52 protein-coding genes and 1 tRNA gene (2 of these 53 cut by a window edge) are annotated in these 57,671 nt (G+C 48.3%); 35 read left to right on the top strand and 18 right to left on the bottom strand.

Features of this window, described 5'->3' with window-relative positions; genetic code table 11:
* Window positions 1–67, bottom strand: partial view of a 4-hydroxy-tetrahydrodipicolinate synthase gene (gene dapA, locus ACYVFD_RS18675; protein ID WP_461091929.1) — the beginning only. It extends 833 nt beyond the left edge of the window; only the first 67 of its 900 coding nucleotides appear in the window; the start codon lies at window positions 65–67; its stop codon lies off the left edge, out of view.
* Between the two features lie 152 nt (window positions 68–219).
* On the bottom strand, window positions 220–2,394 hold the full coding sequence (gene ligA / locus ACYVFD_RS18670; protein WP_461091928.1) for an NAD-dependent DNA ligase LigA: 2,175 nt from the start codon (window positions 2,392–2,394) through the stop codon (window positions 220–222).
* A 304-nt stretch (window positions 2,395–2,698) separates the two neighbouring features.
* Here ligA and rpe point away from each other — a divergent pair, with 304 nt between their 5' ends.
* The 13 genes from rpe (at window position 2,699) to ACYVFD_RS18605 (ending at window position 22,287) form a co-directional block, all read left to right on the top strand.
* Window positions 2,699–3,370, top strand: a complete 672-nt coding sequence (gene rpe, locus ACYVFD_RS18665) for a ribulose-phosphate 3-epimerase (protein WP_461091927.1) — start codon at window positions 2,699–2,701, stop codon at window positions 3,368–3,370.
* Window positions 3,371–3,424: 54 nt separating this feature from the next.
* A complete protein-coding gene (locus ACYVFD_RS18660; RefSeq protein WP_461091926.1) occupies window positions 3,425–4,828 on the top strand; it encodes an alpha-amylase family glycosyl hydrolase in 1,404 nt (467 codons plus the stop codon).
* 128 nt (window positions 4,829–4,956) lie between these two features.
* Complete coding sequence (locus ACYVFD_RS18655; protein ID WP_461091925.1) at window positions 4,957–7,035, top strand: OmpA family protein; 2,079 nt, start codon at window positions 4,957–4,959, stop codon at window positions 7,033–7,035.
* A gap of 31 nt (window positions 7,036–7,066) precedes the next feature.
* The gene (locus tag ACYVFD_RS18650; protein WP_461091924.1) at window positions 7,067–8,911 is read left to right on the top strand and encodes a glycosyltransferase family 39 protein; all 1,845 of its coding nucleotides are present in this window, start codon (window positions 7,067–7,069) and stop codon (window positions 8,909–8,911) included.
* 126 nt (window positions 8,912–9,037) lie between these two features.
* Entirely contained in the window at window positions 9,038–9,868 is an 831-nt protein-coding gene (locus tag ACYVFD_RS18645) for a transketolase (RefSeq protein ID WP_461091923.1), read from the top strand.
* A gap of 80 nt (window positions 9,869–9,948) precedes the next feature.
* Window positions 9,949–11,949, top strand: coding sequence for an NAD-dependent epimerase/dehydratase family protein (locus ACYVFD_RS18640; RefSeq protein ID WP_461091922.1), 2,001 nt, complete (start codon window positions 9,949–9,951; stop codon window positions 11,947–11,949).
* A gap of 97 nt (window positions 11,950–12,046) precedes the next feature.
* The gene (locus ACYVFD_RS18635) at window positions 12,047–12,955 is read left to right on the top strand and encodes a transketolase family protein (RefSeq protein ID WP_461091921.1); all 909 of its coding nucleotides are present in this window, start codon (window positions 12,047–12,049) and stop codon (window positions 12,953–12,955) included.
* 12 nt (window positions 12,956–12,967) lie between these two features.
* Entirely contained in the window at window positions 12,968–14,713 is a 1,746-nt protein-coding gene (locus tag ACYVFD_RS18630; RefSeq protein WP_461091920.1) for a hypothetical protein, read from the top strand.
* Between the two features lie 100 nt (window positions 14,714–14,813).
* Window positions 14,814–15,977, top strand: coding sequence for an acyltransferase family protein (locus tag ACYVFD_RS18625; protein WP_461091919.1), 1,164 nt, complete (start codon window positions 14,814–14,816; stop codon window positions 15,975–15,977).
* A gap of 183 nt (window positions 15,978–16,160) precedes the next feature.
* On the top strand, window positions 16,161–16,922 hold the full coding sequence (locus tag ACYVFD_RS18620) for a glycosyltransferase family 2 protein (RefSeq protein WP_461091918.1): 762 nt from the start codon (window positions 16,161–16,163) through the stop codon (window positions 16,920–16,922).
* A 112-nt stretch (window positions 16,923–17,034) separates the two neighbouring features.
* The gene (locus ACYVFD_RS18615; protein WP_461091917.1) at window positions 17,035–18,426 is read left to right on the top strand and encodes a protoporphyrinogen/coproporphyrinogen oxidase; all 1,392 of its coding nucleotides are present in this window, start codon (window positions 17,035–17,037) and stop codon (window positions 18,424–18,426) included.
* A 121-nt stretch (window positions 18,427–18,547) separates the two neighbouring features.
* Window positions 18,548–21,265: a hypothetical protein gene (locus tag ACYVFD_RS18610; protein WP_461091916.1), complete on the top strand. Its 2,718-nt coding sequence runs from the start codon at window positions 18,548–18,550 to the stop codon at window positions 21,263–21,265.
* A gap of 20 nt (window positions 21,266–21,285) precedes the next feature.
* Window positions 21,286–22,287: a hypothetical protein gene (locus ACYVFD_RS18605; RefSeq protein ID WP_461091915.1), complete on the top strand. Its 1,002-nt coding sequence runs from the start codon at window positions 21,286–21,288 to the stop codon at window positions 22,285–22,287.
* Between the two features lie 196 nt (window positions 22,288–22,483).
* On the opposite strand, the gene ACYVFD_RS18600 is transcribed toward ACYVFD_RS18605, so the two are convergent.
* Both ACYVFD_RS18600 and ACYVFD_RS18595 read right to left on the bottom strand, forming a co-directional pair.
* Window positions 22,484–23,476 carry an aldo/keto reductase gene (locus tag ACYVFD_RS18600; RefSeq protein ID WP_461091914.1) on the bottom strand — a complete coding sequence of 331 codons (993 nt, stop codon included), beginning with the start codon at window positions 23,474–23,476 and terminating at the stop codon, window positions 22,484–22,486.
* 96 nt (window positions 23,477–23,572) lie between these two features.
* Complete coding sequence (locus tag ACYVFD_RS18595) at window positions 23,573–24,487, bottom strand: helix-turn-helix domain-containing protein (RefSeq protein WP_461091913.1); 915 nt, start codon at window positions 24,485–24,487, stop codon at window positions 23,573–23,575.
* Between the two features lie 337 nt (window positions 24,488–24,824).
* On the opposite strand from ACYVFD_RS18595, the gene ACYVFD_RS18590 reads away from it, so the two are divergent.
* The 3 genes from ACYVFD_RS18590 to ACYVFD_RS18580 all read left to right on the top strand — a co-directional run bounded on the left by ACYVFD_RS18590 (window position 24,825) and on the right by ACYVFD_RS18580 (window position 26,886).
* A complete protein-coding gene (locus ACYVFD_RS18590; protein WP_461091912.1) occupies window positions 24,825–25,451 on the top strand; it encodes a hypothetical protein in 627 nt (208 codons plus the stop codon).
* A gap of 70 nt (window positions 25,452–25,521) precedes the next feature.
* Complete coding sequence (locus tag ACYVFD_RS18585; RefSeq protein ID WP_461091911.1) at window positions 25,522–26,136, top strand: class I SAM-dependent methyltransferase; 615 nt, start codon at window positions 25,522–25,524, stop codon at window positions 26,134–26,136.
* A gap of 459 nt (window positions 26,137–26,595) precedes the next feature.
* Complete coding sequence (locus ACYVFD_RS18580) at window positions 26,596–26,886, top strand: hypothetical protein (protein WP_461091910.1); 291 nt, start codon at window positions 26,596–26,598, stop codon at window positions 26,884–26,886.
* 86 nt (window positions 26,887–26,972) lie between these two features.
* Here the strand turns inward: ACYVFD_RS18580 and ACYVFD_RS18575 are convergent, their stop codons facing one another.
* Window positions 26,973–27,206 carry a hypothetical protein gene (locus tag ACYVFD_RS18575; protein WP_461091909.1) on the bottom strand — a complete coding sequence of 78 codons (234 nt, stop codon included), beginning with the start codon at window positions 27,204–27,206 and terminating at the stop codon, window positions 26,973–26,975.
* Window positions 27,207–27,560: 354 nt separating this feature from the next.
* Here ACYVFD_RS18575 and ACYVFD_RS18570 point away from each other — a divergent pair, with 354 nt between their 5' ends.
* Window positions 27,561–28,388 (top strand): universal stress protein, encoded by an 828-nt coding sequence (locus tag ACYVFD_RS18570; RefSeq protein ID WP_461091908.1) that lies wholly within the window; start codon window positions 27,561–27,563, stop codon window positions 28,386–28,388.
* Window positions 28,389–28,398: 10 nt separating this feature from the next.
* On the opposite strand, the gene ACYVFD_RS18565 is transcribed toward ACYVFD_RS18570, so the two are convergent.
* Complete coding sequence (locus tag ACYVFD_RS18565; RefSeq protein ID WP_461091907.1) at window positions 28,399–29,496, bottom strand: Gfo/Idh/MocA family protein; 1,098 nt, start codon at window positions 29,494–29,496, stop codon at window positions 28,399–28,401.
* A 156-nt stretch (window positions 29,497–29,652) separates the two neighbouring features.
* Between ACYVFD_RS18565 and ACYVFD_RS18560 the strand changes: the two genes are divergently transcribed.
* The 3 genes from ACYVFD_RS18560 (at window position 29,653) to ACYVFD_RS18550 (ending at window position 32,174) form a co-directional block, all read left to right on the top strand.
* Entirely contained in the window at window positions 29,653–30,522 is an 870-nt protein-coding gene (locus ACYVFD_RS18560) for a carbon-nitrogen hydrolase (RefSeq protein WP_461091906.1), read from the top strand.
* Between the two features lie 79 nt (window positions 30,523–30,601).
* On the top strand, window positions 30,602–31,540 hold the full coding sequence (locus ACYVFD_RS18555; protein WP_461091905.1) for an ROK family protein: 939 nt from the start codon (window positions 30,602–30,604) through the stop codon (window positions 31,538–31,540).
* Window positions 31,541–31,616: 76 nt separating this feature from the next.
* Entirely contained in the window at window positions 31,617–32,174 is a 558-nt protein-coding gene (locus ACYVFD_RS18550; protein WP_461091904.1) for a D-sedoheptulose-7-phosphate isomerase, read from the top strand.
* Between the two features lie 9 nt (window positions 32,175–32,183).
* On the opposite strand, the gene ACYVFD_RS18545 is transcribed toward ACYVFD_RS18550, so the two are convergent.
* Window positions 32,184–33,308 (bottom strand): BamA/TamA family outer membrane protein, encoded by a 1,125-nt coding sequence (locus ACYVFD_RS18545; protein ID WP_461091903.1) that lies wholly within the window; start codon window positions 33,306–33,308, stop codon window positions 32,184–32,186.
* Between the two features lie 232 nt (window positions 33,309–33,540).
* Here ACYVFD_RS18545 and ACYVFD_RS18540 point away from each other — a divergent pair, with 232 nt between their 5' ends.
* Entirely contained in the window at window positions 33,541–34,221 is a 681-nt protein-coding gene (locus tag ACYVFD_RS18540; protein WP_461091901.1) for a phosphatase PAP2-related protein, read from the top strand.
* On the opposite strand, the gene ACYVFD_RS18535 is transcribed toward ACYVFD_RS18540, so the two are convergent.
* From ACYVFD_RS18535 to ACYVFD_RS18520, 4 genes are all read right to left on the bottom strand, one after another.
* A complete protein-coding gene (locus ACYVFD_RS18535) occupies window positions 34,198–35,628 on the bottom strand; it encodes an adenosine deaminase (protein WP_461091900.1) in 1,431 nt (476 codons plus the stop codon). The two genes, ACYVFD_RS18540 and ACYVFD_RS18535, sit on opposite strands and share 24 nt — an antisense overlap.
* 222 nt (window positions 35,629–35,850) lie before the next feature.
* A complete protein-coding gene (locus ACYVFD_RS18530) occupies window positions 35,851–36,072 on the bottom strand; it encodes a hypothetical protein (protein WP_461091899.1) in 222 nt (73 codons plus the stop codon).
* A 44-nt stretch (window positions 36,073–36,116) separates the two neighbouring features.
* Window positions 36,117–36,656, bottom strand: a complete 540-nt coding sequence (locus ACYVFD_RS18525; RefSeq protein ID WP_461091898.1) for a nucleotidyl transferase AbiEii/AbiGii toxin family protein — start codon at window positions 36,654–36,656, stop codon at window positions 36,117–36,119.
* Between the two features lie 7 nt (window positions 36,657–36,663).
* Window positions 36,664–38,250, bottom strand: coding sequence for an acyl-CoA carboxylase subunit beta (locus ACYVFD_RS18520; RefSeq protein WP_461091897.1), 1,587 nt, complete (start codon window positions 38,248–38,250; stop codon window positions 36,664–36,666).
* A 106-nt stretch (window positions 38,251–38,356) separates the two neighbouring features.
* On the opposite strand from ACYVFD_RS18520, the gene ACYVFD_RS18515 reads away from it, so the two are divergent.
* From ACYVFD_RS18515 to ACYVFD_RS18490, 6 genes are all read left to right on the top strand, one after another.
* Window positions 38,357–38,890: a hypothetical protein gene (locus ACYVFD_RS18515; protein ID WP_461091896.1), complete on the top strand. Its 534-nt coding sequence runs from the start codon at window positions 38,357–38,359 to the stop codon at window positions 38,888–38,890.
* A gap of 94 nt (window positions 38,891–38,984) precedes the next feature.
* On the top strand, window positions 38,985–39,734 hold the full coding sequence (locus tag ACYVFD_RS18510; protein ID WP_461091895.1) for an LVIVD repeat-containing protein: 750 nt from the start codon (window positions 38,985–38,987) through the stop codon (window positions 39,732–39,734).
* Window positions 39,731–40,459: a hypothetical protein gene (locus tag ACYVFD_RS18505; RefSeq protein WP_461091894.1), complete on the top strand. Its 729-nt coding sequence runs from the start codon at window positions 39,731–39,733 to the stop codon at window positions 40,457–40,459. The genes ACYVFD_RS18510 and ACYVFD_RS18505 overlap by 4 nt, the downstream gene beginning before the upstream one ends.
* Window positions 40,460–40,540: 81 nt before the next feature.
* Window positions 40,541–41,572: a type IX secretion system protein PorQ gene (gene porQ, locus ACYVFD_RS18500; protein WP_461091893.1), complete on the top strand. Its 1,032-nt coding sequence runs from the start codon at window positions 40,541–40,543 to the stop codon at window positions 41,570–41,572.
* An 86-nt stretch (window positions 41,573–41,658) separates the two neighbouring features.
* On the top strand, window positions 41,659–42,219 hold the full coding sequence (locus ACYVFD_RS18495; RefSeq protein ID WP_461091892.1) for a Uma2 family endonuclease: 561 nt from the start codon (window positions 41,659–41,661) through the stop codon (window positions 42,217–42,219).
* Between the two features lie 41 nt (window positions 42,220–42,260).
* Entirely contained in the window at window positions 42,261–42,914 is a 654-nt protein-coding gene (locus ACYVFD_RS18490) for an alpha/beta fold hydrolase (RefSeq protein ID WP_461091891.1), read from the top strand.
* A gap of 58 nt (window positions 42,915–42,972) precedes the next feature.
* Here the strand turns inward: ACYVFD_RS18490 and ACYVFD_RS18485 are convergent, their stop codons facing one another.
* A complete protein-coding gene (locus ACYVFD_RS18485; protein WP_461091890.1) occupies window positions 42,973–44,856 on the bottom strand; it encodes a beta-N-acetylhexosaminidase in 1,884 nt (627 codons plus the stop codon).
* Window positions 44,857–45,012: 156 nt separating this feature from the next.
* Between ACYVFD_RS18485 and hslU the strand changes: the two genes are divergently transcribed.
* On the top strand, window positions 45,013–46,398 hold the full coding sequence (gene hslU, locus ACYVFD_RS18480; RefSeq protein ID WP_461091889.1) for an ATP-dependent protease ATPase subunit HslU: 1,386 nt from the start codon (window positions 45,013–45,015) through the stop codon (window positions 46,396–46,398).
* Between the two features lie 16 nt (window positions 46,399–46,414).
* On the opposite strand, the gene ACYVFD_RS18475 is transcribed toward hslU, so the two are convergent.
* The 3 genes from ACYVFD_RS18475 to ACYVFD_RS18465 all read right to left on the bottom strand — a co-directional run bounded on the left by ACYVFD_RS18475 (window position 46,415) and on the right by ACYVFD_RS18465 (window position 48,740).
* A complete protein-coding gene (locus tag ACYVFD_RS18475; protein ID WP_461091888.1) occupies window positions 46,415–46,819 on the bottom strand; it encodes a hypothetical protein in 405 nt (134 codons plus the stop codon).
* Window positions 46,819–48,078 carry an MFS transporter gene (locus tag ACYVFD_RS18470; RefSeq protein WP_461091887.1) on the bottom strand — a complete coding sequence of 420 codons (1,260 nt, stop codon included), beginning with the start codon at window positions 48,076–48,078 and terminating at the stop codon, window positions 46,819–46,821. Before ACYVFD_RS18470 ends, ACYVFD_RS18475 begins: the two co-directional genes overlap by 1 nt.
* 164 nt (window positions 48,079–48,242) lie before the next feature.
* Window positions 48,243–48,740 carry a YybH family protein gene (locus tag ACYVFD_RS18465; protein WP_461091885.1) on the bottom strand — a complete coding sequence of 166 codons (498 nt, stop codon included), beginning with the start codon at window positions 48,738–48,740 and terminating at the stop codon, window positions 48,243–48,245.
* A gap of 154 nt (window positions 48,741–48,894) precedes the next feature.
* Here ACYVFD_RS18465 and mltG point away from each other — a divergent pair, with 154 nt between their 5' ends.
* The 6 genes from mltG to ACYVFD_RS18435 all read left to right on the top strand — a co-directional run bounded on the left by mltG (window position 48,895) and on the right by ACYVFD_RS18435 (window position 54,467).
* Window positions 48,895–49,932, top strand: a complete 1,038-nt coding sequence (mltG, locus tag ACYVFD_RS18460) for an endolytic transglycosylase MltG (RefSeq protein ID WP_461091884.1) — start codon at window positions 48,895–48,897, stop codon at window positions 49,930–49,932.
* A gap of 3 nt (window positions 49,933–49,935) precedes the next feature.
* The gene (locus tag ACYVFD_RS18455) at window positions 49,936–50,349 is read left to right on the top strand and encodes an acyl-CoA thioesterase (RefSeq protein WP_461091883.1); all 414 of its coding nucleotides are present in this window, start codon (window positions 49,936–49,938) and stop codon (window positions 50,347–50,349) included.
* Window positions 50,350–50,445: 96 nt separating this feature from the next.
* Window positions 50,446–51,399: a YihY/virulence factor BrkB family protein gene (locus tag ACYVFD_RS18450; protein ID WP_461091882.1), complete on the top strand. Its 954-nt coding sequence runs from the start codon at window positions 50,446–50,448 to the stop codon at window positions 51,397–51,399.
* 199 nt (window positions 51,400–51,598) lie between these two features.
* Window positions 51,599–52,648, top strand: a complete 1,050-nt coding sequence (locus ACYVFD_RS18445; protein WP_461091881.1) for a glycosyltransferase — start codon at window positions 51,599–51,601, stop codon at window positions 52,646–52,648.
* Between the two features lie 19 nt (window positions 52,649–52,667).
* On the top strand, window positions 52,668–53,288 hold the full coding sequence (locus ACYVFD_RS18440) for an L-threonylcarbamoyladenylate synthase (RefSeq protein WP_461091879.1): 621 nt from the start codon (window positions 52,668–52,670) through the stop codon (window positions 53,286–53,288).
* A 165-nt stretch (window positions 53,289–53,453) separates the two neighbouring features.
* Window positions 53,454–54,467, top strand: a complete 1,014-nt coding sequence (locus tag ACYVFD_RS18435) for a hypothetical protein (protein ID WP_461091878.1) — start codon at window positions 53,454–53,456, stop codon at window positions 54,465–54,467.
* Between the two features lie 63 nt (window positions 54,468–54,530).
* On the opposite strand, the gene ACYVFD_RS18430 is transcribed toward ACYVFD_RS18435, so the two are convergent.
* From ACYVFD_RS18430 to ACYVFD_RS18420, 3 genes are all read right to left on the bottom strand, one after another.
* Window positions 54,531–54,968 (bottom strand): hypothetical protein, encoded by a 438-nt coding sequence (locus ACYVFD_RS18430; protein WP_461091876.1) that lies wholly within the window; start codon window positions 54,966–54,968, stop codon window positions 54,531–54,533.
* A gap of 327 nt (window positions 54,969–55,295) precedes the next feature.
* Window positions 55,296–56,657 carry a trigger factor gene (gene tig, locus ACYVFD_RS18425; protein ID WP_461091874.1) on the bottom strand — a complete coding sequence of 454 codons (1,362 nt, stop codon included), beginning with the start codon at window positions 56,655–56,657 and terminating at the stop codon, window positions 55,296–55,298.
* Window positions 56,658–56,762: 105 nt separating this feature from the next.
* Window positions 56,763–56,844: transfer RNA gene (locus ACYVFD_RS18420), tRNA-Leu, on the bottom strand.
* Between the two features lie 240 nt (window positions 56,845–57,084).
* Between ACYVFD_RS18420 and ACYVFD_RS18415 the strand changes: the two genes are divergently transcribed.
* A protein-coding gene (locus tag ACYVFD_RS18415; protein ID WP_461091873.1) for a RelA/SpoT family protein crosses the window boundary here: on the top strand, window positions 57,085–57,671 show its 5' end (the start). It continues 1,684 nt past the right edge of the window; 587 of the gene's 2,271 nt are visible here — the first part of the coding sequence; it begins with the start codon at window positions 57,085–57,087; its stop codon lies beyond the right edge, outside the window.

The following is a 57,671-nucleotide window of genomic DNA, read 5'->3' as shown; positions in this document are numbered from 1 at the left end:
CAATAGAGTGGTCGGCATTGAAAGGTGTCACGATAGCAACACCGACCCCGTGGAATTTAGTATCCATTCTCGGAAACAGAATTTTAGAACTGCAAAGGTACGGGAATTTACTTGTGAAACTTTACTGACGAAAAGTTCTAATCCGGCAACCTTATATAATGGCCATTACATTCAAAGCGATCTGTTGGGTAGTTTACAGATCTCTCAGTTCCAATAGTCCTAGAATTCCAGCATCGCCAGGAATTCATCTTCACTGATCATAGGCACATTCAGTTTCTGTGCTTTTTCGACTTTAGACGGCCCCGCATTTTCGCCCACGATCAGATAATTCAGTTTTTTTGATACACCACTCAAGAGCTTACCACCATTGGCAGCAATACGCGCTTCGAGTTCTTCCCGGCTGAAATGGGCAAACGTGCCCGTATACAGGAACGTTTTACCTGCCAGGGTATCGCCTTCCGGCTCCACTACTTTTTTCTCACCCACAAACTGTAGGCCCGCCGTCCGCAACCGTTCAACAAAGGCACGATTTTCCTCGTCGGCAAACCAGGCCACGATACTTTCGGCAATCCGTGGACCTGTATCCGGCACGGCCAGTAATTCGTCCTGCGATGCGTTCATTATCGCATCCATCGACCCGAAGTAATCCGACAGCTTTTCAGCCGTAGTAATGCCTACATACCGAATGCCCAGCGCAAACAGCACATTAGCAAACGGCTGCGCTTTCGATCGTTCAATGGCCGTCAGGATATTTTCGACGGTCTTTTCACGGAAACTAACGATCCGCTGCTTCCCTGAATCCTCATCCACAAAGGTCTTTTGAATACCTAAGAGTTTATCAGCCGTCAATTCATACAAATCAGCAGGTGTTTCGACCAGCCCCCGGTCGATAAGCAATTCAATTTTTCCTTCACCCAGGCTTTCGATATTCATAGCCCGTCGCTGGATAAAATGCTCGAAGCGAGTCTGACGTTGGGGAGGGCAACCTCGTTCGTTGGGGCAGTAAAAGTTCGCTTCACCTTCTTTCCGCACTAAAGGAGTGCCGCAAGCCGGGCAGGTAGTTGGGTAAACAATAGGTTGACTTTGATCCGTGCGCCGGTTAAGATCAACGCCGGTGATTTTAGGGATAATCTCACCGCCTTTTTCAACGAATACAGTATCGTTGAGCATGACGCCCAGCCGCTCAATTTCGTTGGCATTATGCAAAGAAGCTCGTTTCACGGTTGTACCGGCAAGCAATACGGGGGCAAGCAATGCGACCGGCGTCACGGCTCCCGTTCGGCCAACCTGATACCGAATACCTTTCAGAACCGTACTGGCAGCCAGGGCTTTGTATTTAAAGGCAATGGCCCAGCGCGGACTTTTGGCGGTATAGCCCAGCTCACGCTGCTGATCGTAGCGATTGACTTTAATCACGATACCATCCGTACCGAGTGGCAACGTAAATCGCTTTTCTTCCCAATCGTTAATGTACTGCATCACCTCCCGGATGTCGGCACATTTTCGCCAGGTCGGCGACACATTGAACCCCCACTGTTTCAGCGCGATCAGACTTTCTTCATGCGTCTGGAACACTTCGGGTTCAGACAGAAAGGAATAGATGTAACAATCGAGCCGACGCCTGGCTACGGCGCTGGAATCCTGCTGTTTGAACGTTCCTGAAGCGGCATTACGCGGATTGGCCAGCAACGGTTCACCAATATCCTCACGCTCTTTATTGATGCGATCAAATTCCGCCAGGGGCAAAAAGCCTTCGCCCCGAACTTCGAAAAGCGCAGGGGGCATGGGACTCAGGGTCTGGGGCGAAGGGTTTGGGGCTATGGGGGCAGCGTCGCTGTCGAATGACAGGGTCAACTGCCCTTCACGCTCGGTCTTGCCTGTTGCCCGTTGCCCTCTGCCCTCTGCCCCCTGCCCCCTGCCCCCTGCGCTTAACGGTACCGTCCGAATCGTACGGATGTTCGCCGTAATATCATCACCACGAACGCCATCACCCCGGGTAGCCCCCTGCACAAGTATCCCATTTTCATAGGTCATGCTCAAAGCGACTCCATCAAATTTGAGTTCGCATATGTATTCATACGGCTGCCCATTTAGCCCTTTTTGCACCCGTTTATCAAATTCAATCAGGTCTTCTTCCGAATAGGTATTACCCAGCGATAACATGGGAAACCGGTGATAGACCGTCGCAAATTCCTTACTAATCGTTCCGCCCACTCGAGCAGTTGGGGAATCGGCCTGACGAAATTCGGGATACTGCTTTTCCAGTTCTGTCAATTCGGTCAGTAGTCGATCGAATGTAAAATCGTCTACTTCCGAAATACTATTCTGGTAGTACTGGAAATTATAATAATTCAACTGGTCGGTCAATTCGACAATGCGCTCCTGGGGATTCATAGGTATTTGGAGATTAGTTCATTGGTGGAGTGGTCAATGGATTGATTAGTTGTTTGGCTGACTAAATACAGTCACCTGGTCTACTACGCTTCTAATGACATGCTTAACTAACCAGCCAATTAACCAGGCAACCGATGAACCAATCAACCAATTGACCACTCCACCAGACAGCAATATTGGGTTTGTTTCCTCGTTCAAGCAAAAAAACTTAGTTTTACAGGATAAAAAAATTGAGTATTGGCAACGACCTTTGCTTAAGCCTTTCTTTTTCAACGATTTGATTTCTTCGAACGCAAAAACAACCATGAATCCGCCCCTGATTGCCCCTTCGCTATTGGCTGCTGACTTTGCCAATCTGCAAAAAGAGCTGGAGTTGGTAAACCGTAGCGAAGCCGATTACCTGCATTTCGATGTCATGGATGGGTTGTTCGTTCCCAATATTTCATTTGGGTTTCCTTTACTGGAAGTTGCCCGGAAATACTGTCAGAAACCGCTGGATGTTCACTTGATGATTGCCCAACCTGAACGATACCTCGAAGCCTTTGCCGAAGGGGGCGCGTCGGTTATTCATGTTCATTACGAAGCTTGTACACACCTGCACCGTACACTATCCCAGATTCGTGAACTCGGGTGCCGGGCTGGTGTTGCCCTGAATCCACATACACCCGTTAATGGGCTCGAAGATGTGCTGGAGCAGATCGATGTCGTACTCATCATGTCGGTAAATCCGGGTTTTGGAGGCCAAACATTTATTCCCCACACCCTTCAGAAAGTAGCGAAGTTAAAACAATTACTGACGGCGAATGGCTCAACAGCCCTAATCGAAATCGATGGAGGAGTAGGTGAGCAAAACGCCCAACACTTAGTGAAGGCAGGAGCCGATGTGCTGGTAGCAGGCAATTCCGTATTCCGGGCGGCCGATCCTATCGAGGCAATTCGTCAGCTAAAAGCCAGTAGTTCACCGATGATGGCCTAATCCACAACCCTATTCCGTAACGCTTAACATACTTGACGCTGTAGGCATTCATCCATGAAGAAAATATACCTAGCCCTCCTGCTCAGCTCGCTGTTCCTCCCAACGGCCTGTCGCAAATCGAACCAGAATCAATCCGAAAATTCTCCAACTGATACCACAACCATCGGTGCTCCTCCGTCGCCCGACTGGGCCAAAAACGCAACGATCTACGAAGTCAATACGCGGCAATTTTCGGCACAGGGCAACTTTAAAGCCATTGAAGCTCAACTGCCCCGGCTGAAAGAGATGGGGGTCGATATTCTCTGGCTGATGCCCATTTTCCCCATCAGTCAGGAAGGGAAACAGGGAACGTTGGGTAGCCCCTATGTAATTTCCGATTTTAAAGCCATAAACCCGGACTATGGCACAATGGCCGATTTGAAATCGCTGGTGAACCGGGCTCATGCGTTTGGTCTGCGGGTCATTCTGGACTGGGTAGCCAGCCATACCGGTCGAGACCATGTGTGGGTAAGTCAGCATCCCGACTGGTACCTGACGGCCAAAGGCAAAATGACAGCTCCTATCGATCCCGTGACGGGAAAACCCAGCAGCCTGACGGATATTATTGGCCTGAACTACGACAACCCCGAGATGCGAAAGGCCATGATGGACGCCATGCAATACTGGGTAAAAGAAGCCGATATTGATGGCTACCGCTGTAATGTGGCCGGTTTGGTGCCGGATACGTTCTGGACTGAGTTGCGACCGAAACTGGACAAAATCAAAACGGTTTTCATGCTTTCAGAATGGGAAGACGACCCTGCTCAGTTCAAAAGTGGCTTTAACATGAACTATAGCTGGAGCCTGCATAATATCATGCGGTCGATAGCTAAGGGAGAAAGCCAGGCTATTAAAATCGATTCGGTTCGCGAAGCCAATCAGAAGAAGTTTCCGCCCTGGTATTACCAGATGATTTTTACACAAAATCACGACGAGAATGCCAAAAATGGAACTCTTACGGAGTCGTTCGGTCCCGGTGCTGACGCGTTTATTGTCCTGGGCAGCACACTCGAAGGTATGCCACTGATCTACAACGGTATGGAATCCAACCTGAACAAACGTCTGGCATTTACCGAGAAAGACACCATTGCTTGGGGCAATTACGAAAAAAGCGATTTTTTTAAAACCCTGCTCACTCTGAAACACCGGAATCGGGCGTTATGGAATGGCATGGCTGGTGGAAAGGTCGTCAAAATCGAAACCGATCATGACGATAAAGTGTATGCCTTCCATCGTCAGCGCGACAGTGACCGGATTGTTGTAGTCATCAATTTGAGCAATAAACCCCAAACAGCCCGACTAATGGGCGATGACTTTACGGGCATGTATACTGAAGTTTTTAGTCATCAGCCGGTGGAATTGAAACCTGAAATTCTGGTGACGCTTAAACCCTGGGAGTATCGGGTACTGACCAACTAGATCGATTTACAAAGCAGGTTTTATGACGTACGATTGTACGGGGTAGGTTTATGCCACTCATCCATAATTCGTACATTGTAAGCCGTAAATCATTAATTTGGTCTGTTCATACTCTTCGTTTAGTAGTTATGCAAGGTTGGAGCATCTTGTCGGGCATATGGGTCGCCATGGTTATCACTATGAGCCATGGGCAAGCGACCGTTTCCCAACAACGGCCCACTAACCAACCTGTGGCTGTACAATGGGCCAGTCGGGTGGTTGGTGTATCATCAGAAAAAAAAGGGGAATCCACTGGCGAACAGTACAAAGCGTCACAGGCGTTGGGGCGGCCCAGCAAAGTTCCGGAAATGGGAGAAAACCCCTGTGCCTGGGCACCGTTTTATGCCGATGGCACTGCTGACGAATGGATTCAGGTTGGTTTTGAGAAACCCATGTCGGCCCGGCAGATTGTTGTAGCCGAGAATGTCAATCCCGGTGCGGTGGTCAAAATAATTGTGATCGACGAAAAAGGGGCTCAGCATACCGTGTATCAGGCCACCAGCGTTCAGGCTCGTCCCGACCCGCTTCTGCACATTTTCCCAAAAGATTCGGCTTATCTCTGTTCCCAGATCAAGGTAATTATCAACGGAGCCGCGCTGAAAGGGCCTAATCAGATCGATGCTATTGGCATTTCAGAAGATACCCGACCCATTACGGTCGGTATCAATATCTCCAAAGACACACCGAAAGAAATCCAGAAAGAAAACCTCGGTAAGACGGTGAACTCGCCAGGTCAGGAAGTTGCCCCGGTGATTGCACCTGATGGGCGGACATTGTATTTCACCCGGAATTTCAACAGAGCCAACACCGGCGCTTCCGATCGGCAGGATGTCTGGTACTCCACCCTCGAATCGGCCTCCAGTGGCAATCCGCCCGGTTGGAGTGAGGCTGTTAACATCGGCCCTCCGATCAATAATGCTGGCGATAACGCCATCAGCGGGCTGGGCACCGATGGCCGCACCGCTTATCTGATCAATGTCTATCGACCCGATGGGGGGATGTCCTTTGGGATTTCCAAATCCATTCGAACCAAAGCAGGCTGGTCGCAGCCCATTGAGTGCAAGATTGCCAACAACTATAATTTACACGAAAAAAACCAGCTCGAATTTTGCGTCTCACCCGACGGGAAAGCGATTATCCTGGCAGTACAGCGTAAGGACACCCGTGGCAACCGTGACCTGTACGTCTCGCTTCAAAAAGCCGACAATACCTGGACGGAACCTGTATCCTTAGGAAACGTTGTCAATACCGCCGACTTTGAAAGTTCGCCCTTTCTGGCTGCTGACGGCCGTACGCTTTATTTTACCTCCGCCGGCCATCCGGGCTATGGAAATGGCGATATTTTCGTTAGTCGCCGACAAGATGATTCCTGGGGCAACTGGAGCGAGCCTGAAAACCTCGGCCCGGCTATCAATACAGCCGAATGGGATGGATATTTTACCATCCCCGCTTCGGGCGATTTCGCCTACCTGAGTTCACGGGCTGGTTCGCTGGGCGAAGACGATATTTTTCGGCTCAAATTATATCCGGCTATCAAACCCGACCCGGTTGCTATTGTATCGGGGCAGGTGCTGGATGCCCAAAGTAAAAAGCCGGTAGCCTCTGAAGTAGCCTCAGGCTTACTGGGTGAAAATAAAGAGGTAGCAAAGGTCGATTACAACCCCGAAACAGGTGAATATAAGATGATTCTGCCCACTCAGAAAGTCTATAACCTGAAAGCCAAAAAGGAAGGTTACTTTACCACGACCGAAATGCTTGACCTGAGCAAGGATAAGCGCTTTCGCGACATCCGGCGAAACCTATACCTGGTCAAGATCGAAGCGGGTCAGAAGATCGTCATGCGGGACGTGCTTTTTCAACAAAGCCAGTTTGTTCTGATGCCCGGTGCGGATACCGAATTAGATCAGGTAGTAGCCATGATGGAGAAATACCCAGCCATGGAACTACTGATTGAAGGGCATACCGATAACCAGGGCGATTGGGAACCGAATATGAAGCTTTCGGAAGACCGGGTTCGGGTGGTTAAAGAATACCTGACAGGCAAGGGAATCGACGAAAAACGGATTCAAACCAAAGCCTGGGGACCCAGCAAACCGATTGCCAGTAACGAAACCGAAGAGAAGCGCAAACAAAACCGGCGGGTAGAATTCACGATTCTAAAACTATGAGAACCCGTAAATTCTTGTAGTTTTGCCCCAAATGTCTGTACAGTTATCTCGTAATACCTTACTCCTGCTTAGTGCTTTATTGGTGCTGGCGTTGGGGCTTCGCCTGTACCGTGTGGGTACCTACGGCATATATTTCGACGAAAAATCGACCTTACTGATTAGCCAGGGAGTTTGCCTGGAAGGAGCGAATCAGAAAGATGTGTTCAGTAAGCCTTATTTCACACCGGCCGAATTCTGGAAGCCCAAAACGCTGTCCGATTTCGTTGAGGCCAACATCCGGGGAGATATCGGCAATAGCCCTTCCTACTACGGTGTTTTAAGCCTTTGGCTCAGTATTTTTGGCTTGAGCGATACAGCTCTCCGTATGCCATCGGTCATTTTTAGTACCCTGATCGTCTGGCTGTTATTCGTTTTTGTACGACGGCACTTCCGCCCTGGCCAAGCAGGCAGACGGTCTGATTCACTTACGCTCGACTCGGTGAACACCCTGGCGTTGACCAGTGCCGCCATTGCGACCATCGAGCCGTTTTTTGTGGCCTACAGCCACATTGCCCGCAATTATTCGATGTCTTTTTTTCTGACGTTGCTGGCAACGCATCTCTTTCTGCTCATTCTGGAACGAACCCACGAGACATCCACCCGATTCGCTCGATCAAAAAACCGGTCCATTGTCTGGCTGTATCTGGCGTATGGGCTCACCTTCGTCACGGCGGTACTCTCCCATTACCTGACCGTCACCGTATTTTTATGCCACGGACTGTATGCCCTATTGTATCTGCGGAACGTACGTACCTGGGTGCTTTTTGGCGTAACAGCTCTTGTTGGCTTAGGATTAGTTTCGCTATGGTTCATCTATGGCGGAGGCACCTACACATTTTACATCCTCGAAGAGCAGAAGAATTTTTACCGAAATCTGGCCTTAACGAATCCACTGCATAATGGATTTGGGATTATTCTGCCCGCAACATTCCCCAATATTGCCACCCGAGCTGTTCCGGTTTTTTCTGATCTGTTCATCGTCACAAACGGTCTGTCGGCCGTACTGGGTGGTATCCGAAACTCGCTGCTAGCTCTTGGATTAGGAACTGCCGCTACATTGATCATGCACCGCTATTTTTCAGTACCCAAGCCGCCGACCTGGGTGTATGGGGCGGTTCCATTGCTGCTATTGGCCGGATTACCTTTTTATACGGTTCTGCCGCTTCGGCTGCTGGTGCTGTCGATTGCAATTCCGTTTATTTATCTGATCGGGCGTTTCGTCATGTACCAGACCGATACACAACAGAAACGGCTGGTTTTCCTATTGCTCCTGCTTTCGCTGGTGCCAACATTCTTCCTGTTGTTTATGGCCTGGCGGTCAGGGCATACGTATGGTATTACACAGCGCTATTCGGGTTTTTCATTTCCGTATGTCTGTATACTGGTCGCTTTAGGTATGCTACAGCTAGCCCATACCCGCTGGTGGTTTAGCGTACCCATCGCCATTGTCCTACTGATACAGGCTGGTTTTATTGAGCAGGTACTGGCTGGTATTTATGCCGACACAGCGGCCAAGTATACCCAGTTTGGTGAACCCCGGATTGCCAACCCATACTGGTCCTCAGCGCAGCAGCTTAAACAACTTTACGCTCCGGGCGATACGATTCTCTACCCCAATAAACAGCGCGTTATTTTTTCAAAGAAAAACGATATAACCTTCTCGCCCGTTTCGCTGTTCGACGCCCAGATCGTTAACCTGTATCTGCCTAAAGATGCTCAATACATCCAACGTGTCGACCCGAACGAACGGGATCGAATTGTCCTGGTAAAGGGACATTCCGATAAAAAAATTACTATTTTTGACTTTCAGGACCACAAATATCGCTACGGCGACTAGGGCCTATTGTAATGAATAGTGTAAAATGAAAAATGAGGAAGGGAGTTGGAGGATAAACTGCAACTAGCCAGACCAACAGCCGTCGATTCATTCTACAATACACATTATTCATTTATTTCATCCGCCATGACATCAACAACTGAATCAACCGATTTGCAAACGCTGCAGGGACAGCTCCGGCTAAAAATTCTGAGTCTTTACAACCAGGCCCATGCCGGTCATATTGGTTGTTCGCTGAGCTGTGTCGATATGATGATTGCTACGCTCGTCCTGCGAAAGCGAGCACAGGATACGTTTCTTTTGTCGAAAGGTCATGCGGCTGCGGCTTTATACGCCTGCCTGAATCATGTAGGCGAAATTTCGGATGACGTGCTGGCAACCTATTATCATAACGGAACTACCCTACCCGCTCACCCCGCTCCCAATCAGCACAAAGGCATTCCATTTGCAACGGGTTCACTGGGTCATGGATTACCGATTGGAGCTGGTATCGCTCAGGCCGGCAAACTTATGGGCGACGACTCTCGGGTATTTGTCCTGATGTCGGATGGTGAAACCAATGAAGGAACAACCTGGGAAGCGGCACACTTTGCCATTCAGCATCAGTTAGACAACCTGATTGTGCTGATCGACAAAAACGGCTTGCAGGGCTTTGGCTATACCGCCGAGGTAATGGGCGATACGGCTGATGTACAAATCTGGAAGGCGATCGGTTTTGAAACCATCGTCGTCGACGGACATTCAATCAATGACGTAACGGCTGCTATTGATCGGCTCACCGCGACCCCAAATGGAAAGCCGAAACTGATCATTGCCCAAACGGTAAAAGGGAAAGGCGTGTCGTATATGGAAAATCGGCTTGAATGGCACTATCTGCCCATGTCGGAGGCTCAATACGAACAGGCTAAGGCTGATGTGCAGGAACGGTATCTGGCCGCTCAGGTAGCTCAGGTTTGACCGTTCGCTCATTACCGTTTCCTATAAAACTGGCTATGGACGTAGGCAAATCAGTCTTTTGCCGTAATATTGCGGCTTAAATGAATTCGTCTGTCCCCGATTTGTTACCTACCAGCATTAAGCAACTCAATGGGCCGATTGTCGTTTTTGGAGCCAGTGGCTTCATTGGCGCCAACCTGTTTGAGCAACTCTTCCGCGTTCGCAAGGATGTGTACGCGCTGACCCACGATGCCACAAAAGCCTGGCGGCTGAAGCTTCTGGACGTACCTGCCGAAAACATCGTTCACTGCGACATTCTGTCCAATACGTCGGTACAGGATGTATTTGGCCGATTGAAGCCAAAAACGATTTTCAATCTGGCAGCGTATGGCGCCTATAGTAAGCAGAAGAATGTTGGCCTGACCTACGAGACCAACGTACTGGGTACGGTCAATATCCTCGAAAACTGCTCGCCCGATATGGTCTATATCCATGCCGGAAGTAGCTCAGAATACGGCTTTAATTGCACCGCTCCCAAAGAAACCGACCGGGTCGAACCCAATAGTCATTATGCCGTTTCGAAGGTATCGGCCGCGTATACGCTTGAATATTATGCCCGCGTTGCTCAGCTAAATACACTGAACCTGCGGCTTTATTCCATCTACGGTGGCTGGGAAGAACCCGACCGGCTCATTCCCCGATTGGTTGAAGAAAACCGAAAAGGTCAGTTGCCTCCACTGGTATCGCCCGACATTAGCCGTGACTTTGTGTATATCGACGATTGCGTGGGTGCCTTTGTACAGGCTGCCCTGCGGGTTAATCCTGCTATTCGGGGGCGGTCGTATAATATTGCTACTGGTCAAAAAACGACCATGCGCGAACTGGTCGATGTAGCCCGGCAAACCTTTGGGCTTACGCAGGAGCCGGTCTGGGGCAGTATGAACAATCGGAACTGGGATCTGGCCGAATGGTACGGCGATCCATCGGCGGCCGAAGCGGATCTGGGCTGGAAAGCGACCACCCCCCTCGCCGACGGCCTACGCCAGACCGCCGACTGGCAGGTAAGTCATGAATACGAGAGTCGCGTTATACCAGCTTTTCAGACACCAACGCTCAATCCGGTTATTTCGCCCATCATAGCGTGTTATAAAGACGCGCAGGCGATTCCGTACATGTATGAGCGACTGGTCAAAACCTTCAACGAGATGAAGGTGCGGTACGAAATTATTTTCGTAAACGACAACTCGCCCGACAATACCGACGAAGTGCTGGCCGAAATCTGTGGTAAAGACCCGAACGTTATTGCCATAAAACATTCCCGCAACTTTGGGTCGCAAGCGGCCTTTTTGAGTGGTATGGAAATCTCGACCGGCGATGCGGTTGTGCTGATGGATGGCGATTTACAGGACCCGCCCGAAATCATTCCGAAGTTTTACGAGAAATGGCAGCAAGGTTTCGATGTTGCTTATGGCGTTCGTATCCAGCGCGAAATGCCCGCTCATGTCCACTTTTTCTACAAGCAGTTTTATCGGCTATTCAAACGGACCGCGTATATCAACATACCGGTCGATGCGGGTGATTTTTCGATGATCGACCGGAAGGTGGTGCGCGAGCTGGTTAATCTGCCCGAAACCGAACAATTCCTGCGGGGTTTACGGGCCTGGGTTGGCTTCAAACAAACGGGTGTGGATTACGTCCGGCCCGAACGGATGTTTGGCGTTTCGACCAACAACTGGACAAAAAATATCTGGTGGGCCAAGAAGGCCATTTTCTCGTTCAGCTTTGCCCCGCTGGAATTGATGACCTATGCAGGCTTTGTACTGACAGGACTGTCCATGCTGGGCATTCTCTGGCAGATTATATCCCGACTGCTAAATTTCGACCCCAATACGCCTTATGGCTTATCGACCGTTATTGTATTAGTGATGTTTTTTGGTGGTATCAACCTGCTGGGTATTTCATTCCTGGGTGAGTACATCAGCAAGATTTTTGAAGAGACTAAAAAACGTCCGAAATTTATCCGAACGCTGGTTCGCAAAGGCGACCGCATTTACAATACGCCGGATAAGATTTCGGCTTTAATTACGGAACGCAACCGATAAGGTATACCGTTGGTGACGCTCCTTGTGCAAGTAGGTGCCTGAAACAGATACTAATGCTTTTAATAATGCAGTTCATCCTGGCTGCCCATAAACGTTCATGAGAAAAGAATTTTCAGCCGCCATCGAGCGCATTGCCCGGGAAGACGAAAAAATCATATTCATCACGGGCGACCTGGGGTACAGTGCCCTCGAAAACGTAGCTGATGCCATAGGCCCCCGTTTCATCAATGCTGGCGTGGCAGAGCAAAACATGGTGGGCGTGGCCGCAGGGATGGCCTATAAAGGGTATAAAGTATTTTGTTACAGCATTGCCCCATTTGTGGTTTATCGGTGCCTTGAGCAGTTTCGTAATGATGTTTGTCTGCACCGGATGCCCGTCTTTCTGGTCGGCAATGGGGGTGGTTATGGTTATGGCATCATGGGTAGCACGCACCACGCCATCGAAGACCTGGCTTGTCTGAGTAGCCTTCAGAATGTGAACACATACATTCCGGCCTTTGCCGACGAAGTGTCGCCGATGCTCGACCAGATTGTAGCCGAAGGTCGCCCGACGTATCTGCGTCTGGGCGCTGGCCCTAACACACCCGATGGGGCTCATACCTACGGGTCGTTCAAACACATTGTGCAGAGTCCAGCCTCGGTTGGTACGGTGGTTGCGCTCGGCCCCGTTGCCGCCAATGTACTGACCGCCCTACAGGATAGCCTTCTAGCAAACCAGTTTGATGTGTTTACTGCTACCAACCTACCACTCGATTTACCGGCTGACTTAGCGCACAAATGGGCGGGCAAACCGATGCTCGTTGTGGAAGAGCATGTGTCGGTCGGCGGACTGGCTCAGCAGCTATCCGTCAAGCTGCTGGCTGATGGGGCTGCGCCGAGCCACTTCGTCAGTTTGTCGGCCAAAGGGTATCCTAACGGTCTTTACGGCGATCAGAAATATCACCAGCAATTGTCAGGGCTCGATCCGGTCAATATTGCCCGGCAGTTAGCTTCGTTTACAAACTAGTAGTCTGATCCATTGGTCACTTTATCCAATACCCCACAAACTCAGCAAAAAGGCTACGGGCTCGTTGCCGGTTTAGTAGCGGGTGGGCTTGTTTTACTTCCAGTCGTTATCTTCTGGCTCTTTTGGGATAGCTACGCCGTCAGTGTACCTAAGTGGGATGACCATGTCCTTAGGGCTTTCTTAGTCAATTTTGACAAAGAAGCATCACTTACTGGAAAGCTGTTCGAGTTTTATCGGCAGCACAACGAACACCGGATTGTCTACGATCGGATAATTACCTGGCTGGATTACAACCTGTTTGGCAAGTTCAGTTATCGTCATCTGATGCTGGTTGGCAATCTGAGTTTACTAGGGCTAATCGCTATTTTTGGGCTCGTCCTTGGCCGCTCGACAAGCCTGTCAGGTAAAAACGCGAAAGTACAGATTGCCTCTACACTAACGGATTACCTGATCTATCTTCCCCCGGTGGCTTTTCTACTGCTCAACCTGTCGCAGTGGGAAAATATGTTTTGGGGTATGGCTGCCCTCCAGAATTTCACCGTACTACTCTGGGTATTCTGGACGATCTATCAACTGGCGTTTTCGCAACGACTGTGGCCTGCTCTACTCCTGGCTACAGCCGCTACGCTAACCAGTGGGAACGGGTTGCTGGTCTGGCCTGTTGGTTTTGCCATCCTGCTACTCCAACAACTGTTGGAAAAACGCCCGAACCGAAATGCACTACTCATCTGGTCAGCCAGTGCGGTCTTGTTGATTGGTCTTTATTTTCTGAACTACCAAAAACCGCCTGGAAACCCTCCTATTCGGGGTTCTTTTTTTGACTTGATTAAAGGTTGGCTTGCTTTCAATGGCGCAGCAGCCGAAGCCTTCCCCATTGGACCAGGTTTTGCCAAATGCCTGATCATAGGCAGTATAGCTACGGTTCTGGCACTGGGCAGTTGGGTGTATCTGCTGGAGAAAGGGCTTGTCAGGAAACAGTTTCCATCGTTTAGTTATTTCTTTTTTGGCACTACAGCATTTCTGCTGGGCACAGCCACTACCGTAGCCTGGTCACGGGTGGGTTTTGGATTGCATCTGTTGATTACCAGCCGTTACAAAATCTATTCGCTGCTTCTGTTAGCCCTTGTCTATTGCTTTGTGATTGTACAACAGCGCAGATCGGGTCGATTATTGGCCATGATACTGGGATTGGTATTCAGTGCGGGGTTGATGGCTAGTTCGTACCTGACCTATCTGAGCGATACCCTTTACTGGCGGCACTGGCTAACCACGCACCAGTTTAACTGGACGCATAATGCCAATAATACCACCATTAGCATCGACTCAGCTTCCAGCCATTATACGGATCTGGCACCGGCCTTTTACGATACGACTCTGCCAACCTTGTTTGGGCTGGCGACAAAACCAGTGGTACCCATTCAGGTTACAAAAGAATCGAACGGATATACGATCCAAAATACAACCTTACCCGCTCAGGGAATCCGGGATGAAGGACCTTATCTGGTAGCCCGGTCTGAGGTTCGCTCCTATTTGTTTCCTATTCGGCAGATGCAGCGGTCCGTACAGGCAGCTCATTTTCTGCCGACCAATTTGTATACCACTGGCTTTACGGCTAATGTGCCCACCGAAGAAATGATAGCAGGTTCGTACCAGTTATTTATTTTGGCGATTCCGAACGGTAAAGCCGATCTATATCCGACAGGCCAAACGATTGAATCAGCCGGTCCACCCGAAACAACTCTGAAAAAAAATTGGTAATTCGTTCTAAAATGTTTCAGGTTCCGAGTTTGCTGACGCATTAGGATTTCATGCACCACTAACCTGAATCCCAAACTTGAAACTCGACTAATTTAGTTTTATGCAGACAAACGCTCCAGTAACTACACAACCCACACGACCCGCTCTGAACCATCTGCTCCAATTGGATGGAGTCCGGTTCATTGCGGTTGCTTTAGTGTTGTTCGACCACTGGACGATGGAGCATATCCAGCTACCCGTTGGCGCACTTGGTGCGTTAGGCGTAACTATTTTCTTTGTGCTGAGCGGCTTCCTGATCACCCGGATTCTGCTATCAAGTAAAGATAAACTCAGCAACCAGCCTCACGGTGGCCTGGGTAAATACCTAAAAACATTCTACATCCGCCGAACCATTCGGATTTTCCCGGTCTATTACCTGACGCTGTTCGTACTGGCGCTTGTCAATGAGCCCCCCGTTCGTCAAAAATTTGCCTGGCTAGCGCTATATGCTACCAATATTTACATGGCCCTTTACCATACCTGGATGGGCACGGTCGATCACTTATGGTCATTAGCCGTCGAAGAGCAGGTATATCTTTGCCTACCCCTGCTACTGTTTTTCATTCCCCGTCGGTATGTGCCCATTACAGCGCTCTGCATGATTGTGGGAAGCGTTGGACTCCGGTATGTACTTTATCGGGCAAACCTGCCCTGGTTCATCGGCTACGTATCAACACCCACCTGTCTCGACTCCTTCGGTCTGGGCGCTATTATGGCGTATGGCTGGCTGTACCGTCGCGACCTGTTCAACAAAGTCTTTCAGTCGTCGGTCTGGGTTTGGCTTAGTTTAGCCGGGTTTATTGGCGTGGGGCTGTTAAACCAATGGATTTCGATCGATTCGCCACGTGGTTATCACAATATCATGTCGGATGTATGGGAACGGCTGGCCGCTTCGATCTTTGGCTTTTTCCTCATCGGCCGATCTGTACTGGGTTTTGGTGGCGTCATGAAGTGGGTGTTGGAGAATCGAGTCAGTCAATACATGGGTCGAATTAGTTACGGGTTGTATCTGTACCACAACTTTATTTTCAACGTATATCATACCCAGCCTACTCATTTTACGGTTCGTTCCTGGCGTCGAATCACCGATATACTGCCGGTGCTGAACAGCTCGTATTTTTTCCAATTCTCCTACTTCGTTTTCCTGACCGTTTTACTGGCTACGGTTTCCTGGTATCTGATCGAAAAGCCGATTAATAGTCTAAAGGATAAATTTTCCTATTAATTCTCCTGAATGGTCTCTTCAGAAGGTAACCGTTGGCTAACTACCTACGTTTAGCCACTAACTATTTCTATATTTGCAGTATTGATAGGATATGAACTATCGGGTTGGCAATGTCTGTTGGTCCAACTTATTTCAAACCTGTTGGCAAACGACAGACGTATCGCCAACGCCAAAGTACACTGAATGAGCCTCCTGCTGTCTATTGTAATGCCGGCTTACAACGAAGAAGAAGTCATCGAAACGGTTGTAAAGCTGTGGACCGATCTGTTGACCGACCAATTTCCTACCGAAAATACCCGTCTGATCGTTGTCAATGACGGGTCGCGCGATAAGACCGGCGCTATCTTAGACCAAATCCAGAGTCGATACCCCAAGTTGATGGTTGTTCATCAGCCAAACGGTGGGCATGGCAATGCAGTGGTGAATGGGTACCGACAAGCTGTGGCGCTGGATTCGGAATATGTCTTCCAGACTGATAGCGACGACCAGTTTGTCACTGAGGATTTTGCTAAACTGTGGGCCAAACGGAATGAATCACCCTTTATTCTGGGATACCGGGAAGAACGGTACGATGCACTAGCCCGTCTGATTATCACGAGAATCCTTCGCTGGAGTATCGCTTTTATCTACGGAACCTACATTATGGACAGCAATATTCCATTCCGGCTTATTCGGGGCTCGTTCCTGCGGAAATTGTTAGCCCAGCTTCCTAGCCCAACTCCGTTTGCGCCTAATATTTTTCTGGCTGTGATGGCCAAAAAAGCCGGTTACAATACCTTCGATATTCCAATCACGCATAAAGAACGACTAACGGGTACGGTTTCAATCTTAAAATGGAAGCTCCTGAAAGTGTGTATTCAGAGTTTTAAAGAATTAGCGCAGTTCCGCTTTGAACTGGGCGGCAAAGTTAAAGAACTCAAAAAACCCGAGCCCGTTACGGCGTAATAAGGAATGATGAATGATAAATGATGAATGATATAAGTCCACTTCGTGCTTGTGTCTATCATTTATCATTCATCATCGCTCCGGCGACCCGGTCATCATTTTATTCTCAACAATGAATTACAAGTATGTTATTATAGGCTCCGGCCCTACTGGCCTGGGAGCTGCTTACCGCCTGAAAGAACTGGGAATTACCGACTTCATCGTCTTAGAGAAAGAAGCCCGGATCGGTGGTCTATCCAAAAGTTTTGTTGATGAAAAAGGCTTCACCTGGGATGTAGGTGGCCATGTGCAGTTCTCTCATTACAAGTACTTCGACGACCTGATGCACAAGGCATTGGGCGAAGAGGGCTGGCTCAGTCACCAACGCGAATCCTGGGTCTGGATCGAAGGCCGATTTGTTCCTTACCCGTTCCAGAACAACATCAAGTACCTCACTCCCGAAACCATGTGGAAATGCCTGGAAGGCATTATTCACAACTATAAGTTCCCCACCAATACCAAACCGGCTAACTTCCGCGAGTGGATTCTGGCCACGTTTGGCCCTGGCCTGGCCGACACATTCATGTTCCCCTACAACTTTAAAGTATGGGCGTATCCGCCGGAGGATATGAACGCCGTATGGGTGGGCGAACGAGTAGCGGTTACTGATCTGCAACGGGTCACCAAAAATATCATCTTTAATCAGGACGATTTTTCGTGGGGTCCTAACAGTACGTTTAAATTCCCTAAACACGGGGGTACGGGTGGTATTTGGGAAGCTGTCGGCGATCTGGTTGGCCGGGAGAATATCAAGCTAAACACCGCCGTTGAGAAAGTAATTGGTCCCGAAAAGAAGCTCGTCCTCTCGAATGGCGAGGAGATTCAGTACGAATACCTGATGAGTACCATGCCGCTCGATCTGTTCACCCAGCGCGTGGAAGGGCTTGCTCCTGAAACGGTCCAAACAGCGCAGGGCCTGAAACACTCTTCGACCAACGTAGTAGGTGTGGGTCTGAAAGGCAAGCCGAAAGAGAGCCTGAAAACCATGTGCTGGATGTATTTTCCGGAATACAACAGTCCATATTACCGCGTGACGGTCTTCTCCAACTACAGCCCTAACAACGTTCCTGACATCAACCAGAACTGGTCGCTGATGACCGAAACCAGCGAATCGTCGGCCAAGCCGGTCAACCGCGAAACCCTGATCGACGATACCATCCGGGCGTTGATCGAAGACCAGTTGATTGAATCGGCCGACGATGTGATTTCTACCTTCCATATGGCCTTCGATTATGGCTACCCAACCCCGTCGGTGGAACGGGATGGTATTCTGAAGGCCGTTCTACCCAAACTGGAAGCGTTCGACATCTACTCAAGAGGTCGGTTTGGGGCCTGGAAGTACGAAGTTAGTAATCAGGATCACTCGCTGATGCAGGGAGTCGAATGGGCCAACCGGGTAGCGGCCAATATCCCCGAGCTAACGTTGCCATTCCCCGAAACCGCTAACGCGATGTGGGGGAAATAAAAAAGTTATAAAGTTGTAGGGTTATAGGCCGGGCCACCGGGCGGTTGTAAAGTGATTTCAATACGAAACACACCTTTATAACTCTATAACCCTATAACTTTATAACTCAATAACTTTTTGAATGAAACGAAACATCTGGATTGGTGTCGGTGCGGTATTGGTGCTGGTGATAGGCTGGTGGGTCTATCGGCAGTTCGTTCCGGCGACACGTACAGTTGGTTCGTTGATTCCGCCGGGCTCGCTAATGATTCTGACGAGCGGCCACCTGCAGGATACCCTTTCGGCGCGGCAACTACGGACGGAAATGTCGCTCCGGCAAATTCCCGTTTTCGATGAAGCCCGTCGGCGAGTGGACCGTTTTTTGTACGCTACCGCCGATTCGGCAACGGTTATCAAGTTTATATCGGGCCGAGCGGTTCGGTATTCACTCCATTCCATTTCGAAATCAACCCTTGACTTCATCTTTTATATTCCGATTACGGAAAAAGATGAGCCTTTTCTGCGCCGACTTACTACGCCTGATCCGCGCCAGTATCGGGTACTCAGTCATACATTTTCTGGTGAAAAAATACTCGATTTGGTATCCCGGATGAATGAGCCGATCGGCTCGTTTATTCTCACCGATGGATTTCTGGTTGGAAGCGTATCGGGCATTCTGATTGAAAATGTAGCCAAACGGATGCATCAATCACTTAAGCTGGCTCAAGCCGAACCCGATTTCCGGGTCGACTCAGACCATTTGGCGAGGGTATCGGTTCGCCCGGAAGTGCTTCAGGACCTGTTCAGCAATGTAGGTTCTTTAGTTCGTCTGTTTCTGCCCGAGGAGTTAAACTTACAATTCCGCCAATCGGCTTCCCGTTCGCACCTGATAGGCTATGCCGTCGATCAGATTGGCAATCGACGTGATGTGGCGGCCTTATTTGCCGATCAGACACCCCAGCGGATTCAACACGCCAATCTGATTCCGCAAACAACGGCTACGCTCTACCATATTGCCATTAGTGATGCAAAGCGGTTTGGCCGTTCACTCAGTGGCTTACTAGGCTCTGCCTCCAGCGATTTTCTCCGGGACCGCTTCGACCAAATTAAACCAGTTGCCCAAACGCTCTATCAATCGTTAGGCAGCGACCTGTTGCTCATCCGAATGGAGTCGCCCACGGGCACCCTGCGGCAGGTTCTGATCCTAACCGGAAAAGATGGCAAAAAACTGGCAAATGCGTATCAACAGGCAGCTTTTCAGGCAGGAGCCAAATCATTATCCACGCCCAAAGACTACCTGGGCCATAAGCTCCTGCAGATTCCCATGCGCGAGTTACCGGCATCGCTATTCAGTAGTCTGTTCACTGGATTTTCGCAAAGCTGGGTCACGTTACATGGCAATTCACTGATTGTAGCCAACAGCGAGGAAGCCATGCAGGATTACCTTCAGCAGGTGCAGCGAGGGGCCGTCTGGACAGCGGATGAACGCCAGACCGAACTGTTGAGTACTACTCTACGCCCTGCTAATTTCACAGCTCTGGTTCGGCTAAACCGAGCGCCGACTACCGTCCCTACAACCTGGCCAGTAGCCTGGCAAAACCTGCTCGATCAGGTAGATCCGGCCACGGGTAGTACGAGCCTGTCCAATCTGGAAAACATGGCTTATCAGGCCAGTTATGGTAATGAAAATATTCAATCGACCGTCATTTTAGGCCGTACGACACGACGAGCCAGCCGGGCCGTTCTGAACAAATTACTTCTCCGAAAGAAAGTTGAGTTTGAAGCGCCACTTATTGCCGCCCCTATTGTAGCTGGCAATCTAAGCGATACGTCGGTCCAATTCTACGCTCAAAATGAGGCTGGAGAATTTGTACTGGTTACGCCGGGGGGTGAAAAGATTGTGCAGAGCCGTACCGATGGCCCGATTCGCAGTAACGCTTTAGCCGTTGATTTCCTGAATAACGGTCGACTGCAATACCTGTTCATGACCGATAAAACCCTGTACGTAGCCGATCCGATCCACCGCCGGAACGAAGTAGCGCTACAGGCCATTCCTCTCCCACTGGGGCTCGATCCATCGTATCTGGCCCGTCCGAGAGGAAGTCAGCAACGGAATCTGGTGGCTCTGGCCGCCCATCAGGACGGGCACATTTACGCATTGGATCGTCAGCGCCGGGCATTCATTCGTATTATGACCGCTCCGCGAAAAGGTCCGCTACAACTACCGTTTCAGGTTATGGTAACCCCAGCCGGTATGAATGTACTGGGCATTCAGGCCGATGGTACGTTGAATTATTGGCGGGAAAACGGAAGTGAATTCCCGCATTTCCCCTCGCGTATTGAACGAGCGAATGAGGAGGAACCCGAAATCAGGTTTGTAGGCCCTGCGCTGGTACCCACGGGTCAAACGCTGATTCAGACTATTGCCGATGAAGGCCAATTATTTACCATCAATACCAACGGACTTATTGCCAAACGCACTCAGTTGTATCGCCCTGTTCGGCGCGGGTCGTTCCGGCTTTTTCCTGATGAAGAGCAAACCAACTGGCTACTTATTCGGGCTGCCGACACAGAGGTTACGATATTGGATCAACGTGGCCAACGGATGTTCGATGTTCGGGCTTTACAGTCTGAGCGTAACAACGTGCGGTATCACCGGCTCGGTGCGGGCGTTGAACTCATTAGTGTGCAATCGGGTGGGTTTACGACTCTGTATGACCTGAATGGCCGGATCATCGGCGAACGGCCAATACCCGGTGATTTTCCAGTAGTTTTGCAGTTCGACGAACGGACAAACGAGTTATACATCTTAAGCGGAGTCAAAAAGGCCGTTCAGTTATTCAGTATTAGATTGAGGTGAATACTTCCTCACGCCCCATCATGCGTGTATTACGTTACGTTATTTTGATTGTTGCCATTCTCCTCTGGGGGGGCGGGCTTTCTACAACGCTCTCACGGTGGTTATACAGCATCGGCGTTATTGTTGACGATTATCGCTTTGGCGATTTGTACCGATTATCGGCTCTACCCCAGTTTAAGGTAGCTCAACCCACTTGTCCACCGTCGAATCGATCAAGCGACACGGCCTCAACACAGTTATATCTGATTGGCGATAGCTTTTCGGAACCTCAGCGCTTGGGTCAGTCCGATTTTCGGGTGAGCCATTATCAACGGGTGGGCTGGGATAACCAGCAACGCATCCAGCTTGACCCGTCAAAACGAAATGTATTACTGATTGAAACGGTAGAACGCCATGTCCGGGATCATTTTGCCAAACACATTACCGAATTTGTGGTCGTATCGGATACCGTAAAGAATCCCATCCCGAAACCCACAGCATGGCAGCGAATGAGTACGGAACTCCACCGTACCGATGTAGAAGAGCGACTGGAATCGGCTCTGTTTAGCGGTGACTGGGCTTTCTGGTTCAAGGAATTGAAAGCCAGTCTGACATTAGCATGGTTCGACCGGGCCAATGCCAGCGTTAGTCTGTCCCGAGATCATCAGCATATTTTTTTACACAGCGATACCGATACGGCCAATCGATTAAACTCTTCCTTTTCCAGACTGACGGATCGGGAAGTGAATACGCTGGTAGACAGCATTAACTCTGTAGCGAAGCAATACCAGCAACTGGGTTTTGATGCGGTTTATCTATCGCTTATCCCAAATAAAGCGACCATTCTGGAGCAACAACGTTCGGATTATAACCATTTGATTGAGCGTATTCAGAATCATCCAAAGCTAGTTGTACCTACGATCAACACTTTTGATCGCTTTAAGCAGGCTCCCCAATCGCCTTACCTGAAAAGCGATACCCACTGGAACTGCGAAGGTCGGGCGATCTGGCTGGACCTTATACGCCAGAAGCTACATATATAATCAAGTTGGCGTTAAATAGAACTGCCCGAAAGTTTAAAACTTTCGGGCAGTTCTATTTAACGCCTTAGCTCGTCCGCGATTGCATCGCGGATGTATGAGGTTCGCGTCTTAGACGCGGGTTTCGAGCATCCGCGATGCAATCGCGGACGAGCATGGGAGCATGAGAATAAGAGTAGTAAGATCAACTTACGTTAAATTAGCGCCCTGTTGATTTCTCCATTTGCTCAGGGTACCGAGCGCCGATCACTTCAATCTGAGCCGAAGCGTCTTCAATCTCCTGAAGTTCATGGGCTGTGAGTTGAATGGCGGCAGCACCGTTATTTTCGGTAAGCCGATGCAGTTTCGTAGTACCAGGGATGGGCACAATCCACGGTTTTTGTGCCAGCACCCAGGCCAGGGCAATCTGAGCAGGCGTCGCATTATGCCGGGTTGCAAACGCGTTCAGCAAATCCAGCAACGCCTTGTTGGCAACGCGGGCTTCTTCGGTGTAGCGGGGCAAAATAGTACGGATGTCACCCTCGGCAAACTGCGTATTTTCATCAATTTTACCCGTCAGGAAACCTTTTCCCAGCGGGCTATAAGCAACTAACCCGATACCTAGTTCGTCAATGGTTGGAATAATTTCTTTCTCGTGCTGGCGTGTCCAGAGGGAATATTCGCTCTGAAGGGCCGTAACGGGTTGAACAGCATGTGCCCGACGAATGGTCTGCGCTCCTGCTTCCGATAGTCCGAAGTGCTTTACTTTTCCTTCCTGAATTAGGTCTTGTACCGTACCAGCCACCTCTTCAATCGGCACCTCAGGGTCTACCCGATGCTGATAAAATAGGTCAATGACATCGACCCGCAGGCGTTTCAGCGAGGCTTCAGCCACTTTTCGGATACGTTCCGGGCGGCTGTTGAGACCATCCAGTCGGTTCCCTTCATCATCGATGTTAAACCCAAATTTGGTAGCGATGACCACTTGCCCTTTGAACGGCTCCAGGGCTTCACCCACCAGTTCTTCATTGGCAAAGGGGCCATATACTTCCGCCGTATCGAAGAAGGTAACGCCCTGTTCGACGGCCGCCCGAATTACCTTGATCATGTCAGTCTTATCAGCAGCCGGGCCATAACCGAAGCTCATGCCCATACATCCCAACCCAATAGCTGATACTTCTAATCCTCTTTTGCCCAGGTTCCTTTTTGGCATTGTTGTGCTCATATACTTAATGCGATTTAATGATAAACAAACCTACAGCAGGTATGGATAGAAAAATAACAAAATACAAGTAAGAACTTACGAAAATCAAACATGTCGAAATTTCATAGGGCTTAGCTGTACATGCTTTTTGAAGAAGTTATTAAAATGGGTGACTTCAGTGAATCCTAATGAAAAGGCGATTTCGGAAACACTCCAGGTGCTGTGTTTCAGCAGAATTTTCGATTCCTGCAAAATACGCTCCGTAATGAGTTGTGAGGTTGTTTTTTGAGTAGCTTCCTTCACCGCCCGGTTTAAATGATTGACATGGACGTTGAGTTGGCTGGCAAACTCAGAGGCCGAGCGAAAGCTTATTTGTCGGTGGCTATCGTCGACCGGAAACTGTCGCTCCAAAAGCTCCAGAAACAGCGTTGTGATGCGTTGTGCCGCATTGATCGGCTGCTTATCGAAGGACGAAGTCGGTTGCATTTTCAAGGCAAAATGCAACAGCTCAAAAACCAGATTTCGCAGCACGTCATATTTATGAATGTAGTCGGATTGAATCTCTGTAAACATCCGTTCGTAAATTCCCGTAACTTGCCCTACCTGCTCATCGGTCAGTTCAAAAATGTGTGTCCCATTCGGCTGGAAAACGGCATACTGGTTCAGATTACCGAACTGGTTAAAAAATTGATGATTAAATATACAGAAAAAGCCACCGCTTATCTGATCGGTATGCTCCCATTTATAGGGAATATGTGGATTTGAAAACGACAAGGCTTGTTTTTGAACATCAATCACTTTATCGGCATAATGAACCTTCCCAGGCCCAATCACCAGCATGATTTTATAATAATCGCGCCGTTTGTAAGGTACGGGTCGGGCTTTTTCGCCCACAAACGGATCTAACGGAAATACATTAAAATGGCCAAGCTCATTCCGAATCGAATCGGGCATCCAGCGGAAGGCCGCCCCTTCAAATTTTCGTTTGTAAAGTTCTTCAAGTGTTTCAATCTTATTCATAAGACCTGATTACAAATTTCAAATAGACTATACACTCAATAGTGACTGGCAGTAGACCGGAGCTTGGTTTATAAGATCCCCTCCTACAATCGGCTCATTACCTTTTGTCAGATCAACACAAAACGGATTTTTCGTAGATGTACAAACGTAATTGATCGTCGAATCAGTATACAACACAATTCAAACATTAAACTACGAAATTCAAATAAGCATTAGTAAAGTTTGCCATAATTGGTTGCCGCCAACTTGTTAATAAATCCTAACAAACGTTAAAAAAGGTACGCCGGTCAAAAAGTAAAAATACCTTTAGCCTATTCTGATTTTTCCTATAAAATCTATGCAGCATTTACGTATACTTCTGTTCTGTTTTATAGCGCTGAGTGCGACCGGCCAGCGTGTATTGGATAAATTTGATATACATACCTGGACTCCCTCTTATAGGCTAATTACTCCCCAGGGCTGGACATCCGAGCGCCTTCCAATTCCGATTGACTTTGCCCCTGCAATACCATACAAGGGAGTAGAAGACCTGCGTTTTACTCCTGGCTGGGGCAAACAAACCAGCGAAGAGTATTGGTCGTATGCGTTTTTATGGTGGCTAGAAGGCAATCCCACGATTAATGCGGCCAGTTTACAGAGCCACTTAACGGCATATTATTCAGGTTTGGTAGCCAACAATGTAACTAGCCGAAAAATCCTTCCAAGTAGAACTACACCGACAACTGTTTCCATCAAAAAGGAGAAGACTACACCTGCAGAAAACGACCGATACACAGGCTCCATCACTATGCTGGACTATATGCGTCAAAGCCCTATAACGTTGCACTGCCAGATTCAGGTTACGAAATGTAAAGAACAGAAACGAACGGCTGTTTTCTTTGAGCTATCGCCCAAACCTGCTGAGCATAAAATCTGGCAACAATTACATACGATCCAGCGCAATTTTCTATGCACGAAAAAGTAAACAACCGCAGGTTTAGATTTCTTATCTAAATAGCTTTGGCCAATCACTATACAATTTTGACTCAATAATTTTGGACGATCCTAAACGCATTGTACAACAAGGATATGACCAGCTAGGCAGCTCTTACCGGGCTTTTTTTGAGAAGGCGGATTCAGAACGTTATCTGGACTGGCTGACCAATTTTGTACATCACCTTCCTTCAGATAGCAACGTACTGGAACTTGGTTGTGCCGATGGTATCCCGACTGCGAGATACCTGAGTCAGCACGCTGATTATCTGGGTATCGATATTTCCCAAAAACAAATTGAGTTGGCTCGCCATAATGTTCCTCAGGCTAATTTCGAGGTCGCGGATATGGCAACTCTCTCCTTTCCAGAAGAAACGTTTAATGGGATTGTGGCCTTATATTCCATTATTCACCTCCCCTTACCTGAGCAGCCTCCTTTGTTCAAGGCTGTTTATCGATGGCTCAAACCGGGGGGCTACTTTCTATGTATTGTAGGTGCTGGCGAGTGGACAGGCACCGAATCGGACTGGGTTGAACCAGGTACCCGGATGTATTGGAGTCATGCCGATGCGCCAACTTACCAGACCTGGGTTGTGGATACAGGATTTACTGTAGCAGAGAGTTTCTTTGTTCCGGAAGGCAACGGAGGTCACACCTATTTTCTACTGAAAAAGTAAATACCAGATTATTTTTTCAGGCCAATGCTGGCCGGGTTAAGGTACGGAAGCTGGTAGTTGGGCGCTGCATGATCCAACTGTTCTGGATTTAAGTAATTGACTTCTGTTTATCCCGGTTTACTAGACCGTTTTTTGCAAAAACGCCCAAAATAATCGCCCCTTCTTGTGTTGTTACGTAACAATTCACATCTTTACAGTGTGATTTACTCACAACAGCATGACGCACAAAGAGATTGACAAAATGATACAAGCTAGTGAATTGTAGCTAGCGAATGCCCGTAAAAACCTTCGACAGATTCTTGAAAACGACGAGGCACGGGGACAAGAAATAAAATGGTCTAAGATGCTTATCGGGCACAAAGATCTCCTTGAGGTGCTCAGGAATCTCAAGGCCGACGATGAGTAAAGTAGAGTGGACAATCCTCCCTCCTTCTTCTATATACTTAAACCAAAAAGGACATGGTAGCAAACGAAAAGGTTTCCTTAGCAAAAATGGATGAGGAGCTAAAACAGGCAGAGGCCGTTTTTGCAGAAACGCTGGCTTACCTCCAAAAAAATGGAATAAAACTCCCTGATTCGCTTATTGATACGAGTGATTGGCTGACTATAAAGCGTTATGCTGAGAAGTATAATGTTTCGACAAATGTCGTAAGCAACTGGGTAGCAAGAGGCATTATACCGGCTGATTGTATGCGGGTAGTGCCCGAATTGAATGATCTTAGGCTCATTAAGGATCGAGCCTATAAATAAAACCGTGCTAGTCACTGTTGTGATTACAAACCCTACTGTGCCAGGTAAGATAAGCGCGAATTATCTAGCTGTACCCTGAAGCCCGTCTAGTCGACCAGATAAGGCAGGTAGGGCTCCAGTTTATTGGTATCTCGAAAGGCCGAGACTTGATTTAACTGGTTGTTGAAGGCATCGTAGCGAAGTTCGACGTAGAAATCGCGCAAGCTATAGAGTAGAAAAATATTGTCGCCCTCGTAGCGGTTGGCCAGAATGTCGCCAGCAAAATAAAGCGTGTCGAGTTGCTGCTCGGCGGGGAGTTTGGTAAAATCGGTGGGTTGCATAAACAAACGGGGTTGACAAGCGAAATAAGCAAAAGTCGGGCGGCTCACCAAATCGACTTAGCGGCTTTATATAATACAAGTCAAACAACATAGATTATACTTACAATACAATCCTATCTAAAGTAGCTTGTTTCAGGCAGTTCCATACTACAACTAGCACACGGATTATTATGATAAAAGCTGTGTCAATCATAAAAATCATAACAATCCGTACGGTCCGCCGTTGAGGTTCTATTTATAATTCATGAGGGAAAAGTAGCTAACTGATTCAAATCAAGTCGGTTGCTGTGACAAGTCATAGGCTGTCGACTAGAATCAGGCTTGTTTTGCCAAACTAACAAGCCGTTTGCTTCCATGAAAACCATTTTGGTACCCACCGACCTAAGTCCCATTACCATCTATGCGCTCGACGTAGCTGCCGAATTAGCCCGCACCTACCAAGCCGAAATCATTCTGATGCATACGGTATTGTACGACGTTACCTCGTTAGAAATAGCTGATAGCGTTACGGGTATTTCTCTGGATATGGGTCCACTCTATGAAGAAGCCTGGAACGAAGCCGAAAAATCGCTTCGCAAATTGATTCATAATCCAGCCTATGCGGATGTTAGCATCAAACCAGTACTAGGAACCAACATGGAGGGGCTTATTAATTGCATTAATGAGCAACAGGCCGATCTAATTGTACTGGCTTCGAAAGGGGCTTCTGGACTGCTGGAATGGATCGAAGGATCGCATGCCGAACTCATTACCCGGTTTGCCACCTGCCCGGTACTGGTTGTTAAAGAACCAATAGCTCAGTTCAATCCCCAGGAGATTGTTTTTGGTATCGATCTGGATGAGGAACTGAAAAAGCCACACCTGTTTCCGTTCCGACTCGATGATCAGTTTTGCCGACAATATGTTTATGTGCTAACCCCTACCGATAGCCGCCTGCCCGAAGGTATTCGAGAATGGGTCGCCGACTTCACCGCAGCCAACGACATCGACCATTACAATCTTAAAATTGTCCACGATCATACCGTACCCGATGGCATTCTGGATTACACTCAGTCTATTCATGCCGACCTTATCGTGTTGTATACGCACGGATACACAGGCCTACGGCACTGGATACAGGGCAGCGTAGCCGAAGATGTCTTAAATCACTCCAACATCCCGGTCTTAATCATGCGGGCTTAATTGCCCGTGCTCACACCAGCTTTACTTCTTTTCCTGACTTTGCTGCGGCATAAATTGCTTCGACAATTCGGATGTCACGAAGGCCTTCCTCACCTGGTACTAGCATCGGCTTTTTTGCCATGATGGCGGCTGCATCGTCGTCCATCTGCATGGCCTGTTGCGACGGCACCTCATAAGGATGATCAAAACGACCGCCATTGCTCCAAATACCTTTTTGACCATTATAACCCGAATAAGGCTCCACACGTAATGTCCCTTTTGAACCGGTAACATCCAGGTGATTCATATTCATACCATAGCTGGTTTGTAAGGATGCTCGGGCTCCGCTCGGAAAAACAAGTTGAACCAAGGAAGTTTCGTCCAGTCCATTTTTATAAACGTTTGGGCGGGTAGTATACTGCTGGGCTGTTACGGCAATAGGTTCTTCGCCTGTAGCCAGTCGAGCACCCTGCACCACGTACACACCCATATCGTACATAACGCCCCCGCCCATCTCTTTTTTCTGTTTCCAGTGATCGGTACGCGAGTCATAATAAGCAGCCGAACAACTCACCATCAGTACGTTACCAATCTTTCCGCCCCGTAGCGCCTTCGTCCACTCCTGCGTATTGGGTTCGTGGTGCAGCCGGTAGCCGATGGCCAGCGATACTTTGTTTTTCGCACAGGCATCAATCATGTTCTGGCATTCCTTCGCCGTCACCGCCATTGGCTTTTCGCACCAGACATGCTTACCGGCTTTGGCCGCCCGAACCACGTACTCTTCGTGCATCGACGGTGGCAGCACCACATACACCACATCGATGTCGGGATTGTTGGCAATCTGGTCGAAGGTCTGGTACGAGTAAATGTTCTTGTCGGGAATGTTGTATTGTTTCTTCCACTTCTCGGCCTTTTCGGGCGTGCCGGTCACAATACCAGCCAGATAACAGTTCTTCGTTTTTTGCAGCGCCGGTGCCAGCAAGTCGGTGCTGTAATAGCCCAGCCCGACCAGGGCAACCCCCAGTCGATCTTTAGCAGGTCGGGTGGTGGCCCAAAGGGCGTTTGGAGCAATAGTTGTGGCTATGCCGGTAATCCCAACAGTATGAAGAAATGTTCTGCGCGAAGTCATGATTTTTCAGGTTTGTTATTTCAATGATTAACGTTTCCTATTTCAGGGTGGATGGCGTATAGATTGCCCATGTCAATCAGCCTGAAACTTTGAAACTTTATCAGACAAACTCAAAAAGTTTTCTGTTCTAACTATGGAACCTCCTAATTTTGTCGCATGTCTAAAAAAGTCAATATCGGGTTGGTGCAGATGAGTTGCTCGGCGGATGTCGAAGCCAATATTCAGAAAGCCATCGACCACATTCGGGAAGCAGCCCAAAAAGGGGCTCAGATCGTTTGTTTGCAGGAACTGTTCACCTCGCTATACTTCTGCGACGTAGAAGATCACCATAATTTCAGTCTGGCCGAAGCTATTCCAGGTCCTACCACCGAACGATTGGGTAAGCTGGCTGGCGAATTGGGCGTGGTCATCATAGCCTCCCTGTTTGAAAAACGGGCTCAGGGATTATACCACAACACCACAGCCGTTTTGGATGCCGATGGGTCGTATCTGGGCAAGTACCGGAAAATGCACATTCCCGACGATCCGGGTTATTACGAAAAATTCTACTTTACGCCCGGCGATTTGGGCTATAAAGTGTTCGATACCAAGTTTGCCCGAATTGGCGTATTGATCTGCTGGGATCAATGGTATCCCGAAGCGGCTCGTATCACCTCGCTGATGGGTGCCGAAATTCTGTTTTATCCAACAGCCATTGGCTGGGATACGAATGAACCCGATCCGAAACAAAACGAGGAGCAGTACAACGCCTGGCAGACCATCCAGCGCAGTCATGCCATTGCCAATGGTGTACACGTTGTATCGGTGAACCGGGTGGGTCGCGAGGCCGATCAGCAGTTCTGGGGTGGTTCGTTTGTGGCTAATCCGTTCGGTTCGCTCTTGTATCTGGCCCCCCACGATCAGGAACTAGTTCACGTACAAACGGTCGATCTGGCACTGTCCGAAAAATACCGAACCACCTGGCCCTACTTCCGCGACCGACGCATCGACTCCTATCAACCCATCACAAAACGATACATTGATTGATGTATGAAGTATGATGTATGATATAGAATGTAAAAGGCACCTATATCATACATCATACTTCATACATCCTACATCCCTTATGAGACTTGGTATTGAAATTGGCGGAACAAAGCTTCAGTTGTTCACAAGCGATGATAGCCGTCAGATAACGCAGCGCTTCCGACTGGCAATTGACCCCTCGAAAGGTGCCGAGGGTATTCTGGCACAAATTGCCTCGACTATTGACCAGATTGATCTCCCCATCGAATCGATTGGTGTAGGTTTTGGTGGTCCAGTCGACTGGCAAACAGGCCGCATTGCTACCTCGCATCAGATCGGTGGCTGGTCCGGCTTTGACCTGGGCGACTGGCTCCGGCAACAGGCACCCGGTGCGCAGGTGCGGGTAGAAAACGATGCCAATGTAGCCGCCCTGGGTGAAGCTCTTCGTGGAGTGGCCACCGGATTTCAGAACGTATTTTATGTAACGCTGGGCAGCGGTGTCGGGGGCGGCATGGTTGTCGACCGTAAGCTATATCACGGCGCGCTACCCGGCGAAGCGGAAATCGGTCATCTGTGGCTGGTTCCTCCCAGCGAATCGAGCGACGGACAAACCATTGAACAAACCGTGTCGGGTTGGGCCGTCGATCAGCAAATTCGAAGTTTGCTGCCACAATTACCCGCTGATTCGTACCTGAAACAGGCCGTACAGCAGGCGCATGACAGCGGTACCGTTGGCAAAGAAGCCCGGTTTTTACACCCTGCCTACGAAGCCAGCGACCCAGTAGCTAAGATGCTGATCGAACAGATTGGCTCGGTGGTTGCACTGGGTCTATCGCACGTTGTTCACCTGTTTCACCCCGATGCCATTGTACTGGGTGGAGGTATTTCACTCATTGGCGAACCGTTACGGGCGGCTGTTCGGCAGTCTCTTCCCCGCTTTGTGATGAAAGCCTTCCACCCCGCCCCTATCGTTTTACTGGCTAAACTCGGCGAAGACGCTGTACCCGTTGGCGCAATAGAGTTAATGAATAATGGATAAAGTAGAATGGATAATTATTCTCAGTGTCCATCATTCATTATCCATTCTACTTTATTAATTATTCATTCCTTATACCATGAACCAGACGTATTTCAAAAATTACCTTGACCGGCAAAAAGAAGCGTACGATGCGATCCCCATCGACAAAGTTGAACACCTGATCAACCTGATCAAGAAATGCTGGGAAGACGACCGGCAGCTCTTTGCGTTCGGCAATGGAGGCAGTGCTTCCAATGTCTCGCATTTCATCACCGATCTCGGCAAAAGTGCGTCCGACCGGATGGGTAAGCGTTTCCGGTGTATGTCGCTCAACGAGAGTATTTCCTGGATCACCGCCCTCGGCAACGATTATGCCTATGAGGATGTCTACATGCGGCAACTCGAAAATTACGCCCGTCCCGGTGATCTGGTTCTAACCCTGAGCGTTAGCGGCAACTCGCCCAATGTGGTCAAAGCGGTAGAGTGGGCCAATGAGCATGGACTAACCACGATAGCCTTAGTGGGTGGCAAAGGTGGTAAGCTGGCCGATCTGGCACACGAATCCATCATCGTTCAGGATAGCCACTACGGCCGGGTCGAAGACGCTCAGATGACCATCTGCCACATGCTCTGCTATGGGTTCATTGAGAGTTAGTCAATCTGTTTAAAATGCTTCGGAGATGTTTACGTAGAAGCCGTGGGTATGATTGCCCACGGCGGCATCGAATCGAACGTTGACATGCTCTTTTCGGCTGATCATAAAGCGTAAACCAGCTCCGCCAGTCGGTTTTAGATCGCTGATGCTAAATTCGTTGGGTTTGTGTGCCACATCGCCAACACCCGCAAAAACAACCCCGCCAAACCGCCCAATGAGCCGCTGGCGTAACTCAGCCTGAAGAATGACGGCATTGTTGTCCCGGTAACGACCATTATAGTAACCCCGCAATAACGACGACCCACCCAGTGTAGCCGCTTGCTTAAAGGGAACCTCACCCACGTTTAGATTCACATAAAATTGGCCAGCCAGAACCGTTCTGGGCGATAACGAATGATAATGCCGAATGTCGAAGAGGTAATTGGTAAAGTCAAACTCAGAGCCCATCCATTTTTCATAGTCCATAAACGACACATCGGCATACCAGCCCCGAACGGGCGAGTAGATATTGTCGCGGGTATCGACAATACTGGCAATGCCCACCCCATTCACAACGCTGCCCAGGCCACCAATGAGTGTTTGTGCGGGCAATTGCCGATCTGTTGACCGATTAACGTCGAACGTTTTAAAATACTGCTGCTGCACCCCCACAAACCAGCCCGGCTTTACTTTCCGCAGGAATCGATTGTAGGCACGAAGACTCTTGTAGGAAATCAACTCTTCCTGGCTTTCGGTCGTTCCTGGTCCAATCCCATAATAAAGTTCGGGGAAGTCGGCGTAGAGGAAAAATCCCCGAATCAGGTATTTTTCATGCGCAGTGAAAATGGTGTAGGTCGGTTCAACTACGGTCTGTGCGTTTTGTGTGTGGATGACCGCAAAATCCAGGTTTGAGGTGCGGGCCGTACTATCTGTCCGAAACAGAAAAACCCCCAGAGCACCATAGGCGATATGGGTCTCGGGTGTATAGAACACAACGGGCAGTGGAATAAAATGAAAGCGGTGCTGACCTTCTTTTCCGTGGGTGGTATCGGCTAAAAGCTGCCGCTGACTGTAGTCATAAGTCCGTAAAAGAGGCCGCCCCACACTGATAAACGACAGAAAAAACAAGCTAACCCAGCAAAAATAGGTACGCATCGAAAAGAAATATTCCAAAGTTTGTTGACTGTATCTCCTAAATCATTCCGCTAAAATCACCCTTCTCCGAGGCTCATAAACAGCTATTTAGGCTACACGAAATTTACAAATAAATAACATCAGCGCTGAACCATTAACCGGATTTTAACCTATACCCCTCAACGCTAGTTTAGTCTATTATCATCTGTAATCGTCTTCTTATTCGTACCTTTGCGGCCATTTTATAGTACCTATGTCCATTTTCACACCCAATCCAGTCAACGATATTGTTTGGTCAATTGCCTGGAAATCGTCCGTATTTCGCCGGAAATTTGCGATTGGCGTCATTAGCCTACTCGCTTTATTAGCTACGTTTCCCTACTTTTTTGCAACCATCGAACGACATAGCGGCCCTGTTTTGAACGACTGGCTCCTCAGCCGAATTCCGCCTGTGGATGTGTCGATTATTATTTTTCTGGTAATATGGGCAACGGCCATACTCTTAGTTGTCCGTGTACGACGCAGCCCGGCCTTATTTATGATGTTCGTCTACAGCTATGTGATCATCAGCTTATCTCGTATGGTTAGCATCAATGTAATGCCACTGGACCCTCCTATCGGCCTGATTCCTATGGTCGACCCAATCACCAATGCGTTTTATGGGAAAGTGTATATCACCAAAGACCTGTTTTACTCCGGTCACACGTCAACTATTTTCCTGATGTTTCTGTGCTTCCGTCGGCGATGGGATCGGATTATTGCCCTGATTGGCTCGCTGATTGTAGGGGCTTTACTACTTGTCCAACACGTCCATTATACGATCGACGTGCTATGCGCGTTTGCGTTTACCTATCCGTTATATCGACTAGGCAAATGGTTGGCCCTTAGCGGCTGGAACGATGCAGGTAAATCAGTGGCGAACACCGGGAACTGATTTTTCGAATTTTATGAATCGCTGCTTGAGATCGTTAAGCAGCGATTTTTTTATTGTCTCCTCTTCAATAAAACTGTACTCGATACTATTGAAGACAAAGTTTTTAATATCCTGATAGGAAATTTGTTTGTAGCGCTTGGCCAAAAGAACATATTGGTCGGTCAAATTTGTTCGCAATACACCAGCATCGTCCGACGAAATCACAATAGGAACATTAAATTCTTTATACAGGCTGATGGGATGTTTATCGTCCTTAACTTTTAGAATAAATTCGTTGCTGAATAAATTAATCTCAACGGCAATTTTTTTCTGACTCATATACCGTAACAGCTCATAACAATTTGTCTCATACGGCATATCAACACCATGCCCAATTCGATTGGCACCGGCTAAATAGACGGCCGAACTGATATGCCAGGTTAGGTCTTCCGGTTTTACCATCCCCAGTGTCAGTTCTCCCGCATGTAACGTGTATTTAACGGAAGGATATTTTGCGTGGCAAAACCTGAACATCAGCATGTGTAGCCAGTAATCGCGCATAGAGATTTCGTTATCTTCAGGAGCGGCAATATTGACCCCGACAACTAGCGGACTATTGACGGCGGCTTCAAACGCCACGATCATATTTTTGAACACTTCCACCGGTTCTACCGTGCGGACCACGTAGCTCTGGTAACGCATGATAAACTGAGCATCATCAATTTTCAGGCTGGAATGCAGGCGATTAAGCGTCTCTTTGTTAAACGTAACGGCGCAGTCAACTACATTTTTTATCTGTATGGCCGTGTATAGTGAATCCAGCAATGTCAAACAGAGAGTGGTGTCGTTTTTCGACTGTCCGTCTCTCAGTTTTTTGTCAAAACCTGCTAATTCTGTTAACTCTTTGGAGCAAGGCGCATTGACAAATAATGTCTCTATATAACTGACATTTTCCTTTTTAGCGCGGTTCTTAATTTCCAGTAACCCCTTATCGACTTCGGCTCGACTGGCAACGCCAAAACCTGAGAACGTTTCAAAAAATAATTTATCGGATGGGTAGTCGACATGGTTATAATCTTTGACCGACCATTTTTGAAAAAGTTTCTGCTTATACTCAGAAAAAGTACCTTCCTGTTTCAACGTCGAAAAGCTAACCCAATCATCGCCATCTGGTTTTTTCTCCGAAACTTTTAACGTTTTTCGATTGATGAAATAATTGTTGGCAACGACATAATCGATGTAGGTTTCGGTATAAATAGAACCGCTATAATGATGATGTAAATCGCCACCTTTCGGCATTTGCGCAAAAAACGCGGTTAATAGGGCATCGTTATTCCGAATTTTCTCAAAATAATCGCTTACCGTTTGCCCGAACGTGGTGAGTGAGATAAAAAAGAAGAACAAACAAATTCGTAATCGTGCGATCATCAACAACTAGTTTCTGTACTGTTTTAAGGAAAAAGCACGGTTAACGTACCGACCAGTAACGCCAGACCGAAAATAATAAGCAACCCGATCAGTATTGTTCTTAACAGACTACCGGGCCGCTCTGAATTTGAATTTGCCATATGATTATAACTATCTATCGATAGAAATGAACAAAAGTCATCTACTTCTCAGCTATATCGATTTGTTTAATCGATCAATATATCACTGCTTTACACCTTGATAATACCCTTTTATTAATGACTTAATGCCGACCATTTGATCACTGGTAAAATCATTTCGATAGATTCGCTCAAATACAGCCGCTTTAATTTCACCTACAGACCAGTTTGGGTGTTGCTTTCCAAGCTGTTGCTCTACCATTCGCTGACCAATATCGGCCATCTCAAAACCCATTTGAAACCGCTCCCTATCCGATTTATTCATAATAAAATCAGCGTACAGTCGTCTTACATGTTCAGGTGTATCATTCATCCGCCGAAAATTCCGAAATCATTTAATTGCAACGTTCTGATCCAACTTTCTATATATAGCGTATCTAAAGTTGGATAGTCATGCAGTATATTTCTTATATCGTCTATCTGTTGCTGACTATATAATTGCTGAACCCATAACAATTTAGCAACAATTAAATCTTCAGGTGAAATTACCCAACAATTAATCGTGGCCAAGATTTCTTTTCGCTGTCGTCGCTCAAACTCCGTTTGCTGAAAAGCATCATTTTTTCGAATGATGAAATCTATCTTCATACCCGACTTCCAGTCAATGATATTAAACATACCTCTCCGACTCACTTCAGCTTCTGCACTTTCATAATGGAAATAACATTCCCGATGAAAGAATATATCGGCAAAAGCCGGAAAATTATCAGAACGAAGTTCGATAACAATATCAATATCGCGGGTATATCTCGGAATCGAATAGGCATTTAAGGCAACACTACCTGAAAGCATATAGTCAATTCCACGCTCCTCTAGCGCCGTACTAATAAATTTCAATAACTCTTCCATACACCGTTTACAACGGAATATTGCCGTGTTTTTTCTTTGGCATACTAGCCACTTTGTTTTCCAGCATCTGGAAGGCCCGGATTAGTTTCTGGCGAGTCTGGTCGGGCATGATCACTTCATCGATATAGCCCCGGTGAGCAGCCCGATACGGATTGGCAAACTTCTCGGTATAGTCCTGCACCTTTTCCTGCAACTTGGCCTGTGGGTCTTCGGCTTCGGCAATTTCCCGTTTGAAAATAATCTCAGCGGCTCCACTGGCGCCCATCACGGCAATCTCGGCCGATGGCCAGGCGTAGTTCAGGTCGGCACCGATGTGTTTGGAATTCATCACATCATAGGCCCCCCCGTAGGCTTTACGGGTAATGACCGTTACGCGCGGTACGGTTGCTTCGCAAAAGGCAAAAAGTAGTTTGGCCCCGTTGGTAATGATCCCGTTCCACTCCTGATCAGTGCCCGGCAGGAAACCGGGAACATCTTCGAGTACCAACAGCGGGATGTTGAAACAGTCGCAGAAACGGACAAACCGGGCCGCTTTGGTACTGGCATGAATATCCAATACACCCGCCAATACCGCCGGTTGGTTACCCACAACACCAATGCTCCGACCGGCTATTCTGGCAAATCCAACGACTATATTTTCGGCAAAAGCCTTGTGCACTTCAAAGAAGCTACCGGCATCGACCAGTTCCTCAATTACCTCCCGCATGTCGTACGGCTGGTTCGGATTGTCGGGAATGATTGAATTTAACCCTGCCCGAGTTTCCTCAGAAGCTTCGTAGGCAAGCACCGGTGGCTCATCTTCGCAGTTTTGCGGTATGTAGCTCAGTAACTGTTTGATATTCTGGATACAGGCCAGTTCATTTTCGCAGGCAAAGTGCGTCACACCGGATTTAGTGCTGTGGGTGCTAGCCCCTCCCAGCTCTTCAGCCGTTACGGTTTCGTGTGTAACCGTTTTCACCACGTTCGGGCCGGTCACGAACATATAGCTCGTGTTTTCAACCATGAAAATAAAATCCGTGATAGCCGGGCTATATACAGCACCACCCGCACAGGGGCCCATAATGGCCGATAGTTGAGGGATTACCCCCGACGCTTTGGTATTCCGGTAAAAAATATCCGCGTAGCCCGCCAGCGACAACACCCCCTCCTGAATCCGGGCACCTCCTGAGTCGTTCAGCCCAATGACGGGGGCACCATTCTGCATCGCCAGGTCCATGATCTTACAGATTTTTTCGGCATGGGTTTCCGACAGGGCTCCGCCAAATACGGTAAAATCCTGCGCAAATACATAGACCAGGCGCCCATTGACTGTACCGTATCCGGTTACGACTCCATCACCGAGGTAGTGCTCTTTGTCAAGACCGAAGTCGCGGGTGCGGTGCATCACGAACTTACCAATCTCCTCGAACGAGCCCTCATCCACCAGCAATGCGATACGCTCACGGGCGGTAAGCTTGCCTTTTTTATGTTGTGCATCAATGCGTTTCTGACCGCCACCCTGCTCGGCTTCCGCATTTTTCTGCGCTAGAACGTCAACTTTGGATGGCTTGGCGGTTGAGGAGAGATTAGACTCGGAACGGGTTTCAGTTTGCATGAGGTTAGTAGTCTCGACATCAAGGACGAACAAAGTTAATTTTTCTTGCGGATTCCAACGGTTCAAATTGTTTTTGTATCCTTACCCCAGCCTAAACATGTACACCATGCATCGACTTCTATCTGCCATACTGTTGACGACGGGCTGTCTGCTTCTGGATGGCTGTCAGCCCTATTACGCCCCTAAACCACCGGCCACCGGCGACACCTACCGCCCCGTTTATGCAGCTTACTCCGACATTCGGACAGTTCAGGCGTTGGGGCCTCAGCCACTCAAAAATGTGGGCAAAATTTATGTAAAGGACAACTATCTGTACATCAATGAGGTGGGAAGCGGCATTCATATCGTCGACAACCGAAACCCCGAAAAGCCCGTTCAGGTCTCGTTTATTGGCATTTTAGGTAATGAGGAGCTAGCTATTAAAGACAGTATCCTCTACGCCGATAACGTCACGGATCTGGTGGCGCTTAACATCGCCAATCCACTCAATGTGCGGCTGGTGAAGCGAGTCGAAAATGTCTTTGATTATTCGGCTTTTCCACTAGCTACCAACGTACGCTTTGAATGCGCTGACCCAAATAAAGGGGCTGTCATTCGCTGGGAAAAAGCCGACCTCGATAATCCACAATGCTACCGGTAACATGTATTGTTTAAGGTTTCATGTTCAGAGCTAATGTGCGGTCTAACCACTCCACTACCTGAAACTTGAAACAGCCACTCCCAAAACTTCCCTTATGAAAACTTCTTTTTACACGCTTTTGATCTGGCTGACCACCTTATTGGCTGCCTGTAGCAGCAAAGACTCCGTTTCGCCCGGAACAGGGGTTGGTGGCTCTACAGCCCGATTCACCATCAGCGGCAATACGCTCTATACCATTAGCAACACGGCGCTGCAAGCCTATGATATTTCGGAAAGCGGCAACCCCAAAAAAGGCGCAAACACCAAACTTGGATTTGGTGTCGAAACGATTTTCCCATACCGAAACAACCTGTTTGTCGGCACCCAAACGGGCATGTACATTTACGACATCAGCCAACCGAACGCACCCAAACAGGCCGGTCTCTACACGCACATCCTCAGTTGCGACCCGGTGGTAGCGCAGGGCAATTTTGCCTACGTTACCCTTCGGAGCGGGACCAACTGCCGCAATCAATCGGTGTCGGTCAATAGCCTGGATGTCATCGACATCAGTAACGTAGCGACTCCCAAACTGTTACGAAGTTATCAAATGACCAATCCGCGTGGGCTTGGCGCCGACAGTACCCTGTTGTTTGTGGGCGAAGGGGATTATGGCTTACGAGTGATGGACATTAGCAATCCGCTCGATGTGAAAGAGCTGGAATACTTTTACAATACCAAGACCTACGATGTTATTCCAACGCAAAAACGCCTGATCGTCACGGGTCCAAAAGGAATCTACCAATATAGCTATGCCGATTTCAGCCAGTTAAAACTGCTTAGCCAACTCCCGGTCGAGCCATGAAGAACATTTACACCAGCGTCCTTTGCTGCCTGTCAATATTGGGTTGGCTACAGGCTTCGGCTCAATGGCTTAGTCCAACACCTGCGTACACAAACTCACCCAGCCCGCTCCCAAAATGGGTTGTCAAGTTCGCTCCGTTAAGTCTGCTCGACCTCAGCAGTACGGTGCAGTTTGCTATTGAGCGAACGATTGGTCAGCAACAAAGTCTGCAACTCGAAGCAGGGTATGGCACTCAGCGTATGAATCTATGGCAGCGATCCGATAATACCAACAGCCGATACAGTCAGTATGAGGTCTGGCGCGGACGAGCGGAGTGGCGGTATTACTGGCGTCGGTTTCAGGCTCCTGTTGGTTCCTACTTTGCTGTGGAAGGGCTTTATAAACAGGAAAATGCCTTCGAGAACGGCACGGTGGGTATGGGCCTTAATGCGCCAACGGGACAATATGAGTATTATCAACTGTATTCACTTCCGGTCTCCAAGGCAGTCTGGGCATTGACACTCAAAGTTGGGCGGCAATTTCCTTTACCGTTCAACAACCGATTTGTGGCTGACTTCTATGGTGGATTGGGTATTCGGAACCGAGCGATTAACCGGTCTGACCGACCTGATGGGTATCTGTTTTATGCATCCAGCGGCTCCATAGTCGATCCATTTACAAGGACGTCAAATCCGTATTCTTTTTTGAGCGTTTCCTACGGGGTTAAGATCGGGTATACGTTTTAGATATTGGCTACCTATCGAGTGATTGTCTTTCGTAATGGCTGAAATTGGCGTTTCTTTGCAATAAACTGCGACCAACTCCGCTTGAAAAACCGATTTACTTTTTTACTACTGATCGGGCTTCTACCCATTTGGGCAGTTGCTCAACCCATCGGCGGACACCGTGTCTTTTCGTTCCTAGATTTACCTACTCACGCGCGCGTGGCGGCACTAGGTGGACAAGTAGCTACGGCCATAAGTCCTGATGGTTCGTATTATCTGAACAATCCCGCCCTGGCCGATTCACTACCAGCGAATCAACTGGCCATCAGTTTGATGCCGTATCTGGCAGCGGCCAAATATTACACGCTTCAGTACGGCCTTCCGATTCAGTCGCAGGGAAAATGGGCGGTAGGCTTACAATACCTCAGTTATGGGCAGTTTGCGCTAACCGACCCAGTTGGTAATACACTAGGCACCTTTACGGCCAATGATTACGCCCTGAGTCTCACCCATGCCCGTACTGAGGGGAATTTCACGTTCGGCGCTACGCTAAAAGCCGTTGGGTCCAGCATCGAAATGTATTCTGCCTTTGGGATTCTGGCTGATCTGGGAGCTGTTTGGCGGCATCCGAAAAAAGATCTGGCCTTCGGAATGGTAGCTAAAAACTTCGGTTATCTGGTTAAAAATTACGGTACGCTGGATGCCGATTTACCCTTCGATTTGCAAGCTGGCGTCACCCTGAAACCCGAACACGCTCCTATCCGGCTCACCCTGACCGCTCATCATCTACAACGCTTTGATATTAGCTACAACGACCCCAATCTGAACGTACGCTACGACCTGAGCGGTAATCCGATCCCACAAACTACGAGCGTCACGGAAAAGATAGCCCGTCACCTGAGTGTCGGAGCCGAACTCCTGGTTCATCGGAATGTGCACCTGCTGGTTGGCTACAATCATCAGAAACAGCAGGAAGGCAAACTTACGACGGGTGGTGCAGGCGTAGGCTTTTCGTTTGGCATTTCGGTGCAGGCCAAAAGCTTCCAGCTAACGTATGGCCATTTTTCCTCCGTTCCTACCGCAGGTACTAGTCAACTATCCCTCCGCATCGACCTGGCACGACTGATGAAGTAAACAAAGGACATAAATGAAATAAGTAGTTTCATTTTCTGGCATAAACTCCTTATTTTTCATCCACTGAACAACCAGAGCAACTCAATATGATCGCGGAAGAAATTCAAAAACGTATCTATACCGTAGACGAATACCTAGAGTTGGAAAAGACCTCCGAGGTAAAGCACGAGTTTGTAGATGGAATCTTAGTTGAGATGCCTGGAGAATCCAAAAAAGCCAATGAAATTGGCGGAAACATTTATTTAGCTTTACGACTAGCATTAAAAGGAAAGCCATTTAAGGTATATAACCACGATGTCAAACTTCGCACCATACCCGGTAGAAAATACCGCGACCCCGACATTATGGTCGTTCCTGTAGACGATACTGATGATACACATTTCGCACATAAAGCCATCCTCACGGTTGAGTTAACCTCCGAAAACTCTTCTGGCGTCGATCACGACCAAAAATTTCACGAGTACATCGCTATGTCCTCTATAGAAGGCTATTTGATTGTCTCTCAGGAAGAGCCACTGGTCGAAGTGTACCAGCGTACCGGCACCAAATGGGAATATGCTTTCTACACCGACCTCACTGATTCATTTACACTCCGTTCGCTTGGCATTTCCATGCAAGTGAGTAATGTGTATGAGGGAGTTTTTTGATTTTATTAGTCCAACTATCGACTTTTCGTTCTGAAATCATTTTGAACGTTTATTTCATCAGCGGACTTGGAGCTGATAAGCGAATTTTCCAGAAGTTAGTCTTACCGGGGTTTCTAAAGCCAGTCTACTTAGATTGGCTTGCTCCACATCTTGATGAGTCGTTACCTGCTTATGCACGTAGAATGAGTGATGCAATTGATACCACACAGCCCTTTTATTTAATCGGAGTTTCTTTTGGTGGAATGATCGCTACAGAAATCAGTAAGCTGGTCAAATCACAAAAAACTATTCTTATATCAAGTATTTCTACCACTAATCAACTCCCCTGGTACTATATATTCTTGGGTAGCATATCCATCGACCGCCTTATACCAGCTTCATTTTTAACATTAGCAACCCCACTTACCTACTGGATTTTTGGCGCAACGGATTTGTTCACAAAACAATTATTGAAGCAAATCCTGAAGGATACTGATAAACGCTTTATCAAATGGGCGCTTCGCGCGATTCTAAGTTGGAGAAATTCTATCAGACCAACTGAACTAATCCAGATACACGGCACCCGAGACAGAATACTACCTATTCGATTCACCAGACCAACTGTAATAGTGCCAGATGGTGGCCATTTGATGGTTTACGCCCAGAGTGATATAATTTCAAATGTCTTGGCCACCCAATTAACAAAATCAAGTTAGTCAATTGGGTGGCCATATACTAATACCTAAGTGAAGCCGCAAGCTATATCTTTTTCACTCAAAACCGTCCGATGCGCCGTTGCAGAGCATCCCGTGTCAGGGTAATCAGGTGTCCAATCGGTTTTCCTGCACGATAGGTGACAACACGTAAGTTGATTGGACCATCGGGCAGGTCGATGGGTTGGGTGTATTTATTGGAAAACTGGTCGGGCATGGTATCATCGATGGTGTAGTAGATATCGAGGCCAGGGGCTTCGCTGGCGAGCTCAAGCCGGAGCTTACCGTCTTTCATACTCGTCCGCACGATGGCGTCGTAAATAGCCCGCGAGTAGTTGACCTGGGCCACATCGGCCCGGTCGAAGTGGGCTTCGGTCCGCTCCACAAAATTGGCCCAGTTCTTTACCTCTTTCGGTGACCAGAACACTTCCGACAGCGCCCAGCCTCGTGGATAAGTCATGTATTCGGCATACCGCAAGGTTGGTATTTGTTCCGTCCAAAGGTTACCCTGTCCACCCAGAATGTACTTGGCATCGACGCCATCGGGTACCGGATCGAAGCTATAGCTTTTTTGCATACGCAGACTAGCGTAAATCGGCGGATCGACAGATGGGTCACCCTGTGTGTAATCCAGATAAGCAAAGGTAGATGGCGTCATGACCACATTATGGCCCGCCTGTGCCGCTTCGATACCGCCTTTGATCCCCCGCCAGCTCATGACAGTTGCGCCCGGCGAAATACCGCCTTCCAGAATTTCGTCCCAGCCCAGCAGTTTTTTGCCTTTGGCGGTCAGAATTTTTTCAACCCGACTCATGAAATAGCCCTGCAAATCTTCTACGTGCCGGATATTCAATTGTTTCATCAACGCCTGACAGCCGGGATCATTGGCCCAATACCCTTTGTAACACTCATCACCCCCAACGTGAATGTACGGATTAGGGAAGAGCGTGGCCACTTCGGTAAAGACCTTATCCAGAAACGCATATACGTTCTCATCGGACGGATTCAATGTGTTCTCTACCTTCATCTTAAAGGTTCCGTTGCCATACCACTCCGAAAACGCCGTACCAGGATTTACACTCACCTGCTGTTTGGTACAACTCAATTCAGGATAAGCTGCCAGAGCCGCCATGCTATGACCGGGCACATCAATTTCAGGAACAATGGTCACGTTACGAGCCTGTGCATAAGCCACTATTTCCCGTATGTCGTCCTGCGAATAAAAGCCACCAACGGGAGTTGGTTCGCCGGGTTTGGGTTCCGCCCGATCACCGAAATGTCCCGCCCGTGCTACCCGCCAGGCACCTACCTGCGTTAGTTTAGGCAGTGATTTAATCTCAATTCGCCAGCCATTGTCGTCGGTCAGATGCCAGTGGAGCGTGTTGAATTTCAGCTTAGCCAGCTGGTCGATGTATTGTTTGACCTCGTCTTTTGTGAAGAAATTACGGCTTACATCGAGCATAATACCCCGCCAGCCAAACCGTGGGTAATCCGTAACCTTAACCGCAGGTAGCGACCAGGTTTTGGTAACAGCGGTTTTACTTTCAATTTCTTTCGGCAATAACTGTGTCAGGGTTTGCATTCCATAGAATAGTCCTGCCGGACGATTGGCTGTAATGACAACCCCTTTCGGCGACGCATCAAGCATATAACCTTCAGCGCCAAGCTGGGTATTGGGCGTAGCGTTCAGGTTCAGTTGAATTTTACCCGCTTTTCCCTGTTTTGCCGACAAGGCAAAGCCCGTTGGGCCGTTCAATCGCTGGCTAAGCATGTCAGCAACGGCCTTCGCTTCAGGTTGATTATACTCTACTGACGTTGATTTCGCCAGGGTAAACAAACCGGTTTGAGGCTGTACGCTAACCGGTTGGGGAATTAAATGAATAGGAGTTTGCCCGTAAGCTGCGGTAATACAAAACGCTAAAAAGAGAATCCGACAGAAATTCATGCGAAAACTGATTAATGATTTCAGGAGAAAGCCAGTTAGTCGAAGTTTTTAATCATGGTTACTTAAACTCCTATTTTTTCCGTAGCATTGGCACAATTTTAAAATTCCTGTGTTTCTAGAAAAAGCGCTATTAGTATTCCGCTTTTGTTTTTGTCAATGACCCACTCGCTGAAAGACCTTACTCCCCGGCAGATTGTTGCCGAACTTGATCAATACATTATTGGCCAGCACGATGCCAAACGTAACGTGGCCATTGCCCTGCGTAACCGTTGGCGTCGAATGAATAGCAGCGCGGATATGCAGCGTGAAATCACGCCCAATAATATCCTGATGATTGGCGCTACGGGTGTCGGAAAAACCGAGATTGCCCGTCGGCTGGCTAAAATCGCGGATGCGCCCTTTATTAAAGTCGAAGCATCCAAATTTACCGAAGTCGGTTATGTGGGCCGCGATGTCGAAAGTATGGTGCGCGATCTGGTCGAACAATCCATCAATATGGTGCGGGCGGCCAAGAAAGAAGCCGTGCAGGTGAAAGCCCAGCAACAGGTTGAAGAAACCATTCTGGACATTCTGATTCCGCCTGTCAAACCAGCCAACGGCCAGCTAGGGTTCGAAAATACCCCTAAAGACCCCGACGCCGAACTCAATGAGCGAACCCGTGAACGTTTCCGTGAGAAGATCCGCTCGGGCGAAATGGACGACCGCAAAATCGACATCGACGTGCAACAAAGTCAGACGCCCAACATTGGTGTCATGGGCGGTACCGTCGATGATTTATCGATGATGAATATCCAGGAGATGATTGGCAATATGATGCCCAAACGCGGTAAAAAACGCAAAGTAAGCATTGCCGAAGCCCGCAAAATCCTGCTGGAAGAAGAGGCCGCCAAACTCATCGACATGGACGAGGTGAAAGAAGAAGCCATCCGAAAAGCTGAAGATGCCGGTATTATTTTCATCGACGAAATCGACAAAGTAGCTTCGGCTCGTTCCGGTAACGGCGGTGGTGGCCCTGATGTCAGCCGCGAAGGGGTGCAACGCGATCTGCTACCGATTGTAGAAGGGAGTGCGGTGAATACCAAGTACGGTGTTATTCATACCGATCATATTCTGTTCATTGCGGCCGGTGCTTTCCACGTGGCCAAACCCAGCGATCTGATTCCTGAGTTACAGGGCCGCTTTCCGATTCGTGTCGAGTTGCAAAGCCTGTCGGAAGATGATTTCTACCAGATTCTGAAGGAGCCCAAAAATGCTCTGACCAAACAGTATGAAGCGATGCTGGCGGCTGAAGAGGTGGAGCTTGGTTTCCAGGACGACGCCCTGCGCGAACTGGCCCGCATTGCTTTCGAAGTCAACAGCGAGGTTGAGAATATCGGTGCCCGTCGATTACAAACCGTCCTGAGCCACCTTATGAACGATTTCATGTTCGACATTCCCGATGTGATCGGTGCCAATGCGAAAGTTGTGGTTACGAAAGAACTGGTTAGTCAAAAACTGAATGGTCTGGTCAAAAACCGGGACCTGAGTCAGTTTATTCTCTAATGTTGCCGGACTGGCGTTATAGCCTCTTGTTCACGCTACGAACTACCTGCTCAATCGCCCGATCCACGTCAGCTCGTTTACGGTCAGGTGGATCGAAGCGATTGAAGGGGTGAAGTTCGAGCACAAAGGTTTCCTCAACCTGTTCGTCATCGATGGGTGTATAGAGTTTATAGCCTGCCAGTTTAATCGGGATCAGGCCATGTTGGTGCTTAAATCGGGACAGTATATACGCCAGCAGCTCTTCGACCTCAAGTGTTGATCTGTTCTCAGCGGGTACAAAGCGTACGTAGGCATGGTTCCGGTCAACAATTGTTTGTTCGTTGGGTGAAAAGTGCCCTTCGCAACTGGAAAACGTCCGGACAATACCCGTTCGATTCAGCGCGTCGACCAGTGGGCGTATTTTTGGTTCGATCTCGTTCATCAGGGTTCACCGTCCAGCAACGCTACTTCGTCGGCCTCATCCATACGATGATGGCTCTTTCTCTGATCTTTTTGCCATAACCATCCCAGGTAGCCAACGGCAATCAACGCCATCACACCCGATACGGCAAATGCGGCATCGACACCTGATTCACCTATTACATGATTGAGCAGCCAGCCCGCTCCTACTGCCCCAAGGCCGATGCCCGCTTCAAGGGCGATGTACATAGTAGCCATTGCTCGCCCACGTGTGTGCTCGTCACTCAGATCCGCCGTCCAGGCTTGCACGGTAGGCGAGTTCATGCCCCACGACATCCCGTAGAAAATAGCGGCTGTCCAGAACAGTACCGGCGAATCGACCATCACCAGCAAAGCCATCGAAATGGCCAGGATAATCGTCGAAATAAACAGCACGGGGATTCGACCATAGCGATCCGACGACTTGCTAAACAAAATTCGAACGGCTAGTGAAGCCACCGTGTAGACCGTAAAAAACAAGCCTTTATTCGTAATGCCTAAAGAACCGCTCAAGGTAGAAATCACCGTGAGTACGGCACCTGAGGAAAACGATTGCAGCAACAGAACCAGAAACGGCGGAATAGCCTGTCTGTCAAAAATCTCATCTTTTTTCAGTCGAAGCAGACCAAACCGAAAGCGTTGCGTTGTCGCCAGGGTTTCGGGCATACGCAATAGAATACCAATGGAAAGCAGGGCAAAAGCCGATGATGTCCAGAACATGATATTCATCGAAAAATCAGTAGCCAGCCAACTTCCGATGGCGGGCCCAAGCGACATGCCCATCGCGGTAAATAGTCCCAGCATCCCCATGGCTTCGCCCCGACGATTGGCCGGAACCACATCGGCCACATACGCCGAAGTAGCCGTTGGCTTGGTCCCCGTCGAAAAGCCGTGAATCAACCGAAGTGTCAAAAAGCCCCACACAGTTAGCAGATAGGGATACAGCAGTCCGCAGACAAAGCATACGACCGACCCAAAGGCCATCACCGGCACCCGACCAATCGTATCAGTCAGTTTGCCACTAAATGGTCTTGACACACCAGCGGTTAAGGTAAACAGCGCAATGATCAATCCGACATACTCCTTCCCGCCCAGCTTCGCCAGGTAAGCCGGTAGCTCGGGAATCATCATCGAAAAACTGGCTGAGAACAGGAAGTTACTGACCGACAGTAACCAGAACGAGAGCGTATACAGCGAGGAACCTCGCGACGTTTGGGAGGTAGATAATGAACGAACAGTCAAAACGAGTTGAGTTGGTTCGCTCAAATTTACGATTCTTTTTCTAAACGGCTGATTGGTTGACTGGTTAATTGGTTTATTGGTTCATTAGTTGGCTAGTTGGTTGCAGTGGTACCCTGCCCCCAATGAACCAGCCAACCAATAAACTAATTAACCAATCAACCAATTCATTTCGGTTCGGGCGTACTGTTTCCTCCATCGACAACAAACCGCCACTGGCCGTTACGCTGGCGTTTCCAGACGGTCACATAAACCCCAAACTGCGTTTTCTTCTTGCCAGACTCCTCTCGTCGGGTCAGCATCCATTGACCGAACGTATAGCCCAGATCGCCTGCCTGCGAGGCATCGGCTTTGAGAACCTGCCAGGTCAGCACGCTCCCATCTACAGGCATACGACTCATTTGCGCCCGTAGCGAATCGAAGCCGACCGTCGGAGCCGCTCCATCGTTGAGCTTAATCACCTCATCGGCAGCATAGGTTGTAAAGGCTTTAGCCATGCCCTGTCTTTCAGACAATTGACTGAAATTCTGGTCAGCTTCCCGAATCTCATCGATGGCCACTTGTCGTTTGGCGGCTGCCGGATTCATGGCTCGCGGGCTATCGGCACTCGTCCGGCACGAGGTTAGCCAGGTCATCATCACGAGAAGAGATAATACGTACTTCATTATGGGTAGGTAGCTATTTTGGCTAAATTTGCGGCATCCATTGACTGTATAATGCATAATGAACAATGTACAATTGTAGTGCCAAAAACCAGCACTATATAGCCTAATTCATTATCCATTTATCATTATTCATTGTTCATTATTGCTCTCGACCATGTCTCGTAATTTAAAAATTGGGATTTTCCTTACCGTTTCTATCCTGCTGACGACGTTCACGTTTTACTTCTGGCAAGTTTTCAAAAGCCCAAACTTACAGGTTAGAGACAACGACAAAACCTTTGCCCTTCTGATTCCGCGCGGCTCCACGTTTGAGTCGGTCATGGACACGCTCAAAACCCATAAGGTGATCAACGACGAAACCTCGTTCCGGTTCCTGGCCAAATTGATGAAATACCCCGAATTGGTTAAGGAAGGCCGGTACGAAATAAAGCCGAACATGGGCAACCGCGACGCGCTGGTTAAACTCCGCAGTGGTAATCAGGATGCTATGCCCGTCACGTTCAATAGCATGCGGCAGAAATCGGACCTGATTCAGCGATTAGGCAGCAAATTCGAATTTGGCTCCGAAGCACTGGGCAAGCTCCTGAACGATCCGGCCACCTGTGATAAATACGGGTTCGACACCACGACCATCGTCTGCATGTTTTTGCCCAACACCTACGAAATGTTCTGGACCATCAAACCCGAAGCGCTGCTGGAACGGATGGGCTCCGAATACAAGAAATTCTGGACACCCGAACGCCAGGAGAAAGCCAAAGCGTTGGGTATGACCCAAACGCAGGTACAGGTACTGGCTTCGATCGTAGCGGCCGAAACCAACAAACGCGATGAACAACCCCGTGTGGCTGGTGTGTACCTGAATCGCTTGAAAAAAGGCATGAAGCTCGAAGCCGACCCAACGGTCATTTTTGCCCTGCGCGATTTTACCATCCGTCGGTTACTCAATAAGCAGCTCACCATCGATTCGCCCTACAACACCTATCGGCATACCGGATTACCTCCCGGACCGATCAACCTGCCTGCGCCTGCTACCATCGATGCTGTGCTAAATGCCGAGCAACACGACTACCTCTATTTTGTGGTCGATGCCCGATTCAATGGGTATCACACCTTCTCGAAAACGATGGCAGAACACCTGGCCAACGCCCGCCTGTATCAACAGGCCCTCACCCGCATGAAGATTATGAAATAACCTATGATTACCCACGACATTACGAATATCCGGGTGCGTTATTACGACACCGATCAGATGGGCATTGTATATTATGGCAATTACGCCCGTTATTACGAAATCGGACGCGTTGAAGCACTTCGTTTCCTTGGGCTTACATACAAAAAAATGGAAGAAGACGGCATTTCGATGCCCGTCTACGACCTGAATTCGCGCTTTATTCGACCAGCCAAATACGATGATCTGCTGACCATTCGGGTGACCATTCCACAAATGCCCAAAACCCGGTTGATGTTCAATTACGAGATTTTCAATCAGGATGGGCAACTATTAAATACAGGCCAGACAACGCTCGTTTTTGTACGTTCGGATACAGGTCGCCCGTGTGCAGCGCCCCCCGAGTTAGTCGAGGCTACTAAACCTTTCTTTGAACAATAGTTGTCAATCAGTAGTAACTAACTTGTAGTCAGCCATATCGGGTATAATCCGCTGGACGCTATTGACTATCGGCTGCTGACTAACGACTTTTACGCTATGTTCGACAAGCTATTGGGTTTTAAGGCGTTGAAAGGGGTTCGAGCTTGGCTACTCGATCATCATCCGTTCAACTCTAAAAGCACCTGGTATTCGTTTTTGAAACGGATGGCGGCACAGATCGTTGATAATGACACCAGCGAACGTGCCGCATCCGTATCGTACAGCCTTATTCTGGCCGTTTTTCCAACGATCATTTTCTTTTTTACGCTAATACCCTACATCCCGATCCCGGATCTTGAAGAGCAAGTTATGGGGTTTCTGCAAGGGGTTTTACCGGGCGATACGTTCAGCACAGTCGATACAACCATACGAGATATTATCAATCGACCTCGAAGTGGGGTGTTGTCGTTAGGCTTCTTCCTGGCGCTGTATTCGGCTACCAGTGGCTTAGTTGCCCTGATGCAGGCGTTCAACTCATCCTATCATTCGGCTGAGCGACGTAGCTTCCTCAAAATTCGCGCCATAGCTATCGGATTAACGTTTACGTTGGCCTTTGCGCTGATTTTAGCGGTGGTCGTTCTGATTATTGGCGGTATTGTGAGCGACTATCTGCTCCATTTTGGCTTCTTCAACAACGTCATTTTTGTGAATTTGCTCACTATTGGGCGGTACCTGGTCGTGTTTGCCGTGTTTATGGGCGCGATCTCGATGATCTACCGATTCGGTCCGAACGTCAACATGAAGTGGATATTTATTATGCCAGGGGCTGTTACCGCGTCGGTACTTATCGTTCTGATTACGCTCGGCTTTTCCTTCTATGTTGCCAATTTTGGGTCATACAACAAAGTGTATGGGTCGATCGGTACGCTGATCGCGCTAATGATCTGGATCAACCTGATTTCGCTGGTGCTCATTTTAGGGTTTGAAATGAATGTGGCGCTCTATAATCTCGAAGGTGATAAGCACCCGAGTGTAGCCGCTAAAACAACAAACGCCACCTCGAACACTTGAGGTGACGTTTGTAAAACCTAACCCATAAATGTAAAAGCACACGCGCTTTCCTGGCACCAAAATTGGCACGGGGTTGTCACGTGTTCGGGTAAGGAAAGGGCGAAAAGCGTGCCAATTTTCCACTGCCTCTGAAATAAACGGATTAATAGCGTTGCTAAACGAGTTAATGACCGATGACAACTAAGATCGTCTATAGGTTATGCGCTCATTGCCAACCACTTCCGCACTAACCAATTCATTGCAAAAAAATTTATATTGCGGTCATACATCCGCCTGCGTAACGGTCATTTGCACCTGCTATAATCATCTGGATTACGTTTGGCATGCCCTGCAATCCGTTGTCGATCAAACGTATCCTTCTATTGAACTGATCATTATTGATAATGGAAGTACAGACGGCTCCGTTGAACAAATAAATTTATTCATTGAGCAACACCCTTCTGCGCGATTTATCAGAAACACAACGAATCTGGGCCTGAATCGAGCCTTCAATCAGGGGTTAAGCCATGCAAAAGGAAGTTATATTATCGATCTTTCGGCTGATGATGTGCTGTTGCCGGATCGGATTGCCAAACAGGTGGCCTTATTCGAGCAATTGCCCGATTCCTACGGCGTGGTGTTTTCCAACGCAGCGTTCATCGATGCAACCGGCAAACAAATGGGTACTCATTATCCAATCGATGGCAAAGGACATACGCCCCGTTCGATACCAACTGGTGATGTGTTTGAGGCTGTTTTGTCCAGTTATTTCATCTGCACACCGACAATGCTGATTCGCCGTGCTGTGCTTGATAGGTTGGGCGGTTACGCCGAAGCGCTCAGTTATGAAGATTTTGATTTTTGGGTTCGTTCAGCAAGATTGTATCAGTATGCTTATCTCGATGAGGTATTGACGCTGAAACGACAATTGCCCCATTCGTTGTCAAGGCAAATCATACAACGCCACAACGAGTTATTACCTTCTACGCTGGTTGTCTGCCTGAAAGCGTTTGACTTGTGCCAAACCCCGGCTGAGTTCGACGCCTTAGCTAGCCGACTCAGTACCTTTATCCGAAAAGCCTTTTACGCAGAACAATTTACGCTAGCTCTACAATTTAGTAGCCTGCTGAACCAGATTACAAAGCCAGACTTGCTTACCCGATGTATAGTTGGCCTCTCGCATATGCATCTACCGATCAACTGCGTTTACCGTCTGTATCGTGAAAGAAGGCGAAACCCGTTTAGGTGGTTTGTGGTTAATAGTAAGTAGTTAGCTAATCCACTTTCCCATGTCTTGCGAATTTATTAAGCTTTATCCGAAAAATCCTGATCCCCGCCGGATTGCGCATATTGTGAATGCGTTGCGTGATGGAGCCGTCATTATTTACCCAACCGACACCATCTACGGAATGGGGTGCGACATCCATAACGCGCGGGCCGTTGAGCGAGTAGCACGCATTAAAGGCATCAAACCTACCAAGAACGACTTTTCGTTTATTTGCTACGATCTGAGCCACATTGCCGATTACGCCCGGGTAAGTAATCAGGCCTTTAAATTGATGAAGAGTTTGCTGCCCGGTCCATACACATTTATCCTTCAGGCAACCAATCAAGTACCTAAATTACTGAATACCAACAAAAAAACGGTAGGTATTCGTGTTCCGGACAACGACATTCCCCGCCAGATTGTTCATGAACTGGGCAATCCGATAATCACCACCTCTATTCGTGACGAAGACGAAATTATTGAATATTCAACCGACCCTGAATTGATCTTTGAAAAATTCCAGCATCAGGTGGATATTGTTATTGATGGAGGCTATGGGGGCAACATTCCTTCGACAATTGTGGATGCTACGAACGATGATTTTTCTATTGTACGGCAAGGCTTAGGCGAATTAGCGCTTTGAAAAGTTACAAATAGCCATTATACTTGCACTGTAGGGTTGATTCTACTACAGCGTTCGCGCGTTGTCGGCAAGGTTATTGCTCCAATCCAAAAACAGGGTGAATACTGATTACGCCAGGGGGTTGCCCATCTAGTTAAAAAACCATTGTCAAAATCATTTCACAGTATGCGCTTTTCCTTGGCCGCGCTCTCTCTGCTGGCTCTTTATTCCCTTACCAATTGTACCTCTTCGTCGAAAGAAGAGTCATCACACACTGGAAAACTTACCGCCGAAGCCTCTGCTAAGCCCGTTGCCGATTCGTCGAAAACGCCAGCGCCCGAACCGGTGGCCTCAACCCGTAGTGGCGTCAGCACGGGCGATTCTACACTCGACTCGCTAACCTATGCTCCCACCGGAGCCATTCTACCTGGCAAACGCATTTTCGCTTACTACGGTAACCCACATTCCAAAAAAATGGGAATATTGGGTAAGTATGAAAAAGATGAAATGCTCCAGCGGCTCGACAAGGAAATTGCGAACTGGCAAAAGGCCGATCCGGCAACGCCCATACAACCTGCTCTACACCTGGTAGCGATCTCCGCTCAGGGTGCTCCGGGTAAAGATGGTGGCTATCGGCTTCGGATGTCGGACAAAACCATTAAGAAAGTCATCAAATGGGGGAACGAGCACAAATCCATCGTATTCCTGGATATTCAACGTGGCCATGCTCCGCTGGGTGGCGAAATGGAGTACCTGAAAAAGTACCTGAAGCTCCCCTTCGTTCACCTGGGCATCGATCCTGAGTTTTCGATGGTAACGGGTCATAAACCCGGTACAAAAATTGGCAGCTACGATGCCGCCGATGTAAACCAGGCTGTTCAGTTTCTGAGCAAAGTCGTGAAGGAAAACAACCTGCCTCCCAAAGTACTGGTCGTTCACCGCTTCACACAGGGGATGATCAAGAATTATAAGAACATCAAACTGGATCCCAATGTGCAGATCGTGATGGATATGGATGGCTGGGGCCCTCCCGTGCTGAAAAAAGACTCCTACCACGATTATATTCAGAAAGAGCCGGTTCAGTACACAGGTTTCAAGCTGTTTTATGATAATGACTTCCGCAAGCCCGGTTCGCGCATCATGACACCCGAAGAAGTGTTGGCCCTGACGCCAAAGCCGATGTATATTCAGTATCAATAAGATCAATAGCTCCATCAACAGAAAAGGCTGCTCGACTGGGCAGCCTTTTCTGTTGAGAAAAAATCAATACAGGGGGACGGCGTAAATTAGGTTGTTCGATAATTTAGTTGAAGTGCCTTGTCTGGTTTGCGTACTCACCTCTTCAAATTGCATCACATACCGATCACCTGCTTGGGCCTGTTTGGATAGTCGCGCTAACGATTCAACGCCTGTCCAGTTTAAATAATCAACGCGCCGTGTTCCTCGTACTAAACTGATAATTACCTGCTCGATTAGAACATCTGATTTTAGCTGAGGGAACAGTTGCCTACTTTCCTTTGTAAGACTCCCCTGTAATTGAATCGTTTGTGTAGTGGTCGAAATTCCTTTTTTCAGGTCAACAGGTCTACCGTCAGCGGTTATTATTACGGTATAGTCTGGCTCCTGAGCTATCGACTGTGCCAACGATACCCCAGCATTAAGAATAAGCCATACAGATGTAAAAAAGCATAAAGTGCGCATCCGTCCAGTATTTTAAGTGGAACATATCCCCAAAAACGCATTAAGTGTACTAATTGGTATAGGGCTGGCACAATAAAACTATATTTCTAGTTTTTATCTAGCACTGAAATACAACTTCCCGAAAACGCTTATTCAAACTATACCAATCAGACTGTATAAACTTTTGAAAATAAGTTTAAAATGAGCGTTTTTGAGATTCCTCCCTGCGACTACGTGTCCCGGTCGGAATGACAAAAATTGCTTTTCAAGGAAAGTTAAAAACAGCTTCAACAAAAAAGCGTCCCAGCCATTGGCCGGGACGCTTCTAAAAGAGATATTTCAAATCTACTAGCGATTTTCAACCAGTGCCTTAAACTCATCAACCGTGATGTCCTGAGTAGTCAGGGTCAGTTGGGTTTTGGCGTAGTCGATCACTTTGTCATCGTACACCCGGTTGAAGGTATTGGTGTAGTTCTGACCGTTATTTTTCTCATCCATCAGGTAGTTGCGGGCAATGCGGTCGATGGTTTGGTTCATCTCCTCATCGTCCGAACTGGCAAAGCCAAATTGCTCGCGCACCATTTGACGGGTCGCTTCCATCACTTCCTCGAAATCAACTTTGATATCAGCTTTATCGGCAATTTTATTCTTGATGAGTTGCAGTTTCACCGATTTAGTGAAATCGTCATACTGCTCGTCAATCTGCTCTGGGGTGAACTTTCCTTCGTTTACTTCCATCAACCAGTTTTTCAGGAACTCGTCGGGCAGCAGGATCGGTGTATTGTCGAGCAGTGTTTTCTCAATGTCCAGACGCAGCAACTGAGTAGCCTCACGTCCATAATTGCTCCGAATGATTTCGGCTACTTTGGCCCGGAACTGTTCTTCGTCTGATACGGCATTGGCACCCAGAACTTTATCAAAAAACTCCTGATTCAACTCAGCGGGTTCATGGCGGGTAATATCGTCGATTTCGAAGGTAAATTCGCCGGTCAGGTTAGCTACTTCATCGACTTTAGCGCCCGTTGCGTTGGCACGTGCTTTCTCATCCGGGAAAGCCTGCTCCATTACAAACGTTACTATGTCTCCTTTTTTCTTACCGACAAACTGCCCTTTAGCATCCTCAGCCATTTTAGCCATTGGGAACGCGGTTTTGGCCGAGAATTCCGTAGCCCCTTCAGAGGCAGATACTTGTTTCAGTTCACCGTAAATGGTGTCGCCATCACCCACTTCTTCACCATGTGCATGGGTGTGGAAACGCTGTTGCAAGTCGGCAATCGTCGAATTGATTTCAGCCTCACCAGCCTGAATTTCGTATTGGTTGACACTCGGCAGGTCATTGAAATCAATATCAAACTCCGAAGCCAGCCCCAGCGTGTAGCTAAACGCAAAATCCGTCTGGTTGTCCCAATCGATGGCATCAGCCTCGTCCCGATTCGGAATAGGGTCGCCAACTACCTGTAATTTATTGTCACGGATATACTGGCTAACGGTTTTGCTCAGCATCGAGTTGATTTCATCCACCAGAATGCTCTTGCCATACATTTTCTGTACGAGCGAAGCCGGTACGTGTCCAGGACGGAATCCTTTGAGTTGAACTTTCCGACCGTAGTCTTTCAGTTTTTTATCGACTTCTGGTTTATAGTCAGCAGGGGTTAGCGTAATCTTGAGCGAAGCGTTGGTATCGCTGGCTTTTTCGAGCGTAATATCCACGGGTATATCGGTTTAAAAATAAAAGAGCGAAAGAGTGAAAGTCAGAAAGAGTGAGTCATTTACAGACAAACGCTCTTTCACTCTTTCATTCTTTCGCTTTTATTGTACGGGCGGAGGGACTCGAACCCACACACCTTGCGGCACCAGATCCTAAGTCTGGCACGTCTACCAATTTCGCCACGCCCGCAGGTAGTTAATGGATAATGTTTACTGAATAACAAATACGTAAATCGCAGTCATTATTCAGTATGCATTCCCATTATGCATTGTTTTTGGGACTGCAAAGGTAGTAAAAAAAATCAATAGATCAAATGCATTGGCAGAAGGTTTTATTTTTAGTTAACACTGGCTCGTTTTTCGAGGAATATTTTGTTATCTTGGTAGTACGAGTACAACCTAAAGGCCATTACCCACAACAAAGCCATTTATGACAAACGCTATCGAGCATCGACCCAGCGCGGAGCCAGTTATCGATCTGGAGCTGGAACGACAGGAAATCCTGAAACGTTATCGTCGATTGTTGCGTGCCGCAAAACCCATGCTCAAAGGCGACGACGCCAAGCTGATAAAGAAGGCGTTCAATACTTCCGCCGAAGCGCATAAGAATATGCGTAGGCGATCAGGAGAGCCCTATATATACCATCCGCTGGCCGTAGCCCAGATTGCCGTTGAAGAAATTGGACTAGGAACTACCAGTATTGTAGCCGCCCTTCTCCACGATGTTGTTGAAGATACCGATACCACCATTGCCGACATCGACCGGGCGTTTGGCCCCAAGGTGGCCCGTATCATCGATGGCCTGACCAAGATTTCGGGCTATTTTGAATATGGTACGTCGCAGCAGGCCGAGAATTTCCGGAAAATGCTCCTGACGTTGTCCGATGACGTTCGGGTCATTCTAATCAAGCTGGCCGACCGACTGCACAACATGCGCACGCTGGACTCTATGCCCCGCGATAAGCAATTGAAAATTGCGTCCGAAACAATCTATATCTACGCCCCCCTCGCCCACCG

The sequence above is a fragment of the Spirosoma gilvum genome, assembly GCF_054776815.1.
The sequence above is the reverse complement of the archived record's forward strand: the minus strand, read 5'-3'. Positions and strand labels throughout refer to the sequence as shown.

Coding starts and splice junctions, on each gene's coding strand:
- ACYVFD_RS18560 (WP_461091906.1), top strand. CDS start 29,653: ATGTCTAAAAAAGTCAATATCGGGTTGGTGCAGATGAGTTGCTCGGCG.
- ACYVFD_RS18590 (WP_461091912.1), top strand. CDS start 24,825: ATGCAGCATTTACGTATACTTCTGTTCTGTTTTATAGCGCTGAGTGCG.
- ACYVFD_RS18450 (WP_461091882.1), top strand. CDS start 50,446: ATGTTCGACAAGCTATTGGGTTTTAAGGCGTTGAAAGGGGTTCGAGCT.
- ACYVFD_RS18475 (WP_461091888.1), bottom strand. CDS start 46,819: ATGAACGAGATCGAACCAAAAATACGCCCACTGGTCGACGCGCTGAAT.
- ACYVFD_RS18570 (WP_461091908.1), top strand. CDS start 27,561: ATGAAAACCATTTTGGTACCCACCGACCTAAGTCCCATTACCATCTAT.
- ACYVFD_RS18635 (WP_461091921.1), top strand. CDS start 12,047: ATGAGAAAAGAATTTTCAGCCGCCATCGAGCGCATTGCCCGGGAAGAC.
- ACYVFD_RS18435 (WP_461091878.1), top strand. CDS start 53,454: ATGCGCTTTTCCTTGGCCGCGCTCTCTCTGCTGGCTCTTTATTCCCTT.
- ACYVFD_RS18625 (WP_461091919.1), top strand. CDS start 14,814: ATGCAGACAAACGCTCCAGTAACTACACAACCCACACGACCCGCTCTG.
- ACYVFD_RS18530 (WP_461091899.1), bottom strand. CDS start 36,072: ATGAATAAATCGGATAGGGAGCGGTTTCAAATGGGTTTTGAGATGGCC.
- ligA (WP_461091928.1), bottom strand. CDS start 2,394: ATGAATCCCCAGGAGCGCATTGTCGAATTGACCGACCAGTTGAATTAT.
- ACYVFD_RS18645 (WP_461091923.1), top strand. CDS start 9,038: ATGACATCAACAACTGAATCAACCGATTTGCAAACGCTGCAGGGACAG.
- ACYVFD_RS18485 (WP_461091890.1), bottom strand. CDS start 44,856: ATGAATTTCTGTCGGATTCTCTTTTTAGCGTTTTGTATTACCGCAGCT.
- ACYVFD_RS18580 (WP_461091910.1), top strand. CDS start 26,596: ATGGTAGCAAACGAAAAGGTTTCCTTAGCAAAAATGGATGAGGAGCTA.
- ACYVFD_RS18555 (WP_461091905.1), top strand. CDS start 30,602: ATGAGACTTGGTATTGAAATTGGCGGAACAAAGCTTCAGTTGTTCACA.
- ACYVFD_RS18600 (WP_461091914.1), bottom strand. CDS start 23,476: ATGCCAAAAAGGAACCTGGGCAAAAGAGGATTAGAAGTATCAGCTATT.
- ACYVFD_RS18620 (WP_461091918.1), top strand. CDS start 16,161: ATGAGCCTCCTGCTGTCTATTGTAATGCCGGCTTACAACGAAGAAGAA.
- ACYVFD_RS18650 (WP_461091924.1), top strand. CDS start 7,067: ATGTCTGTACAGTTATCTCGTAATACCTTACTCCTGCTTAGTGCTTTA.
- ACYVFD_RS18430 (WP_461091876.1), bottom strand. CDS start 54,968: ATGCGCACTTTATGCTTTTTTACATCTGTATGGCTTATTCTTAATGCT.
- ACYVFD_RS18595 (WP_461091913.1), bottom strand. CDS start 24,487: ATGAATAAGATTGAAACACTTGAAGAACTTTACAAACGAAAATTTGAA.
- ACYVFD_RS18540 (WP_461091901.1), top strand. CDS start 33,541: ATGTCCATTTTCACACCCAATCCAGTCAACGATATTGTTTGGTCAATT.
- mltG (WP_461091884.1), top strand. CDS start 48,895: ATGTCTCGTAATTTAAAAATTGGGATTTTCCTTACCGTTTCTATCCTG.
- ACYVFD_RS18465 (WP_461091885.1), bottom strand. CDS start 48,740: ATGAAGTACGTATTATCTCTTCTCGTGATGATGACCTGGCTAACCTCG.
- hslU (WP_461091889.1), top strand. CDS start 45,013: ATGACCCACTCGCTGAAAGACCTTACTCCCCGGCAGATTGTTGCCGAA.
- ACYVFD_RS18615 (WP_461091917.1), top strand. CDS start 17,035: ATGAATTACAAGTATGTTATTATAGGCTCCGGCCCTACTGGCCTGGGA.
- ACYVFD_RS18660 (WP_461091926.1), top strand. CDS start 3,425: ATGAAGAAAATATACCTAGCCCTCCTGCTCAGCTCGCTGTTCCTCCCA.
- ACYVFD_RS18510 (WP_461091895.1), top strand. CDS start 38,985: ATGAAAACTTCTTTTTACACGCTTTTGATCTGGCTGACCACCTTATTG.
- ACYVFD_RS18655 (WP_461091925.1), top strand. CDS start 4,957: ATGCAAGGTTGGAGCATCTTGTCGGGCATATGGGTCGCCATGGTTATC.
- ACYVFD_RS18640 (WP_461091922.1), top strand. CDS start 9,949: ATGAATTCGTCTGTCCCCGATTTGTTACCTACCAGCATTAAGCAACTC.
- ACYVFD_RS18520 (WP_461091897.1), bottom strand. CDS start 38,250: ATGCAAACTGAAACCCGTTCCGAGTCTAATCTCTCCTCAACCGCCAAG.
- ACYVFD_RS18605 (WP_461091915.1), top strand. CDS start 21,286: ATGCGTGTATTACGTTACGTTATTTTGATTGTTGCCATTCTCCTCTGG.
- ACYVFD_RS18525 (WP_461091898.1), bottom strand. CDS start 36,656: ATGGAAGAGTTATTGAAATTTATTAGTACGGCGCTAGAGGAGCGTGGA.
- ACYVFD_RS18610 (WP_461091916.1), top strand. CDS start 18,548: ATGAAACGAAACATCTGGATTGGTGTCGGTGCGGTATTGGTGCTGGTG.
- ACYVFD_RS18535 (WP_461091900.1), bottom strand. CDS start 35,628: ATGATCGCACGATTACGAATTTGTTTGTTCTTCTTTTTTATCTCACTC.
- ACYVFD_RS18575 (WP_461091909.1), bottom strand. CDS start 27,206: ATGCAACCCACCGATTTTACCAAACTCCCCGCCGAGCAGCAACTCGAC.
- ACYVFD_RS18550 (WP_461091904.1), top strand. CDS start 31,617: ATGAACCAGACGTATTTCAAAAATTACCTTGACCGGCAAAAAGAAGCG.
- ACYVFD_RS18440 (WP_461091879.1), top strand. CDS start 52,668: ATGTCTTGCGAATTTATTAAGCTTTATCCGAAAAATCCTGATCCCCGC.
- ACYVFD_RS18565 (WP_461091907.1), bottom strand. CDS start 29,496: ATGACTTCGCGCAGAACATTTCTTCATACTGTTGGGATTACCGGCATA.
- ACYVFD_RS18545 (WP_461091903.1), bottom strand. CDS start 33,308: ATGCGTACCTATTTTTGCTGGGTTAGCTTGTTTTTTCTGTCGTTTATC.
- ACYVFD_RS18495 (WP_461091892.1), top strand. CDS start 41,659: ATGATCGCGGAAGAAATTCAAAAACGTATCTATACCGTAGACGAATAC.
- ACYVFD_RS18455 (WP_461091883.1), top strand. CDS start 49,936: ATGATTACCCACGACATTACGAATATCCGGGTGCGTTATTACGACACC.
- ACYVFD_RS18445 (WP_461091881.1), top strand. CDS start 51,599: ATGCGCTCATTGCCAACCACTTCCGCACTAACCAATTCATTGCAAAAA.
- ACYVFD_RS18515 (WP_461091896.1), top strand. CDS start 38,357: ATGCATCGACTTCTATCTGCCATACTGTTGACGACGGGCTGTCTGCTT.
- ACYVFD_RS18505 (WP_461091894.1), top strand. CDS start 39,731: ATGAAGAACATTTACACCAGCGTCCTTTGCTGCCTGTCAATATTGGGT.
- rpe (WP_461091927.1), top strand. CDS start 2,699: ATGAATCCGCCCCTGATTGCCCCTTCGCTATTGGCTGCTGACTTTGCC.